The sequence below is a fragment of the Algibacter ulvanivorans genome, assembly GCF_048381495.1.
Lineage (GTDB): Bacteria > Bacteroidota > Bacteroidia > Flavobacteriales > Flavobacteriaceae > Algibacter_B > Algibacter_B ulvanivorans.
This window is the reverse complement of the sequence record NZ_JBLWGD010000004.1, coordinates 115343-173013: the sequence shown is the minus strand read 5'-3', so window position 1 is coordinate 173013 and position 57671 is coordinate 115343. Positions and strand designations below refer to the sequence as shown.

Genomic DNA, 57671 nt, shown 5'->3' with positions numbered 1-57671 from the left:
TTGAAACGCCAAATGGTGCTGAAGGAATAAAAATTTATGGCACTATGGATTCGCCAGTTTTAGGAACAGATAAACTTGAAAAAGGCAGATACGTTATTCTAGGTTTTACGGCAGAAAGTGTTATACAACAAGTTATGCTTTTCTATAAAGAACAAGATAAATATGCCGAACAAATAGTAAGTCGTATTTTAAATTCGGTTGAACTTAAACCAGCAGAATAGTAATGTTAGAAGGAATTGAATTTGTAAATAAAGAATTTTTTTGGTTGCTATTGGTACTTCCATTGGTAATTCTTTGGTATGTTTTTAAACATAAAAGGCAAACTGCCGAGCTTAAAATATCAAGCTTAAAAGGTTTTAAAATTACCAATTCGTGGCTACCAAAATTAAGGCATTTATTATTTGGTTTGCGCTTAATAGCTTTAGCTTTATTAATAATGGCTTTGGCCAGACCACAATCTGTAGATGTATCTACAAAAACAAAAACAACAAGAGGTATAGATATTGTAATGGCTATCGATGTGTCTGCAAGTATGCTAGCTAAAGATTTATCGCCAAACAGATTAGAAGCCTTAAAAAAAGTAGCAGCCGAATTTATAAAAGGAAGACCAAACGACAGAATTGGTTTAGTAGAATATGCCGGAGAAAGTTACACAAAAACACCCATAACTAGCGATAAATCAATAGTATTGCGCTCGCTTAGAAGTATAAAGTATAATAATATTATAGAAGGCGGCACAGCCATTGGTATGGGGTTAGCCACTTCGGTAAACCGTTTAAAAGATAGTAAAGCATCAAGTAAAGTAATTATTTTATTAACCGATGGTGTAAATAATTCTGGATTTATAGACCCTAAAATAGCTAGCGAATTAGCTGTCGAGTATAATATAAAAACATACACTATTGGTTTAGGAACAAACGGTATGGCACTTTCGCCTATAGCTATTTTACCAAACGGAAATTTTCAATACGGGCGTATTCAAGTAGAAATTGATGAAGAGTTACTTAAAGAAATTGCAGAGGTTACAGGCGGAAAATATTTTAGAGCAACAAATAATAAAAAACTCGAAGAGATTTATAGTGAAATTAACAAGCTAGAAAAAACCGAAATAGAAGAGTTTAAATACTATAATTACGAAGAAAAATATAGACCTCTAGTAATTTTAGCAGGAGTATTATTACTCCTAGAAGTATTATTGCGGTATACTGTTTTTAGAAGCTTCGTTTAAAAAAAGAAAATAAAACCAATAAAAACGTTAAAGTTTTAATATTGGAATTTTTAAAAAAATATGTTTCAATTAGAAGAAAAAATATGGTTTTGGGCATTAGCAATTATTCCTGTAATAATGCTATTATTTTTATTACTTCAGTTTTGGAGATATAAAACACAAAAAAAGTTTGCAGATAATGCATTGCTTAAAAAATTAAGCCCAAACAGATCGGTTTTTAAATCCGTTTTAAAAATCATTGTTTTAACTTTAGCATTTATATGTTTAATTATAGCTTTAGTAAACCCTAAAATTGGCACAAAGCTTGAAACCGTTAAACGAGAGGGTGTAGATATTGTATTTGCTATAGATGTTTCTAAAAGTATGTTGGCAGAAGATATAGCCCCTAACCGCTTAGAAAAATCAAAGCAATTAGTAACCCAAATTATTAATAATTTGGCTAGCGATCGGGTGGGTATTATAGCTTATGCAGGAAAAGCGTTTCCGCAATTACCTATTACAACAGACTATGCATCGGCAAAAATGTTTTTACAAAACATGAATACCAATATGTTATCATCACAAGGAACAGCAATAAACGAAGCTATTAAATTAGCTAAAACATACTTTGATGATGAAGAGCAAACCAACCGCGTACTTATTATAATATCAGACGGAGAAGATCATAGCGAGCAAGCAGCCATTGTTGCAGAAGAAGCAAGCGACGAAGGGATAAGGATTTTTACCATAGGTGTTGGCGATGTAAAAGGAGGACCAATTCCAGAAAAACGTAATGGCGTTGTTTTAAGCTATAAAAAAGATAATCAAGGCGAAACGGTAATTACCAAGTTAAACGAAGAAACGCTTCAAAATATAGCTTCAGAAGCAAAAGGAGCCTATATTAATGGAAAAAACACCAATAATGTTGTAGAACAAATTCGAGAGATATTAAACGCCATGGATAAAACAGAATTTGAAGCTAAAGAATTTGCCGATTTTAAAGATCAATTTCAATGGTTTTTAGGTTTCGGAATTTTCTTTTTACTTATAGACATTTTACTGTTAGAACGAAAAACAGCATGGCTTAAAAAGTTAAACCTATTTAATGAAAATTTATAAAATTTTTAACGCCAAAAACACACAAGATTCTATAAATTAGAAGTAAAAATGAAACAAATAGCAGTACTTATATTAACACTAACAAGTTTATTTTCGTTTTCTCAAAACGAGAATAAAGAGTTATTGTTAGCAGCTAAAAAAGCCAATAATTTTGTTTATCAAGGCAATCAATTAATTGAAGGCGAAGATTATGTTTTGGCCGAAATGGCCTATAGAAAAGCCATATCAAAACAATCAACAACCAAAGCAGCAGCTTATAATTTAGGAACATCGTATTATAAAAACGGTAAATTAGAAGAGTCGCTTTATAGACTTGAGCAAGCTACAAAAACAGCAACCTCAAAATCCGAAAAACACAAAGCATTTCATAATATTGGTAATATATTAATGGAAAATAAAAAATGTAAAGAAGCTGTTGAAGCTTATAAAAATGCTTTAAGAAACAACCCTTCTGATGATGAAACACGTTATAACTTAAGCGTAGCTAAAATTTGTGCAGAACAGCAGAAACAAGACGACCAAAACAAGGACGATAAAGAAGATAAACAAGACAATAAAGACAAGCAAAACCAAGATAAAGAGAACCAAGATAACAAGGAAAACAAGGAAAACAAGGAGAATCAAGACCAAGATAATAAAGACAAAGAAGGCGAAGACAAAGAGGATAAGAAAGACGACGGCGACCAAGAGAAAAAAGAAGGAGACGATGAAAAAGATGAAGATGGTAAGCCTAAAGATGAAGAAAAAGATAAAGGTAAAGGAGAGCAAGACAAGAAAAAAGAACAGCAAAAACCACAACCTAAACCTGGGCAATTGTCTCCGCAGCAAATAAAAAACCTCTTGGAAGCCATGAATAACCAAGAACAAAAAGTTCAAGAAAAAATGAATGCCGAAAAACAAAAAGGCGTAAAAATTAAAACAGAAAAAGACTGGTAAAACAGGCTAAAGCTTAAATAAAATAATCATTTGTCATGTTTGGCGTAATTCAAACATCTCATATTAATTATAATGAAACTTAAAAACACTTTATACATACTATTTTTTCTTATTACGGCCCTTGCATCAGGTCAAATAAAATTTAATGCTAAGGTTAGTAAAAACAAGCTTGGTGTAAATGAACGCTTGCGTGTTGATTTTGAAATGAACCAAGATGGAGATAATTTTAATCCACCAGATTTTGCAGGGTTTACCGTTGTAGGAGGTCCAAATCAATCGGTTAGTAATTCATGGATAAATGGTAAACGGTCTTTTAAAAAAACATACACCTATTTTTTAGCTCCAAAAAAGCGAGGCAGTTTTACCATTTCTCAAGCAACTATAAGTATAAACAACGAGGTTTATAAAACAACACCAATAAAGGTTGAGGTTACAGCCGCTGTCGATATTCCAAAAGATCCTAACGACCCTAATTACCTAGCCTCAGAAAGCATTCATTTGGTAGCAGAAGTCTCTAAAACTAATCCCTATTTAAACGAAGCCATTACTGTAGTTTATAAATTATATGTGTCGCCTAAAATAGCAGTTGATAATTGGAATGAAATAGATACACCTAGATATAACGATTTTTGGAGCCAAAATATAAATACGCAAGGGCAAAAAGTACAAAACGGTACTTTTAAAGGTGAAGATTATAGGTTTTTAGTATTAAGAAAAACGGTATTATATCCTCAAAAAACAGGAAAACTAAACATAGAACCCTTAACTCTAGATTTGTCTATGCGTGTGCCAACCAATAGGCGAGATATTTTTGGTAGCTTATTAATGACACGAATTAATAAAACTGTTTCGGCAGGTAATAAAACCATTAATGTAAAAGCCTTGCCAGAAAACGGAAAACCTGTAGACTTTACTGGCGCTGTAGGTGTTTTTAAATTAGATGTATCGCCATCAAAAACAGAGTTAGATGCTACAGAATCATTACAACTTAAAGTAACTGTATCTGGTAATGGAAATTTAAAACTATTTAAATTACCTAAAATATCTTTGCCAAGTTCTTTAGAGGTTTACGAGCCCGAACACAAAGAGGAGGTAAGAACAAATTTATCTGGTATGCAAGGAAATATTTCCGATAGTTATACCGTAGTACCACAATTTAAAGGTAAATATCCTATACCAAGTATTTCATTTTCATATTTTGATTTAAATACAAAATCGTATAAGCGATTATCTTCTAACGAAATTGTAATAAATGTATTAAATGGACCTTCAAACAATTCATCTTTAACCGAAAACAACAACGTATCAAATAATAAACAAGCAGTTGTTTTAAATAGCGATCAGTTTGCATTTATTAAAACCAAAACTAATTTTATAGCCATTAAGGAAAATCATTTTTTTAAATCTAATTTGTTTTGGGGTTTGTTGTTATTGCCTTTTTTAGCCATTCCGCTAGCAATAATTATTCGAAAAAAGAAAGCCACAAGAGATGCCGATGTTTCTGGAAATAAAATTAGAAAGGCCAATAGGTTGGCAAAGAAATATTTAGGGAGTGCAAAAAAGTCATTAGGTCAAAAAGAAGCCTTCTATATAGCCTTAGAAAAAGCACTACATAATTATTTAAAAGCAAAACTACATATTGAAACTAACGAGTTAAGTAAAGATAAAATTAAAAACTTGTTAAATGAAAAAGGTGTAGAAAATACTGTTATAAAAGATTTTGAAACCATATTGCAAAGCTGTGAATTAGCAAGATACACACCTATTGATATTGTAACCATGCAAGAGGATTATGATAAGGCTGCAAAAACAATATCGTTAATTGATAAACAAGCTCGTTAATTATGAAGAAGTTATTTTACATAGTATCGTTTTTGTTTAGTTTTGGGTTGTTTGCCCAAAACCAAACGCTATTTAATAAAGCTAATGCGCTGTATAACCAAGGCAAATATGCCGAGGCGATAGATAACTATATGGCCATTTTAGAAACAGAAAAACATTCTGCAGACCTATATTATAATTTAGCTAATGCGCATTACAAGCTTAATAATATTGCGCCAAGTATATATTATTTTGAAAAAGCATTATTATTAAATGCTAATGATGCCGATATAAATAATAATATAGCTTTTGCAAAAAACATGACTATTGATGCTATTGATGTTGTGCCAGATGCAGGATTTTCAAAAGTATTAAATACAACTACAAACAAAATGTCGTTTAATACTTGGGCTAAAACCGCGGTAATTTTAGTGTTTAGTTTTGTTATTTTATTTTTAGTGTATTATTTTGCTTATTCAACACTAAATAAGCGCTTAGCTTTTATAGGTAGTATTACATCTTTAATTTTGGTTTTTATAACGCTTGCTTTTGCTTTTCATAAATATAATTTAGACAAAAAAGACAATCCAGCTATTGTTTTTGCACAAGAAAGTAAAGTAAAAAGTAACCCAAATTCTAGAAGCGAAGAGTCTTTTAGATTGCACGAAGGCACTAAAGTTCAAGTTTTAGAAAGTTATAACGATTGGAAAAAAATAAAACTTTCTGATGGAAAAGAAGGGTGGATGCTATCAAGTGATTTAAAGTTGTTAAAACATTTTTAAGTATGTTTGTAATATAGTTTTAATTAAAATTTAACACCAATATTTAGTATAAGTGTTATATTTGCTTTTTTTAAATTTTTGATGAAAAAACAAATTACAGCAATATTTTTTCTAGTTTTATTTATGGGGCTCATAGCAGCTCCATCTGTTATTGTTGTATTAGACGACTCTGTAGATACCTCAATTTTTTATTCTATAGCCGAAGAAGAAGAAAGCGGAAAGTCTAAAAATTTATTATCTCCATTTTCAATGGCGTGTAATGATTATCTAAGTAGTATTTCATTAAAAAAGCTTCAACGTTTTGGATATTACTTTAAAAACTACCCAAAACCACATCTCAATTTAATTTCTCCACCGCCGGACCATACATAATTTAATTTCGTTTTCTGGCCTAATGTAGGAAAAGAAAGGCCTTATCAATTAAGTTAAATCTTTACTGGTTTTTTAAAAAATAAAACTAGTAGATAAATAAGTATGTATGTTTAAAAGTATTAAGAATGACTTACCAGCGAGTATAGTCGTATTTTTTGTTGCTTTACCTTTGTGTTTAGGTATAGCATTAGCTAGTGGAGCGCCACTATTTTCAGGATTAATAGCAGGTATTATTGGAGGTGTTGTTGTAGGAGCTTTAAGCGGCTCTAAAATTGGAGTTAGTGGTCCAGCGGCAGGTTTGGCCGCTATAGTATTAACAGCTATAGGAAGCTTAGGAGGTTACGAAAACTTTTTAGTAGCAGTTGTAATAGCAGGAATTATTCAAATTATATTTGGAGTATTAAAGGCAGGTGTTATTGGGTATTATTTCCCGTCTTCTGTTATAAAAGGTATGTTAACAGGTATTGGAATTATTATTATTTTAAAGCAAATACCTCACTTTTTTGGTTACGATGCAGAGGTTGAAGGCGCAGATAGTTTTATAGAAAGCTCGGGAGAAAATACATTTTCGGCTATTTTTAATATTACCGACCACCTAATTTTAGGCTCATTAATTGTTGGTGTTATTAGTTTAGCAATAATATTATTTTGGGATAAAGTATTATCTAAAAAAGCTAAAATATTTAAAATTATTCAAGGGCCTATTGTTGCTGTAATTGTTGGAATTATATTTTATGCACTAACTAAAGATAATAGTAGCTTGTCTATAGCATCATCGCATCTTGTAAACGTGCCTATACCAGACGATTTTTCATCATTTTTAGGGCAATTTAGTTTCCCAAATTTTTCAGCAATAACAAATCCAGATATTTGGGTTGTTGCGTTTACTATCGCTTTGGTAGCAAGTTTAGAAACATTATTATGTGTTGAAGCAACCGATAAATTAGACCCTCATAAAAATGTAACTCCTACCAATAGAGAGTTATTAGCTCAAGGATCAGGAAATATTATTTCAGGATTGGTTGGTGGTCTTCCTATTACACAAGTAATTGTAAGAAGTTCGGCTAACATTCAGTCAGGAGGTGTATCAAAAATGTCTGCAATAATTCATGGTTTTTTAATATTAATATCTGTAATAATAATACCAAAATTATTAAACATGATTCCTTTATCTGTATTAGCAGCTATACTTTTAGTTGTGGGTTATAAATTAGCAAAACCTAGTTTATTTCTTAAAATGCATAAATTAGGTTGGAAGCAATCTATTCCATTTACAGTAACTGTTTTAGGAATCGTTTTTATAGACTTACTTTGGGGTATTGGTTTAGGTCTAGCCGTTGGTATTGTTGTTATTTTACTAAAAAGTTACCAAAACTCACATTTCTTACATATTGAAGATAAAAGTAATGGCAAACATAAAATTAAAATGACGCTAGCCGAAGAAGTTACCTTTTTTAATAAAGGAGCTATATTAAAAGAGCTAGATAGCTTGCCAAGAGATACCTATTTAGAATTAAATCTTCTAAAAACCAGGTATTTAGATAACGATATTGTTGAAATTTTAGATGACTTTACTTTTAAAGCTCAAGAGCGAAATATAGATATAAAATTGGTTTCCAAAAGAGGTGTTGAAGAAAACCCTACTAGTTTTAAAGAGTTTTTTGATACTAGACCAAAATCAAGTATAAGTCTAAGTTAATAGACCATGAAAGCTAATAAATATAAAATATTAGTGCTTTCAGATTTAAATAAATCTATTAACACGACATTAAAAAGCACGTTTAGTTTTGCTAAAAAACTAAGTTTAAGTGTTGATATTGATCTTTTTTGTGTTGTAAAACCTGTTGATGTTGTAAAAAAGGATAACCAATTATCTGCAATGCGTACAGTAAATCAAGAGTTTTTTAAAGCAACAAAAAAGCTAGAAAGTTTAATAGAGCCTTACACTAAAGATACTCATGTTAATATTAAGTATACTTATATAGTAGGGCATGTTAAAAATGAAATTAATAGCTATATTGATGAAAACCAGCCAGATATTGTTGTTTTAGAAAAAAAGAAATTTAAACCTTTAAATTTGGTGGCAAATAATTTAACAGATTTTATTCTAAAAAAACATAAAGGCGATGTTCTAATTGTTAACAACAAGAATATTTTAGAGGCTAATAAAGAATTTTCATTAGGATTATTAAATCATACAGAGAATATATTTAATTTATCTGCTACTAAAGATTTAATAAATCAATCTAAAGAGACATTAAAATCATTTAGAATTGTAAACAGTTTAAATAGTATATCAGAACAAAAAAATAAAGAAAATAATAAAGACATAACTGAATATGTCTTTGAGCATAATGACAATACCGTAAATAGTTTAAAAAATTATTTAACCATAAATAATATTAATTTGTTATGTATTGAAAGAAGCGAAAAAAATAATAACGCTTTAGAAAAAATAACGTTTAAAAACATAATAAATAAGGTAGATACAGCTGTACTGTTAACATGCTAAAAACAAAATAAAATAATTAAATAAAAATTATGAAAGCACATACAAAAGAGACGCAGTCTACAATGACTCCAGAAAAATCAATTCAATTTTTAAAAGAAGGAAACATTAGATTTCAAAATAACTTAAAAGCAAATAGAAACCTTTTAGAACAAGTAAACGATACTAGCGAAGGGCAATTTCCGTTTGCAACAATATTAAGTTGTATAGACTCAAGAGTATCTGCAGAGTTGGTTTTCGATCAAGGTTTAGGAGATATTTTTAGTGTAAGAATAGCAGGAAACTTTGTAAACGAAGATATATTAGGAAGTATGGAATTTGCATGTAAACTTGCAGGAACAAAAGTAATTGTAGTATTAGGGCATACTAGCTGCGGAGCTGTAAAAGGCGCTTGCGACGATGCAAAATTAGGAAACCTAACAACCATGTTAGGCAAAATTAAACCCGCTGTAAATGCAGTAATAGAACCTAAAGAAGAAAGTCAAAGAAATTCTAAAAATTTAGATTTTGTTGATAATGTATCAAAAAAGAATGTAGAACTTACTATAGATAGAATTCATGCCGAAAGCCCAGTACTTTCAGAAATGGAAAAGAACGGAGACATTAAAATAGTTGGCGCTATGTACGATATAAATACAGGAGCTGTAAACTTCTATTAAACCAATTAATAGAATAAAATTTTTATAAAAAATAAAGTATAAATTGTGGTTGTATAAGTAATAGTATTTATGCAGTCTCAACTTTAAAAACATATAGTTTCTATATACAGATTCGTATTCTTAAATAATAGCATCCATATTTTTTAACTTAAAAAAACCAATACTTAATATAGTATTGGTTTTTTTTTTGAATAATATGAATTAACTTAGGAATTCTTAAAACACATAAATATGAAAAACTTATTTTCAAACCTAAAAGGAGATGCCTTTGGCGGAATTACTGCAGGAATAGTAGCATTACCATTGGCTTTAGCTTTTGGAGTGTCGTCTGGGTTAGGGCCAACCGCAGGACTTTATGGCGCTATTTTTATAAGTTTTTTTGCAGCGCTTTTTGGTGGTACAAGCACACAAATATCTGGGCCAACGGCACCCATGACAGCTGTAAGTATGGTTGTAATTGCTGGTATTATTGCAACTAACGATGGCGATGTTAGTAAAGCTATGCCAGTAATACTTACTATTTTTTTACTTGCGGGTTTAATGCAAGTTGGTTTAGGAGCTTTAGGCTTAGGTAAATACATAAGATATATACCATACCCTGTAGTTTCTGGTTTTATGACAGCTATAGGAGTTATTATTTTATTAACACAAATTTTGCCATCTCTAGGATATTATCCAAAAGAAGATATGGAATTTGTAAACACTTTTAAACCTCAAGCACAAGAGGTAATTCTTGAAAATATATTAAAGGAAGAAGCCGGAGAAGGTATTTTGGTACTTGAAAATTTTGAAGAAACTATAAATCGTGCACACGAAATTTCGCAAGAAGCCATTTTAAAAGAATCTCAAACTTTAGCAGCCAAAGAAACCTCTGGCGCAATGGGAGCAATAATAGCATTACCTAAAGCTTTACAAAATATTAATTGGCTTGAATTAATATTAGCCTTAGGAACTATTTTTATAATATATGGTTTTAAACGAATTACAAAAGCAGTCCCTAGTACGTTGGTAGCTTTAGTAGTAATGTCTGGAATTGCTGTAGGCTTTGGCTTAAATTATAGACCTATTGAAGAGATTCCAAGCGGGCTCCCAGTTCCAAATCTAGAAATATTTACCACTTTTAAATTAAGTAGTGTAACGCCTTACATTTTTACAGCATTAACATTAGCCTTATTAGGTGCTATCGATTCTTTATTAACAAGTGTTGTGGCAGATAACATGACTAAAACAAAACACAAACCAAATAAAGAATTGGTTGGTCAAGGTATAGGTAACAGTATCGCGGCTATTTTTGGAGGAATTCCTGGTGCTGGAGCAACCATAAGAACCGTAGTAAATATTACCTCGGGTGGTAAAACTAAGTTGTCTGGAATGATTGCCGGAATTATGTTGTTAATAATCCTATTAGGTTTAGGCCCAATAGCATCGCAAATTCCAGCAGCAGTTTTAGCAGGTATTTTAATTACAGTTGGTATAGGTGTTATGGATTATAAAGGATTAAAAGCCATACCAGCGCTTCCTAGAGATATTAAAATAGGACCATTAAAAATGAGTTCGGAAGTGCTAATTATGTTAGTTGTTTTATTTCTTTCAACATTTTGGAATTTAGTTTATGCAGTAGGCATAGGCTTGGTAATAGCCTCATTAATGTTTATGAAAAAAATAGGAGATTTAACCGCAGAACGATCAGATCTAAAATCATTAAAAGAAGAAGCTTGGGCAGACGAGTCGGGTTTTCCAACAAACTTAAAAGAAGAAGTGTTTATAAAACATATAAAAGGCCCTTTGTTTTTTGGTTCAACTAGCGATTTTCAAGCATTATCACAGCAAATTCCAAATACAGCAAAAACAGTTATTATAAGGCTAGGACGTATGCAATACATGGACCAATCTGGGTTATATGCCATGGAAGATATGCTACAAGAGTTAAAAAAGAACAATGTTGAAGTTTTATTTGTAGGTCTATTAAGGCAACCACGCTACATGATGGAACGTATTGATATTATACCAGATTTTATTCCAAACCAGCATATTTTCAAAGATTTTAAAACCTGTTTAAAATGGGTTAAAGAAAATGTAAAAGACACCATATAATTTGTTTTTAAAACTTTAAAAACAAAACTATTAAGAGTAAAAACAATTTTAAAGCATATTATTTTATGCCTCGCTGTCTTGAGTTTCGAAATCCTTATCCTCTGCATTAAGTAAATTAGGAAAAACAGTAGGCAATAAAGATTTTACATGTTTGTAAAGTACAGTTTCATCAATACTATCTTTATCAACAAAAGTTATAGTATTATTCATTTTATCAAAAATATTTAAAACTACACTTAATATTAGCGCAATTTTTAAAGCCCCAAAAAGGCCTCCAGCAAGTTTATTAATAATACCTAAGGCAGCAAAATCGGCTAATTTAGTTAGTGCCTTTCCAGCAAGACCAATGGCCATAACAATAATAACAAACGTAATGGCAAAGGCAACAATTTTTATAGTTTTCTCGTTCCAGTCTGTTTTTGTTTGTAAAAAATCTCCAACAAAATTGCTAAAATGGATAGCGCCATAAACACCAGCAACCAAAGCAATTAAAGACGCCACTTCAACAAAAAGCCCTTTCATTAAACCACGAACAAGTCCAAATAAAATTAAAGCCCCTAAAACAATATCTATAACACTCATAATTAAAGTAATTTAAAACAAATATAAAATAATACTAACACTTAGGTTTATTAACTTTGTAGCTTTAAAATTATTATGGCAAGAGACGAACAATTAAAAGAACGTTGGGAAACAGTAGTAAAAAAATTATCCAATCAATTTGCCGATGGCGATAATCTAGATCTTGATGCTATTATATACTTAATAGGCGTACAAGAGTTAGGGCAATTAGATAGAACATTTAAAAAAGACCAAAAGCTAGACCTTATGCATATTGCCATATGTAAACTACTTACACCTTATGGTTATTACGAACTCGATTTTGTAGATAACGATGGGTGGCCACACTATAAAACACTAGAAACCTTACCACATTTAAAGGCAGGAGAGCAAAGTGTTTTAATGAAAGAAGCTATTGTGAATTATTTTTTAGAAACCGAGTATATTAATTAAAATAAAATGGGCGTTACCCGTAAAGGGTCGGGCTTTACGTTGCAATCTTTTTATTCGTGCCTTTAAAAAGGATTTCCTCTGCAATCCCTAACGCAATTCACGTAAAAAATAGTAAATTTGCCATCATTTTGTAAAAGGTCATGATAGATAAGATAAACCAACTCATAGCAGAAGCCGAAGCATTTAAAACCCAATCGAAAGAAGAGGTAGAAGCTTTTAGAATAAAGTACTTAGGTAAAAAAGGATTATTAAACGAGTTTTTTGCAGAGTTTAAAAATGTAGCAAACGACCAGAAAAAAGAATTTGGTCAAACTATAAATAAACTAAAAAAAACAGCCGAAGAAAAGGTAAAAGTTTTAAAAGAAGAGCTAGAAAGTAAAGAAGAAGTAAAAGGTATTTATGGCGATTTATCTCGCCCTGGTCAACCTATTCAAATAGGAGCACGCCACCCTATATCAATAGTTAAAAATCAAATTATCGATATTTTTTCACGAATAGGATTTAATGTAAGTGAAGGCCCAGAAATTGAAGACGACTGGCATAATTTTACAGCATTAAACCTACCCGAGTATCATCCAGCTCGCGATATGCAGGATACGTTTTTTATACAAACAGATCCAGATATTTTATTGCGTACCCATACCAGTTCTGTACAAGTACGTTACATGGAAAATAATAAGCCACCAATACGTACCATATCTCCAGGTAGAGTGTATAGAAACGAAGCCATATCGGCTCGGTCACATTGCTTTTTCCATCAAGTAGAAGGTTTATATATAGATAAGAATGTAAGTTTTGCCGATTTAAAGCAAACACTTCAGCACTTTACAACCGAAATGTTTGGTAAAAGCAAAATACGTTTACGCCCTTCATATTTTCCTTTTACAGAACCTAGTGCCGAGGTAGATGTATATTGGGGTTTAGAAACCGAAACCGATTATAGAATAACAAAAGGAACCGGTTGGCTAGAAATTATGGGATGCGGTATGGTAGATCCTAACGTGCTAGAAAACTGCGGAATAGACTCTACTCAATACTCTGGTTTTGCCTTTGGTATGGGAATAGATAGAATTACAATGTTATTACACCAAATAGGCGATATTCGTTTATTAAGCGAAAACGATGTGCGTTTCTTAGAGCAGTTTAAATCTGCATTGTAATTGCATAAAATACATAGATAAAAGCCGGCTATTATTAGCCGGCTTTTTTTGTTTAACAATAATTTAACTTCGTTAAGTTCGGTTTGTTCCGAACCAAAATGTATATTTGCACATAGTTTTACTATAAATTCTATATAGAGTTTCCAACAATAAAAAAAAATATGGATAACATATGTAAAAAGAAAATGGCCTTAGTAGAAAAACTAGGCGTGCATTTAGAGAATAGAGAAAACCTAGCACCAGTAGCAGCTAGAATTATGTCGTTTGTAATACTTACAGGAAAAAAAGGCACTACTTTCGAAGAAATGGTAACTATTCTTTGTGCAAGTAAAAGTACTATTTCAACACACTTAAATCACTTACAAGATTTAAATAAAATAGAGTATTTTACTAAAACCGGAGATCGTAAAAAGTACTTCGTAATTAATAAAGACTCGGTAATTCAACATATAGATAATCTAATAAACGAATGGCATGAAGTACGCCAACTACATTTGGAAATTAAGAGCTATAAAGAGACAATAAACACTAAAAAAATAGAAAATAAAGAAGAGAAATTCGATTTAAATTTTCATAACGATTATATCAAGTTTATTGATGGCGCAACAGCTTCAATACAAGAATTAAGAACAAAAATAGCTGATAAAAAATTCGATCTTTAAAACCATTTAAAATGATAAATAAATATATAAATAGTGTACTAATATTTAGTACTTTTTTGGTTTTATTAAGTTGTGGAAACAACAATAAAAACCAAGCAGCAACACAGGTGCCTCCAGCTCCTTTCCCTATTGCTAAACTACAAAGTAAAACGGTAACGGGATATACAGATTATCCAGCAACTATTGAAGGAGTTGTAAATAGCGATGTTAGAGCAAAAACATCTGGATACATAGAAAAAGTATATGTTGATGAGGGCCAAAAAGTAAGAAAAGGCCAAGTTTTATTTAAACTAGAAACGCAATCATTAAGTCAAGATGCTGGAGCGGCAAAAGCACGTGTTAACGTTGCACAAGTCGAGGTTGATAAATTAGTACCATTAGTTGAAAAAAATATTATTAGTCCAGTACAATTAGAAACAGCAAAAGCCAATTTAGCACAAGCAAAAGCGAATTATAGTAGTGTGTCTGCAAACATTGGTTATGCAACAATTAAAAGTCCTATTGATGGCTACGTAGGTGCAATAAATTTTAGAGAAGGTGCTTTAATAAGCCCGAGCGATACAACACCTTTAACAACCGTTAGTGAAATAGACCAAGTATATGCGTTTTTTAGCTTTAACGAAGCGCAATATATAAATCATTTACAACGAAACGGAGGTAAAAGTAAAGCAGAGCGTATTAAAAATTCGCCAGATTTAAGTCTAGTGCTTGCAAACGGTAAAATTTATTCTGAAAAAGGACGCATTCAAACCAGTACAGGTCAAATTAATCAAAGTACAGGAACCATTAAAATTAGAGCTGCATTTGATAATCCAAATGAAATTTTAACCAACGGGAATAGCGGTAAAATTAGGTTTCCAATTGAGTATAAAGATGCAATAGTGGTACCTCAAACTGCAACTTTCGAGCAGCAAGGAAATATCATGATATTTAAACTTGGTGAAAATAACAAAGTTAAAACTACCATTTTAAAAATAAAGGGAACTGTAAACAACTTGTATGTAATTGAATCTGGTTTAAGTATTAACGACATAATTGTAGTGTCTGGTATAGGTAAATTAAAAAATGGAATGGAAATTTTGCCACAAGAAACTTCATTTGATGATGCCATAAAACCTGTAGCAACTTTATTTAAAAACTAACTAACCTCAAACATATTAGTCATGTTAAAAACATTTATTGAAAGGCCAGTACTTTCAACAGTAATCTCTATTATCATAGTTTTACTAGGCGTTATTAGTATAACTAGTTTACCTATAGAAGAATACCCAGATATTGCTCCGCCAACAATTAAAGTGTCGGCAAATTATACAGGAGCAAATGCAGAAACCGTATTAGAAAGTGTTATAGTTCCTATTGAAGAACAAATAAACGGTGTAGAAGGAATGACATATATAACATCTACCGCATCTAATAACGGAACAGCAGAAATTACAGTTTATTTTAATCAAGAAATGGATGCTGATATTGCCGCAGTAAATGTACAAAATCGTGTAGCTAGAGCAACACCATTATTACCCCAAGAGGTAACACAAACAGGTGTAACCACGCAAAAGCAAGAAACAAGTGCATTGATGTTTATATCCATGTATTCTGAAAGTGATAATTACGATGCTACATTCATTCAGAATTATTTAAAAATTAATGTTATTCCAGCCATGCAACGTATTAATGGTGTAGGAGATGTAAGTGTATTTTCTCAACAAGATTACGCCATGAGAATATGGTTAAATCCAGAAAAATTAGCATCATATAATTTAATGCCTTCAGATATTTCTGCAGCATTAGCAGAACAAAACTTAGAGGCTGCAGCAGGAGCTTTAGGTGAAAATAATGGAGAGTCTTTTTCTTATACTTTAACATATAGCGGGCGTTTTAAAAACGAAAGTCAATATAGCGATATTGTAATTAAAGCGTTAGGTAATGGTGAGTTTTTACGATTAAAAGATGTAGCAACTATAGAGCTTGATGCGCAATCATATTCCTCAAATGCTATGAGTAAAGGACACCCAGCTGTATTTATGGGAATTTTTCAAACGAAGGGCTCTAACGCACAAGAAATTATTGAAAATATAAAAATAACTCTTGATAAAGTAAAAGCAGATCTTCCAGAAGGATTAGATATTTTTGTGCCTTACGATACGAGTTTATTTTTAAACGCTTCTATAGATAAGGTTGTAACAACTTTATTAGAAGCCTTTTTGCTGGTATTTTTAGTGGTATTTGTTTTCTTGCAAGATTTTCGTTCTACTTTAATTCCGGCTATTGCGGTACCTGTATCTATTATTGGTACATTCTTTTTTCTAAATGTTTTTGGGTATTCTATTAACTTGTTAACATTATTTGCATTAGTACTTGCAATAGGTATTGTAGTAGATGATGCTATTGTGGTTGTCGAGGCTGTCCATGCCAAAATGGAAGAAGGTGAACACAACCCTAAAAAAGCAACATTAACAGCTATGAACGAAATTTCAGGAGCCATTATTTCTATCACTTTAGTTATGGCGGCTGTATTTATTCCTGTAACTTTTGTAACTGGTCCAACAGGTGTTTTTTATGAGCAGTTTGGTGTTACTTTAATTATTGCTATCCTTATTTCTGCAGTAAATGCATTAACCTTAAGCCCAGCTTTATGTGCTTTATTATTAAAAGAGCATAAAGATGATAAAGAGTTAAAAGGAAAAAGCCCATTACAACGTTTCTACACTTTGTTCAATCGTGGATTTAATGCAACTATTGAAAAGTATGGAAAATCGCTTCAGTTTTTATACAAAAGAAAATTTGTGTCAGTACTGTTATTAATCATTGCGGTAATTGGAATTTATTGGGCTTCAACAACAACTCCAACAGGTTTTGTTCCAAATGAAGATAGAGGAATTATTTTTGCAAATATCGAATTGCCACCAGGAGCCTCACTAGATAGAACAGATGCTGTAGCTAGAAAATTATATGATAAAGTAGAGGGTATTGAGGGTGTTGTAGCTGTAAACTTTATTAAAGGTAGAAGTTTAATAAGCGGTGCAGGTAGTAACTTTGGTTTTGGAATTATTAAGCTTGAAGACTGGGAAAATCGTACAACCCCTTCTCTTTCGGCACAAGCAATTACTGGGAAATTATTTGGTATAGCATCAACCATACCAGATGCTAATATTATTTTCTTTTCTCCACCAAGTATTCGTGGTTTTGGTAATTCGTCTGGTTTTGAAATTAATTTGTTAGATAAATTTGGTGGTGAGTTTACAGATTTAGATAAAGCTAATAAAGATTTCTCAATGGCTTTAATGCAGCACCCAGAAATTAAATATGCAACATCGGCTTTTAATACAAACTATCCGCAATATGAAATGGAAGTAAATGTGCCTTTAGCAAAAGAAAAAGGAGTTTCTGTAACTAGTATATTTTCAACATTGCAAGGGTATATAGGCGGAATTTATGCCTCAGACTTTTCTAGGTTTGGAAAACAATTCAGGGTATATATTCAAGCCTTACCAGAAGATAGAGCCGATAAAAACGCTTTAAACAGCATATATGTAAGAACGAATAATGGTGAAATGACGCCTATTACAGAATTTGTAAACTTAAAAAGAGTATATGGCCCACAGTCTGTAACGCGTTTCAATTTATTTAATTCTACATCTATAACAGGAGCAACTAACAATGGTTATAGTACAGGTGATGCTATTAGGGTAATTGAAGAAGAGATCGCGAAATTACCAAGTAATTATACCGTTGCGTATTCTGGTTTAACGAGAGAAGAGGTAAATGCAGGAAACCAAACCACATTTATATTTATATTAAGTATTCTGTTTGTATATTTCTTATTAAGTGCACAATATGAAAGTTACTTACTACCATTTGTAGTGGTATTGTCTTTACCGTTTGGTGTGTTTGGTGCCTATATAAGTACAAAGTTTTTTGGCTTAGAAAACAATATTTATTTCCAAATAGCCTTAATAATGCTTATTGGACTATTAGCAAAAAACGCAATACTTATTGTCGAGTTTGCTTTACAAAGACGAAAAAATGGGGAGTCTATTGTTGAGGCGGCCATTCATGGTGCAAAATCACGTTTACGACCTATTTTAATGACCTCTTTCGCATTTATTTTAGGATTAATGCCCCTAGTGTTAGCAAAAGGTGTTGGTTCTGAGGGAAATAATTCTATAGGTACAGGAGCTGCTGGCGGCATGCTTATAGGTACTGTTATAGGTGTTTTTGTAATTCCAATCTTATTTATATTATTTCAATGGCTACAAGAAAAAGTGTCTAGTAAGCCAGTAATACAAACTATTGAAGAATAAAAAAAATGAAATCAATTATAAAACATACAAATTTTAGTAAAGGCTTATTATTACTTGTTTTTGTATTAGCATTACAAAGTTGTTTTGTTGCGCAAGATTATGCTAGGCCAGAAATAAAAACTGAAATACAGGCTTTATACAGAACCGAAAATTTACCTACAGATAGTATATCTATAGCAGAGGTGTCATGGAAAACATTATTTACAGACCAATATCTTCAAGAATATATAGAAGAAGGGCTTAAAAACAATATGGATGTTCGCATTGCACTTCAACAAATAGTAGCAGCCATGGCTTATGCAAAACAAGGTAAAGCAGGTTATATGCCAACGTTAAGCGTGGGTGGCAATTATACTCGTCAAGAATTTTCAGAAAACAGTCAATTTGGTTCCATATTTAGTGGAGGTTTAGATACTTACGACATTACTGCAAACCTATCTTGGGAAGCCGATATTTGGGGGAAAATACGAAGTAATAAAAGAGCAACTCAAGCAGCATACTTACAAAGTGTTGCTGGACATCAAGTGGTAAAAACGCAGTTGGTTTCTAGTATTGCTAATACTTATTATAATTTATTAGCTCTCGATGCTCAGTTAGAAATTACTAAACAAACCATTTTAACAAGACAAAGCGGTGTAGAAACTATTAAGGCTTTAAAAGATGCAGGGCAAGTAACACAGGTAGCTGTAGACCAAAATATAGCCCAATTCAATAATGCAAAAGCATTACAGGTAGATATAGAGGTTGCGATTTTTAAAACCGAAAATGCATTAAGTATTTTATTAGGTAAATCGCCACAACATTTTGATAGAAGTCGTTTAGATATACAAAATATAAATCAAGACATTGTATTAGGTGTACCAGTAGCATTATTAAGTAATAGGCCCGATGTAATGGCGGCCGAGTATGGTTTAATAAATTCTTTTGAGTTAACTAATGTTGCAAAAAGTAATTTTTATCCGTCTTTAACATTAACAGCTTCAGGGGGTTTACAAAGTTTGCAGTTAGACAATTTATTTAATACCAACTCGTTATTTGCAAATTTAGTTGGCGGATTAACACAACCACTTTTTAATCAACGAAAAATAAAAACGCAAAAAGAAGTGGCTTTAGCACAACAAGAGCAAGCGTTGCTTCAATTTAAAAAGACTCTATTAGTAGCAGGAAACGAAGTGTCTAATGCACTATTTTCATATAAGTCGGAAACCAAAAAGTTTGAGTTTAGAAAAAATGAAGTAGAGGCCTTACGAACTGCAGAAACTAACTCAGACGAGTTACTTAAAAACGGTTATGCTAATTATTTAGATTTATTAACAGCAAGAGAAAGTGTGTTAAATGCCGAGCTTAATATTATTGACAGCCAATTACAACAATTAATATCTATTGTAGATTTATACGAAGCTCTTGGTGGTGGTTGGAGATAATTAATTAAAAAAACAAAATGATAACCAAAGCTCAGTTGTTGCAATATGCCATTACTAAGTTTACTAGATTTGGTAGTAAACATGTAACTTTAGACGATTTAGCAACCGAACTTGGAATATCTAAAAAAACAATTTATACATTTTTTAAAAACAAAGAAGACTTAGTAGCTTGTAGTCTTGAAAGTTTGTTAAGCGAGTATAAAGAAGATATAAATAGGTTGATTGATAGCAATGGTAAAGACCCTATTTTGTGTGTTATATTAATTTACCAAAGAGGGTTTGAGTATTTAAAATATTTTAAACCCTCTTTTTTATTTGGTTTACAGAAATATTACCCTAAAGCCAGTTTGTTGTTTAATAATTTTACAGAAGAGCTATCTACTAAAATAGTACATGGATTGTTAATTCAAGCACAAGAAAATGGGAATATAAAATTAGAGGTTAATATAGCTTTATTTACAAAGATATATTTCTTTAGAATTGATAATTTAGTTTTTAAAAGTAATAATTTATTTGAGTTATACCCAAAAGATAAGCTATTTAAACATCTAGTTGTTTATAATTTAAAGGGGATAGTTACAAGTAAATATTCTAATTCTTTTTTCTAATAGATTGATTATTTTTACACCATGAAAAAAGATATTGAAATTCCAAAAGTAGAGGGTGTTTATGTAGCCGTTGTTAATGAGTATAATGATGTTTACAAAACTCAAGACTGGAATGCTTACATTATTAATGATAAAACGGTAGATTTAGATCTTGTAATTATTGTAACAAGCGGTTATTCTAAAAATAAAACAACTTCGGTTTTTAGAAAACGATTAGATAAATTACCTAAAAAAAGCTATGCTAAAATAGAGCTAATGCAAGAAGATTTATTTGCCTTAAATAATACGTTTAAAGTATCGTTTTTTGAAGGAAATACGATGTTTGATAAAACGTACTTGTTTAGAAAAAATACAATTAACCTAAATGCATTACAGCCAATTCCTTTAATGAAAGCCAAAGGCGTTTTAGTAAAATAAAATGCCTTAGCTAATGGTTGCGTTAAGGATTGAGCAATTGTTGGAGCTCCTCAAAGAGAGCGACTTGCGAAAGCCTGACCTGTAAGGGAACGCCCAATGTAAAATGTATTATACTAATCTAATTTATCGGTTAATTTTTTAAAAACCTTTTTTGGATTTTTGTTGTCGTATAAAATCTCATAAACAGCATGAATAATAGGGATTTGAGATTTTTTCGCACTTTTTTCATGTAATAAAAGTGCGTTTTTGGTAGCGTAATACCCTTCGGCAACCATGTTCATTTCCATTTGTGCCGATTTTACTGTGTAGCCCTTACCAATCATGTTTCCAAACATTCGGTTTCTAGAAAATATGGAGTAGCCAGTTACTAATAAGTCGCCTAAATAAGCCGAGTTATTAATGTTTCGTTTCATTTTATGTCGTTTTTTAATAAAACGCTTCATTTCACGAATGGCATTACTCATTAATACACTTTGAAAATTATCGCCATAACCTAAACCATGTGCTATTCCTGCTGCAATAGCATAAATATTTTTTAGCATGACAGCATATTCTACACCTATAATATCGTCGCTGGTTTTTGTTTTTATATAATCGCTAGAAAGGGTATTGGCAATATTTTTGGCTTTTTCGGTATCTGAACACGAAATGGTTAAGTATGATAAACGCTCTAAAGCAACCTCTTCGGCATGGCATGGGCCAGCAATTACTGCAATATTATCAAAAGGTATTTTGTAGGTTTTATGAAAATGTTCGCCAACTAAAAGCCCTGTTTCTGGCATAATACCTTTTACCGCAGATACTATAGTTTTGTTTGAAATGTCTACGTTTAGTTTTTCTAACTCTGAATGTATAAAGGCAGATGGTATAACAAATATTAAAACATCGGCATAATTAGCAATTTCGTTAATATCATTGCTTAATTTTAATTGCTCTAAATGAAACTCAACCGAACTTAAATAATTAGGGTTGTGCTGCTCCCTTATTAAATGCTCTTTAGTATATACACTTCGCATGTACCAACCTATTTCATCTAAGTTTTCGCAAAGCATTTTTACAATAGCTGTAGCCCAACTACCGGCCCCAAAAACCGCATATTTTAAAGGTTTATCCATAGATTTTAAATCGTTTTCAGGCTCAAAAATACATAAAATATTAGTCATTGTATTGGTACATATTCCTTTTTTGGCACGCGTTTTGAAACAACCTAAGTAACAACCCTAAAAAGTTATATTATGAAAACTATAAAATTACTTTCAAGTTTTGCTTTATTAGCAACCCTTTTTACATCGTGTTATACAGAAGTGGTGGTTGATGATTTTAATGATGCGCCTTTAATTTCTGTAAACCAACTATTAAACTCGCACGAGCTATGGTATGTCGATATAAATAGTACTTTAGGCTATGGCGAAACGCCATTTTTACAAAAGGCATTTACGGTATCTTTTAGAAATGGTATTGTTTATGCAAATAATAATATTGCTGGGTTAGGTGCTAATGGAAATGGTTATGGTATAGATGTTGGCGAGTATGATGCTTATAATATGATTTTAGATGTACAGCATGATATTGATGGGTTTTCTACCTTTGATGTTTATCAAGTAGATAATAATACCATAGAGTTATACAACCCTAATAACGATACTTCATATTTTTTAGATGGCTACCAACGTAGTAATTTTGATTACGATTTTGTGTTTTACGATAATATTCATTATTTCCTGCAAGAATATGAAGCTTGGGAAAAAACATATACAAGCGATTTTGGCGCTTTAAACGAGTTTGACAACGAAAACTATTTACAATTTCTAGCTGGAGGAAACGACTCGACTTTTAAAAGCTCGCAAGACGAAAACGGACTTAATGCTAACAATATTTATTGGGATTATACCGGAATATATGGTGTAGGAAACATTTCTGGAAATGAGTATTTAAAAACTTTAACATTAGATTATGATTCTCCAGACAATGAATATTTTGAATTGAGCGTTATAAATGATAGTAAGATAGAATTGTTTCACCCATCATCTGAAACTGTTTATGAGTTTGAAGGTAGAGGATATATTCAGTATTTAAAATCTGAAAACAAAACGAAAGGAAAAAATACGCAAACAGATAAGAAGCGTAAGTTTAGAAAAAATAAAGTAGTAAATCCTAGAGAAAATACTAGGAATTAGAAAAAATTTAAAATGAATTAGTTTCACAAAAATTTTGGTTGGTTATTTAGTTTAGAAACCGTTTAAAACGTATACGTTTTAGGCGGTTTCTTTTTTGTATAACATTAATTGTGACTTATTTAGGTTTTTTGTGTCTTAAAAGTGTTAACCCTTAAAACAAATTATAAAAATGGGATTATTTTCATTTATTAAAAACGCAGGAGCAAAAGTATTTGGTATTGGAAAAACCGATGCCGAAGAAGCAAAAGAGGCTGCAGAAAAAGCTGCTGCAAAAGAATTAAAACTAGAAGAAGCTGCTGCTAGAAAACTAGAAGAGACTATTGTTAATTTGCAACTTGAAGTAAAAGATTTAAATGTTTTTATTGATGATGATGTAGCAACCATAACAGGTTTAGCATATAATCAAGCAACAAAAGAAAAAGTGGTTTTAGTTGTAGGTAACTCAAATGGAATTGCAACCGTTGATGACCAAATGACTGTTGAGCATGAAGAGCCTGTAGCTCAATTTCATACTGTTGTAAGTGGAGATACTTTAGGTAAAATTGCAAAAAATTATTATGGTAATGCTATGAAATACCCAGTTGTTTTTGAAGCAAATAAGCCAATGCTTACAGATCCAGATAAAATATACCCTGGGCAAGTATTAAGAATCCCAGCACTAGATTAGAACATGAGAACCTAATTAATAGCAAATTAATTATGTTATGTTTAAGCCAACTTTTTAAGTTGGCTTTTTTTATGCTGTTAATTTTAATGGTAATATTTTTTACTACCTATAAAAATTCATTTCATCTAAATATTCCCAAACATTTTTGGGTAACATAGGCTCTATGTTTTTCCCTTCTTTTATTGCTGTACGAATAAAAGTAGACGAAAGCTGCATTATAGGTGCATTTACAAGATGTATTTTGTCATGACCATCAAAAGGAATCTCTGCTTTATTATCTGAAATTCGCGGATATACATAAATATGATGGTTTTCTAGAATAACATTGTAGTTTTTCCACTTATGGAAACTCTTTAAGTTATCTTCTCCCATAATTAAAGCAAACTCGTGTTTAGGGTATTTTTCTTGTAAATGAGCTAATGTGTTTACTGTGTAGTTAGGTTGTGGTAAATTAAACTCAATATTGCTTGCTTTAAGCTTGGTATAATCTTTTGTAGCTTGATATACCATTTCTAAACGTTGATAGTTATCAAGCAAACTACTTTTCTTTTTAAATGGATTGTGCGGTGTAACTACAAACCAAATTTGGTCTAAATCGCTATATTCTGCCATGTGGTTTGCTATAACCAAATGCCCTATATGTATAGGGTTAAAAGAACCAAAATATAAACCAATTTTCATTTTTAAATATTAAGATTTTATAAAAGCATTAACCTTTTTTTCTGCTTCGTTAAGGGCTTTTTCTAAATCGTCATTAACAATAATAGTATCGAATAAAGGAGCGGTTGCTAATTCTGCTGATGCTTTTGCTACACGCATATTAATTTTATCGGCACTTTCGGTTTTTCGTTTTTTTAATCTAATTTTTAATTCGTCAATACTAGGTGGTTTTACAAAAATAGCTAATGTTTCTTCAGGAAATTTTCGCTTTATTCTAAGTCCGCCAGACACATCAATATCAAAAATAACATTTTTACCTTTTGCCCAAATACGTTCTACTTCGGTTTTTAAGGTGCCATAAAAATTATCGCGATACACTTCTTCCCATTCTAAAAAAGCATCACTTTTAATGTTGTTTTTAAAATCTTTTGCCGAAAGGAAATAATAATCTTTTCCGTGTACTTCTTCACCGCGTTTTTCTCTGGAGGTTGCCGAGATTGAAAACTCTAAATTTAAATGTTCTTTGCCTAATAAATGTCTTACTATAGTTGTTTTTCCAGAACCAGACGGCGCAGAAAACACAATAAGTTTGCCTTTTGTTTTGTTTGTTTTAGTCACACTAATTTATTTTTTAATTAAAGCACATTCAATAATTGTTCCTTAATTTTTTCTAACTCGTCTTTCATTTGTACAACCAGTTGTTGCATTGGTGCGTAATTGCTTTTAGAGCCAATAGTATTAATTTCTCTTCCCATTTCTTGGCTAATAAACCCTAATTTTTTACCGTTAGAATCTTTAGAGTTTATAGATTCTGTAAAATAGTTTAAATGGTTTTTTAAACGTACTTTTTCTTCAGTAATATCAAATTTTTCAATGTAATAAACCAGTTCTTGCTCAAATCTATTCTCGTCGTATTTTTCTCTTAATTCTTGAACTCCTTTTAGTAATCGCTCACGAACACCTTCAATACGTTCAGGATCCATAGCAATTACTTGTTCTAGTATTGTATCTATAGCAATAATGCGCTTATTAAAATCGGTTTCTAATACTTTGCCTTCGTTTAATCTATGGTTGTTTAAATCTTTTATTGCATTTTGTACTTCGGCCTCAATAGATTTCCATTCGTTTTCATCAATTTCTTCTCTTACAGTATTTAAAGCATCAGGAAAACGAACAGCCATTTTAAGTAAATCTATATCATTACCATTAACAACTTGTTTTAATTGTTTAATATATTGTTTAACAACGGGTGTATTAATTTGGGTTGATGTATCTTCGGCTGTAGTTTCAACATAAATAGAAAAATCTATTTTACCTCGAACTAATTTGTTTGCTAAAATTTTTCTTATAGCCAATTCTTTTTCTCTATAAACAGAGGGCATTCTGGCATTTAAATCTAAATTTTTACTGTTTAAAGATTTTAGCTCGATGGTTATTTTTTTTGTTGGTAGCTGTAAAACAGATTTTCCGTAACCTGTCATAGAATATATCATAAACGCATGTATTAAAGTTATGCAAAGGTAATTAAAACCTTAACATAAGAAAGTTATAGATAATATGTTAAAAAAAATACTTTAAATATAATGTTTGGGTAGTAATACATTAATTAAATACTTTTATGGGCATAAAAAATATGAAAAATGAGTAAAATTAAAAGTTTAGCTTTAGTGTGTTTTAGCTGTTTAATTGTGTTTACATGTAAAGAAAAAAAGGTTGAAACTAAAACTGAAGAGGCAAAAACGGATAAGGAAGTAGTAAGTAAAATTACTCAAGAACAAACAGATAAATTAATAGCTAACCCTCCAGAAGGTATGCTTTGGGTTCCAGGAGGAGCTTTTTTGCAAGGCGCAGTACCGCAAGATAAAACAGCTATGAAACATGAAAAACCACAGCATGCCGTTTCGGTTGATGGTTTTTTTATGGATATTACCGAGGTAACCAATGCAGCCTTTAAAAAATTTGTAGACGAAACAAATTATGTAACAGTTGCCGAGCGCGCTATAGATTGGGAAGTAATGAAAAAACAATTGCCAGAAGGTACGCCAAAACCTCATGATAGTATTATGCAACCAGGGTCGTTAATGTTTAAAAAAACAAAATCGACTGTTCCTAATTTATACGATTTTTCACAATGGTGGCGTTGGGTAATTGGTGTAAATTGGAGACACCCAAGTGGGCCAGATAGTAATTTAGAAGGTAAAGAAAATCATCCTGTTGTTCATATTAGTTTTGAAGACGCACAAGCTTATTGTAAATGGGCAGGTAGACGTTTACCTACCGAAGCCGAGTGGGAATATGCCGCTAGAGGAAAAAAAACGAGCAGTATATATTTTTGGGGTGATGATAGGTCTAAGCTTTCAAAAATGGTAAATAGTTGGGAAGGCGAATTTCCTGTAAATAACACCTTAGAAGATGGTTTTGAAAGAACTGCACCTGTAAAATCATATCCGCCAAACGATTTTGGATTATATGATATGGCTGGTAATGTTTGGGAATTTGTGTCCGATTGGTATAATGTTAATTACTATAAAACCCTTAAGGATAGCAATAAAGAAATTATAAACCCTCAAGGAGCAGATAAGGCATATAACCCAAGTCAACCTTATTTACAAGAAAAAATAATTAAAGGCGGATCTTTTTTGTGTAGCGATTCGTATTGTGCTAGTTATAGAGTGTCTTCTAGAATGGGAACTAGTATAGACTCTTCATCTGAACATGTTGGATTTAGAACCGTGGCAACTCTAGATATGTTAGTTAAATAACTATAAAGGAAGGTTTATTTATAAAAAAAGGCTTTAACAAATTAAGTTAAAGCCTTTGTACTCAAGGTGGGAATCGAACCCACACTCTCGAAAGAACTGGATTTTGAATCCAGCGCGTCTACCAATTCCGCCACTTGAGCTAAAATAGGACAGCAAAAATATAGTTTTTTTCGATATTTAGTATAAAAAATAGCTTCCAATATACTTTTTAGGTAAAAATAAATGTCTAAATTTGCACCTCGTAAAAAAAAACAGACTATAAACACTATAACACAACTAGTTAACTATGGCCGTTGTAAATACTGAAGCAAAAATTTTTGCATGTACACAAAGTAAAGTTTTAGGCGATAAAATTGCTAAAGCTTTTGGTGCTGAATTAGGAAATGTTATTACCTCTACATATAGTGATGGCGAGTTTCAGCCATCTTACGAAGAGTCTATTAGAGGAACAAGAATTTTTATTATAGGTTCTACAAATCCTGGTCCAGAAAATTTAATGGAAATGCTGTTAATGATTGATGCTGCAAAGCGAGCATCAGCAAGACATATTACGGCTGTTTTACCATATTTTGGTTGGGCAAGACAAGACAGGAAAGATAAGCCAAGAGTACCAATTGCTGCAAAATTAGTCGCAAAAATGCTTGAAGCAGCAGGAGCAACTCGAATAATAACAATGGATTTACATGCAGATCAAATTCAAGGTTTTTTCGAAAAGCCTGTAGACCATTTATTTGCATCAACTATATTTTTACCTTACTTAAAAAGTTTAAATTTAGACAATTTAACTATAGCTTCTCCAGATATGGGAGGTTCTAAAAGAGCCTATGCATACTCAAAAGCCTTACAAAGCGATGTGGTAATTTGCTATAAACAACGTGCAAAAGCAAACGTTATTTCCCATATGGAGTTAATAGGTAATGTTGAAGGGAAAAATGTTGTTTTAGTTGATGATATGGTAGATACAGCAGGAACCTTAACTAAAGCTGCAGATTTAATGATGGAGCGAGGTGCGCTTAGTGTAAGAGCTATTTGTACTCACCCAATATTATCTGGTAAAGCTTACGATAATTTAAACAACTCAAAATTAGAAGAGTTAATCGTTACAGATTCTATTCCAGTAAAACCATTAAGTAATAAAATTAAAGTTTTAAGTTGTGCAGATTTATTTGCAGAGGTTATGGATAAAGTGCATAACAACCAATCTATAAGTTCAAACTTTGTAATGTAAATAACACTTAAAGCAAAAAAAGAGTATTAATTAAATTATATATAAAAATGAAATCAATTACAATCAACGGATCTCAAAGAGAAAGCGTGGGCAAAAAAGCAACAAAAGCCTTACGTAATGCTGGTCAGGTTCCTTGCGTATTATACGGAGGAGACAAGCCAGTGCATTTCTCTGCACCAGAATTAGCTTTCTCAAAACTTGTATACACGCCTAATGCGCATACAGTTGTGATTGAGCTTGACAATGGAGTAACTTTAAATGCAGTACTTCAAGATATTCAATTTCATCCTTTAACAGATAGAATTTTACACGTAGATTTCTATCAATTATTTGAAGATAAGGAAATTGCATTAAACATTCCTGTACAACTTGTAGGTAACTCAAGAGGTGTTAAAAATGGTGGTGTTTTAAGAAGAAATAACAGAAAATTACGTGTTAAGGCTTTACCTGCTAACTTACCAGATTTTATCGAGATTGATATTACACCTCTTAAAATTGGAGACAAAGTAGCTGTAGGTGAATTGCCAAGTGAAAATTATACTTTCTTACATTCTGATAACATGGTTGTTTGCCAGATTAAAACATCTAGAACAGCAGTTGCAGATGAAGATGAAGATGAAGAAGAAACTGAAGGAGCAGAAGCACCAGCAGCAGAAACTCAAGAATAGAAACAACACTCTATTAAATAATATAAAGCATTCTGATTTATTCAGGATGCTTTTTTATTTTTACAAAAAAGAAGCTTTTTATGTGTCGTTTTTTAGGTTATATATTTAAAAGAAAAAAAAGTGTGTTACACATAGAAGAAAAAGATGTTATGAAGAAATTTTTAATTGTAGGTTTAGGAAATATAGGCGAAAAATATGAAAATACACGCCATAATATAGGTTTTAAAATATTAGATTATTTTGCTGCTCAAGAAAATTTAACTTTCGAAACTCAAAAACTAGGCGATGTAACTACTTACAGATTAAAAGGAAGGACGTTTATATTTTTAAAACCAAGTACCTATATGAATTTAAGCGGAAAAGCAATTCAGTATTGGTTAACAAAAGAAAAAATTCCTTTAGAAAACCTATTGGTTATTACAGACGATTTAAACTTACCATTTGGAAGCATACGTTTAAAAACAAAAGGTAGCGATGGCGGCCATAATGGTTTAAAAGATACCCAGAATGTGCTTAACACAACAAAATATAATCGTTTTAGGTTTGGTATAAGCGATGCTTTTAGTAAAGGTAGGCAAGTAGACTATGTTTTAGGAGAATGGACTGCCGATGAAAGTAATAAACTTAAAGAGCGTTTAGAAAAATCGGTTGAGCTAATTAAATCCTTTGCGTTAGCAGGGGTTAGTAATACAATGAATACATTTAATGGAAAATAAAAGGAAGGCTTTAGCCTTCCTTTTATTTTTATTCAATTATAATTTTTTTGGTCGATTGGCGTAAGCCATCACTAACGCTTAAAATGTACATACCAGATTGTATGTTTAATACATTTATAGTTTTTTCAAAATCACCACCTTCATTATAGCTATTTTTGTAAACCACTCTACCTCTTAAATCAAGCAATTGTATATTTAATTTACTTGTTAAAGATGCATTTAATTTAATTGTAAACTCACCTTTATTAGGGTTGGGGTATACAACAAAATTATTAAAACCAAATGTTTGTACAGATAGTGTTGGCATAACGTTAAGAGCATAATCTTCAACCTCGCCATCAAAGCTATTTTCACAAGCGCCTGGTAGTCCATCGTCTTTATATTTAGTAGAAATACGCATAATTGTAGTTCCTAAAACAGCATCATTTGGAATGGTAATAGAAAGCGGAGAGTTACCTGTTTCTCCATCTGCATTATTATATGCGTCACCTAGGTTGTATTCTTCATTAACTTCAAACTCACAATTTTGGTTCCAGTCTATCCATGCTTTAGTATTAGTTACATAAGCGCCATCTGTAGGATCTGTATTTACTCTAACCGTTAAACTATAATTGCTTTCTCGGTTTACATTGGTTGGAGATGATGTGTAATTTGAATACCCCGATGGTGATTTAGCTGAGGTTTGATTAATTGTGTTAAATTGTACAAATGTAGTACTTGTTTGGTAGTCTGTATTTCCTGCCGAGGCACACATACTGTTATAAAAAGGAAAATCTATGTTTTTGTTTTTAATTTTAGATGTTGCTGTTCCTGTAATTGTTATGTTGTAATTGTTAGGTGCAACACCATCTAAATTACTTATGGTCATAGTAACTGTTCCAGAAGTACTTCTGCTTGTTGGCGAAAATGTTGCGGTTCCAGCACCAGGAATTCCAGAGGCGCTAAATAATGTATTTTCAGAAAAACCATTGGCGGTAACATAATCAAAATTATACGTAACTGTAGTTTCTCCACAATTAATGGGGGTTAAAGTTTCATTTACAATATAAAAATCTGGTTCTGTAGAAATAGAAAAATTAAAGTCGGAAACATCGTAAAAAATATTATCTGCAGCTTCAATTAAAATTCTTGCATTATTGGTATTGGCTTGAGCAGGTACTGTATACATAAAAGAACCATCGTTAGGTGTTCCAGAAGCAATAGTGGTAGGAAATGTAACTCCCCCATCTGTAGATAGTTTAATATTTACAGTTTGGCAATTTATAGTAGTTACATTGGCAGATTGCCCAACAACCCATTCTATATTTTGAGTAGAACCTTGTGGCCAAGAAACAGGATTTACAACTTTAAACGGATCCGTACTATTTACTGTTATTACCATTTGATCAACATCTGTCTGTCCGCCTCCATTTGGGCCTACAACATCGTTATCACGAACAGTTAAAGCAAACGTCATAGTTCTATTAACTGCAGGTATTTTTTCCCATGTTGTAGAACCTCCGGTAGCTATATAGTCTGCAAATCTAGGAATGTTTCTAACAGGGTTTGTTGTGCCTTCAAACGAGCGTACTAAAGGTCCAGTTGCGTTATTTTCTGCTGGTAATCCAGATGGTCCTAAATCGTATTGTTCCCAAGTGTATGTGTGTCCTGCGGTACCGTTGGGGTCGGTAGAGCTTCCAACTAATTTAAAAGCTGTAGAGATAGGAATTGTATAATCTGGTCCAGCATTTGCAACAGGAGCATTGTTAGATAATGTTGTTTTTACTCCACAGGTGCTAAAACCTGTAGTTATGTTATCCCAAATCATTTGTATGCTTTTTTGATGAAAGTAAGCATCGCTTCTAGATTGTACATTTTGCGGGGCACAAATACCAGCATAAGCCATAATGGTACTTCCGCTACCAGGCTCGTAAGCATTACTTGCTGTTCTGTTAGTTCCTGCGCAGTTTCCTGTGTCTCCGTTAAATGTGTGAGGCGCACCAAATTGATGCCCTATTTCATGAGCCACATAATCAATATCATAAGCATCACCAACTGGCGATGATAACCCAGTAATACCTTTGGCTTTTCTGCCAGTTACACACGGCGAACTTAAAGAGGCTAAACCGCCGCCGCCAGTACTAAAAGTATGCCCAATATCATAACTAAAAGGTGTTGCGGTTGCAGCAGCATCAATTTCGGTTTGACTTTCATCTATTAATAATTCAGCATCATCATTCGTAAAGTTATCTGTATCTATAAAAATAATATTCGTATTATCTACTAAAACCATTTTAATGGCTAAATCTCTCTGAAATATGGTATTTACACGGTTAATTGTTACTACCATGGCAGCTAATACCGCAGCTTTTTTATCGGCAATATCATCGCTAGCTGTTAATCCTGCGGCTTGCCAATGAAATTGAGAGTATTCTATAGTTGATGCTAAAGCGAGCTTGAATGTTCTTAAATTACTATCGCTTGCATTTTTAGAAAGCTTAGTGTTTTTACTTGTTTCTTTAGCTAAAGTTATGTTGTCTGGAACAAAGCATTGAAACTCTTTTTTTAGCGCAGGTAAATCGCCTTTGTTATAAACTATATAGGTGTTGTATTCAGAATAAGGATCAATAAATTGAGTGCCTGTTTTTGAAGAAAGTGTTATAGCATGTAACCCTTGCGGTGTAATACTAAAACTAATTATTGATGATGGTGTTTTTATGTTTTTACCAATATAAGTGCGAATTTCTGGGTGTTTACGTTGGTATTCGGTTTCTAATATTGATGATTCTATGACTTCAAAACTATTAAACTCTCCTTCGCTATTAGGAAACTCAATAATGGTTGGAGTTTTTCCTTTTTTAGAGGCAGATTTTGCATTTATATTTAAAGTGTTTTTTAATTTATCAATATTCAGTTGGAAGTAAACCGATTTTGTAGGCTCGGTTTTTCTTAAAAACGGTTTTCCTTTAAAAGCTTCATTTTTAGAAATTTTAGACCAAATTCCAGAATTATTTTGAGCAGAAATTGATGTGAAAATACACAGAAATACTAAAAAATTAACGAGGTTTTTTATTGTAAAAGTTCTCATAACAATAGATTTTTCTTTTTTAAGGCTTGCTAAAAATAGGCTGTTAAAGTATCATTTGCAAAAATTAAGCTGTCATTTTAAAATAACATATATTTGTTTATGAGGTATTTGTTGCTATTTTTTTTAATAATAAGTGTTGTTTCATGCAAGGCTAAGGCACAGCCTGTTTTAACAACAGCCAATAAAGTTGAAAATAATTTATGCCCAAAAACAGGCGCTTGTTTGTATCAAATGTTAAAAGATAAAGCGTTATATATTAAAAAAGATAACTTTGGAAGTGTTTATCCAGAATTAATAAACGGAAACCAACTAGTACTTAAGTTTGAATACAAAAAACAAAATAAATCTAGTTTGCAAGACAGTAGTTACAGAGAGGAAGTTTTTATAGCGTTAGATAAAAATAACCTTGAGTTTAAAACCTCTAATCTTGAAGACAAAACAATTTATTTTGCAAGATGGTGTTACTGTAAAGGTCAAACAGGGTATTATAAAATAAATAAAGGAGAATTAGCGATTGTTAAGTTGAGTAACAAAAAATTTAATTTGCATTTAAGTTTTGTTGTTAAAGAGGTTCCTCAAGTTATAAACGAAATAAATTTTACTTTTAATATAGATTAATAGTTTATGGTTTGTTATAAGCTAGTTTATAATTAGCTTTGTGTAAAATAAAATAGCTTGAAAACAAAGCGCAATTTAAATACATTACCTAATAAGCAAACAGTTGTAACCATTGGAACTTTTGATGGTGTACATATTGGGCATCAAAAAATAATTAAACGTTTAATAGATACAGGAAAGGCATCAGGATTACAATCTGTAATTCTTACTTTTTTTCCGCATCCGCGCATGGTGTTGCAAAAAGATTCTAATATTAAATTAATAAATACTATTAATGAGCGTCATGATATTTTAGATGGTTTAGGCTTAGATTACTTAGTAATAAAAAAGTTTACACAAGAATTTTCTAGGCTTTCGGCTGAAGATTTTGTAAAAGATATTCTGGTTAATAAACTTAATGCTAAAAAAGTAATTATTGGTTACGATCATAGGTTTGGTAGAAATAGAAATGCCGATATTAACGATTTAAAAGTTTTTGGTGAAACCTATGGTTTTGATGTAGAGGAGATTTCGGTTCAAGATATAAATGATGTTGCAGTTAGTTCAACAAAAATTAGAAAAGCCTTAAAGGCTGGCGATATTAATAAAACCAACTCATATTTAGGTTACCCGTTTATGCTAACAGGTAAAGTAACAAAAGGCAAAGGTTTAGGTAGGCAATTAGGATTTCCTACAGCGAATATTGATGTTGAAGAAGATTATAAAATTTTACCAAAGCAAGGTGCGTATATTGTTAAAGCTACAATTAATAATAAGCTTGTTTACGGTATGATGAATATAGGAATAAACCCTACAGTTAATGGTAGTGCGCAAACTATAGAAGTTCATTTTTTTAATTTTGATAACGATATTTACAATACATATGTAAAGGTCGAGTTACTACATAGAATTCGTGATGAAGAAAAATTTGAATCGGTTGAAGCTTTAAAACAACAGTTAGCTAAAGATAAAGACACAGCCTTAGCATATATTACAACCCAAGATGCTAAATAATTGGCTATTTAAACATATAGACAATTCTGCTTTAATAGTTTTCAGAATTATTTTTGGGTTGTTATGTTTTTTAGAGTCTGTAGGCGCCATTTTTACAGGCTGGATAAAACGCACTTTAATCGAACCAGACTTTACGTTTAATTTTATAGGTTTCGAGTTTTTACAACCATTACCCGGTTTTGGTATGTATTTTTATTATGCCATAATGGGCTTGTTTGGGCTTCTAATTATGGTGGGTTATAAATACCGGTTTAGCATGCTAGCATTTGCATTAATGTGGTCTGCTACGTACTTAATGCAAAAATCATCATACAACAATCATTATTATTTATTAATGCTTTTAAGTGCAATTATGGTGTTTTTGCCGGCAAATAAATACGCCTCTGTAGATGCTAAATTAAACCCAAAAATTAAAAGCTACGCTATGCCGCAATGGTGCCGTTGGGTTATTATTATTCAATTATTTATTGTTTATACTTACGCCTCTGTAGCCAAATTTTATCCAGATTGGTTAGATACAACGGTTATTGAATTAATGATGAAAGCTAAAAAAGACTATATTTTAGTTGGCAACCTTCTTCAACAAAAATGGTTACACTATGTACTAGCCTATGGCGGTATTTTGTTTGATGGTTTAATAATACCTCTATTGTTATATAAACCAACAAGAAAATATGCATTTATAGCTTCTATTTTCTTTCATTTGTTTAATTCGTTTATATTCCAAATAGGTATTTTTCCTTATTTATCATTAGCATTTTCATTATTCTTTTTCAAGGCAGAAACCATTCAAAAGTTATTTTTAAAAAAGAAACCGTTTTACACATCGCAAAATGTTATAATACCTAAATTAAAAACGCCATTAGTTACGGTATTTACAATCTATTTTATTATTCAAATAGGTTTACCTTTAAGGCATCATTTTATAAAAGACAATGTGCTTTGGACAGAAGAAGGCCATAGGCTTTCTTGGCGCATGATGCTACGAGTAAAAAGTGGTAACACCACATACTGGGTAGAAAATAAGGATACCGGAAAACGTACAGCTATTAATTTAAGCCAGTATTTAAGTAATAAACAAAAACGTTCTGCAAGTACAAAACCAGATGTTATGTGGCAATTTGCACAACATTTAAAACAAAAATTTAAAGCCAATGGGCAAGATGTAGCTGTTTATATAAAAAGTAAAATTAGTATAAACGGCAAGCCATATAAAACGTTTATAAATCCAGATATTGATATTGCAAGTACAGAGTGGACTGTTTTTAAACATTGCGATTGGATATTACCATTAACAGAAAAATAATTTTAAAATTGTAAATTTTACTAACGCTATTGCAGAGAAGTAAATATTTAAATTTTGCAGTAGTTTAGTTGTAAAATATATCAGTACTCTCTATGCAATTCATTAAATTTGTTGCTTAAAATTTTTTAGCCATGTTACAAGTTCCCTTTATTAGAGAAAACAAAGCCTTAGTTATAGAGCGATTAGCAAAGCGAAATATAGATGCTACGCAAATGATTAATGATGTTATTGCTTTTGATGAAGATCGAAGACGTCTTCAAACAGAATTAGATAATACTTTAGCAGAATCTAACACCTTATCAAAAGAAATTGGAAACTTGTACAAATCTGGCGAGGTAGAAAAAGCGAATCTTTTAAAAGAAAAAACAAGCCAGTTAAAAGACACCTCGAAACAATTAACCGAAGCTTTAAATACGAAAACCGAAGCTTTAAACGAGTTGCTTTATAAAATACCTAATGTGCCCAATAATGAGGTGCCTCGCGGAAACTCAGATTTAGACAATGAAGAGCTTTTTAAAGAAGGCGACATTCCAAAATTACATGATGGCGCTTTACCACATTGGGAATTAGCAAAAAAATACGACATCATAGATTTTGAGTTAGGTAACAAAATTACAGGAGCAGGTTTTCCAGTTTATAAAGGTAAAGGTGCACGATTACAACGTGCTTTAATAGCTTATTTTTTAGATAAAAATACAGCTGCCGGATATACAGAATACCAATTGCCACTTATGGTAAACGAAGCGTCTGGGTTTGGCACAGGACAATTGCCAGATAAAGAAGGTCAAATGTATCATGTAACCGAAGATAATTTATATTTAATACCAACAGCCGAAGTGCCAGGAACTAACATTTTTAGAGATGTTGTTTTAGCAGAAAACGAATTGCCTATTGGCGTTACTGGGTATACACCATGTTTTCGTCGCGAAGCAGGTAGTTATGGCGCTCATGTAAGAGGTTTAAATAGATTACATCAATTTGATAAAGTTGAAATTATTCGAGTAGAGCACCCAAGTAAATCTTATGAAGCTTTTAATGGTATGATAAACCACGTAAAAAGTATTTTAAAAGAACTTAAGTTACCATACAGAATATTACGTTTGTGTGGAGGCGACACCTCTTTTGCAGCAGCCTTAACTTACGATTTTGAAGTGTTTTCTACGGCTCAAGACAGATGGTTAGAAATATCATCTGTATCAAATTTCGAAACCTTTCAAGCCAATAGATTAAAACTACGATTTAAAAATAGCGAAGGCAAAAACGAATTGGCACATACACTAAACGGAAGTGCTTTAGCTTTACCAAGAGTTTTAGCAGGGATTTTAGAAAACTACCAAACAGAAAATGGTATTTTAATACCAGAAGTGTTACAGCCATACACCGGTTTTAAAATAATAAATTAAAGAAAAATACTACAAAAACTAATTTAATATCGATAAAAAGCACTTTATTTAGGTTGTTTGACGATTTTATTTCAATTTTCTTGATTTTTTAATATTTATTTTACAAGTTCGCTTAACCAAATCTTTTTAACCTACTGATTATGAAGAATATTAAGCGCATCATCTTGTTAATAGCTCTAATTTTTTTCGCAACTAAAGTTTTATCTTCAGATTTCGAACTGTTTAAATCTGAAGATACTTTAACAACCATTGCGAGTAAATAGGGATTTTTTTCAAACAAAAATCTTGTTGAAATCCAATAATATTTTTTGAAAATAGTCGTTCTTATTTGTAAGAATTAAAGACTGTCCCCAATCGAGTATTTAATTAACAAGTAGTTAATAGAAAATTATTTTTGGTTGGTAAGTGCCCGATATTTATCGGGCACTTTTTTTTAACAACTAGTTTTAGTAAAACTTTTATAACATCAACTCTTACATTTGTTATATTTACAGTATGCGATATTTTAAAATTTTATGTCTGTTTATAACCAGTATTTTGTACTCGCAAAATGCAACACTTGCTAAAGATTATTTTCAAAAGGGCGAGTATAAAAAAGCATTAGTAGAGTATGAAAAGCTGTATGCAAAATCGTCTTCAAACATTAATTATATTAATCAAATTATAAACGCTAACCAGCAATTAGAGCAATATAACGAAGCCGAATCATTTATATTAAAGTTAATAGAGCGTGTTAACTATCCAGCCTTTATAGTAGAGTTAGGGTATAATTATCAGCTTAAAAACAATATGCAAAAAGCTAATGAAAACTACCAAAAAGCAATAGCGTATATTGATGAAAAAGCAAGCCATGTATTTGGTATAGCACGTAGTTTTCAAAACCATTCGCTTTTAAACGAAGCTATAATTTCATACGAAAAAGCAGCAACACTTAACCCCGATTATAACTTTAACCTACAACTAGCCCAAATTTATGGCGAGCAAGGTAATATTAATAAAATGTTTAATAGTTATATAAGTTTTGCAGAAACAAACCCAATGGCAGTAAGAGATGTAAAACGGGCAATTAACGATTTTATAGTTGAAGACGCAACAAACCCAAACAATATTTTGTTTCGCAAATTGCTTCTTAAAAAAATGCAACAACACCCCAATATTTTATGGAATCAGTTGTTAAGTTGGTTGTTTATACAACAAAAAGATTATAAAAAAGCATTTACACAAGAAAAAGCAATATATAAAAGGCAACCAGAAAGTTTAAGTAGAATTGAAGAAATAGCTATAATGGCTTCAAATGAAAACGAAAACCAAACAGCTCAAGATATTTTTAATTACATTATAGAAACGGCTCAAGATACAAGAACCAAGTTAAAAGCGCATCAAAATCTAATTAATTTAGAAGTTAAACAAAGCACAAAATCTAATTATTTAGCTATAAAAAACAAATATTTAAGTTTAATAGAAACCTTTGGAAATAAGCCAGAAACCTTAGAATTTCAAATCTCGTACGCCCATTTTTTAGCATTTTATTTAAACCATACAACCGAAGCTACAAAGTTTTTAGAAAACAGTTTAAAATTGCCCCTATCAACCTTACAAAAAGCACGAATTAAACTAGAGTTAGGCGATATTTTAGTGTTGCAAGAAAAATTTAATAAAGCTTTAATCTATTATACTCAAATACAAAGAAACCTTAAAAATAGTACCATTTCTCAAGAAGCCCGATTTAAAGTAGCCAAGGCTAGTTATTATAAAGGCGATTTTAAATGGGCAGAATCTCAACTAAAAATTTTAAAAGCTTCAACCTCGCAATTAATAGCTAACGATGCTCTAGACTTAAAACTTTTAATTTCAGATAATAAATACGAAGATTCGCTTCAAACCGCATTAAAACATTATGCAAAGGCCGATTTATTAGCCTTTCAAAACAAAAATAACGAAGCCATTAACTTGTTAAATAAAATTCTTCAAGAACATAAAACCGAACCCATAATACCACAAGCTTTATATAAGCAAGCCCAGTTATTTGAGCTAAAAGCCGCCACCGAAAAAGCAAAAACAAATTACGAGTTAATTGTAGAAAATTACAGAGATGGTATTTTAATAGACGATGCTCTTTTTCGTTTAGCTAAAATATATGAAACCCAATTAAACATTCCAGAAAAGGCAAAAGCTTTATACGAGCAAATTATATTTAACCATCCCGATAGTATTTATTTTATCGAAGCCAGAAAACGTTATAGAACCATAAGAGGCGATGCCATAAATTAAAGATAATGATTGCCGAAACAGAACGCTTAATTATAGAAAAATTTACGCTTAATGATGCTCCGTTTTTTAAAGCTTTGGTAAACACACCACATTGGTTATTGTATATAGGAGATAGGCATATTAAAACCAATAAAGATGCTGCTGCATATATAAAAAACACACATTTTAAAAGTTATAAAACACAAGGGTTTGGGTTTTATAAACTTACTTTAAAAAAAGACAACACACCAATAGGATCCTGCGGATTAATTAAAAGAGACGAGTTAAAACACCCGGATTTAGGTTTTGCCTTTTTAGAAGCTTATGAAAGAAAAGGCTATGGTTTCGAAGCCTCGACAGCAATTATAAAATTAGCAAAACAGCAATTTAATATACAACACCTTGCCGCTATAACATTGCCAAACAACATAAGTTCAATAAAATTATTAGAAAAACTAGGGTTTGTAAAAGAAAAGCTTGTAAAACCTTTTGATGACGATGAAGAACTTCTGTTATTTGCAAAAACATTATAAATAAACCATGATTATATACAACGTAACAGTAAATATAGACGAATCCATTCACGACGAGTGGTTAATCTGGATAAAAGAACATATCCCACAAGTATTAGGTACCGGAAAATTTGAAAAAGCAACCCTATCTAGAGTATTGGTAGAAGAAGACATGGGCGGTGTAACATACTCTATTCAATACCGTTCTTACTCGCGCGAAGCTTTAGATGCTTATTACCGAGAAGATGCAGATAAATTACGAAATGATGGTATGAAAAAATTTGCAGATAAAATGTTGGCCTTTAGAACCGAGCTTCAAATTGTTGATGAGTATACAGTAAACTTTAAATAAACTAACTTTGCTTAGCAAAAAAGCGGTATAGAAGCATTTTTGGTTACAACCTAATATTTATTAATTCGTGGCAAAACAAACCAACCAACATCAAGTAAAGGCAAAAAAGCATTTGGGGCAACATTTTTTAAATGATGAAGTTGTAGCAGAAAAAATAGCAGACACACTTCATTTAAAAGGCTATAAAAATGTATTAGAAATTGGTCCAGGAATGGGCGTGTTAACTAAGTATTTGCTAAAAAAAGATATTACAACTTATGTCGTCGAAATCGATTCAGAATCGGTGGAGTATTTACAAGCAAACTATTTAAATCTTGCACCAAGAATTATAGAAGAAGATTTTTTAAAATACGATTTAAACAACGTTTTTAAACAAGAACCATTTGCTATAATAGGTAACTTTCCCTATAACATTTCAACACAAATAATATTTAAAACCTTAGAAATGCGAAATCAAATTCCAGAGTTTTCTGGAATGTTTCAAAAAGAAGTCGCCCAGCGTATTTGTTCTAAAGAAGGCAGTAAAGTTTACGGTATTCTATCGGTTTTAACACAAGCATTTTACGAAGCAGAATATTTATTTACCGTACCACCAAATGTTTTTAATCCGCCACCAAAAGTAGACTCAGGTGTTTTAAGACTTACCAGAAAAGAAAATTACACTTTACCTTGTAATGAAAAATTCTTTTTTAAAGTTGTAAAAGCAGCTTTTCAGCAACGCAGAAAAACACTTCGTAACAGTTTAAAAACATTCAATTTATCCGATAATTTAAAAGCAAATAGTATATTTGGCAAACGCCCAGAGCAATTAAATGTTCAAGCCTTTATAGAGCTTACGCAATTAATCGAAAAAGACCAGTAAATCGTTATAAAACCTTTTCCATTTGTCAGAAAAAAACGAAAACATACAATTTCAATTAACTGATGATCTTATTGAGAAAGTTAAATCCTTTATCGAACAACAAAACGATAAAGCACTTAAACACCTTTTAGATGAGTTTCATTACGCCGATATTGCCGAAATTCTAGACGAGCTAGATCTAGAACAAGCCGTGTATGTTATTAAACTCCTAGATTCTGAAACCACATCAGACATCTTAATGGAGCTCGATGAAGACAACCGAGAAAAAGTACTTAAAAATCTATCTGTTAAAGAAATAGCCGAAGAGGTTGAAGAGCTAGATACCGATGATGCAGCCGATATTATTGCCGAACTATCTGAAGAGCGCCAACAAGCCGTAATAGACCAAATTGAAGACGAAGCGCATAAAGCAGAAATAACAGAGCTTTTAGCTTACGACGAAGATACAGCAGGAGGTCTCATGGCAAAAGAGCTCGTAAAAGTTTACGATACCTGGACCGTTGCCGGTTGCCTACGCCGTATACGAGGGCAAGCCAAAGAAGTAACCAGAGTACACTCCATTTACGTTGTAAATAAACAAGAAAAGCTTATAGGTCGCCTATCTTTAAAAGATTTAATAGTTGCAAAAAGCGACCAGAAAATAGCAGATATATACATCTCTAACGTAGATTATGTAAACGTAAATGAAGACGTAGAAGAAATTGCCAAAATTATGGCAAAATACGATTTAGAAGCCATCCCGGTAATAGAAAGCGACGATAATAAAGTACTTTTAGGCCGAATAACTATAGACGATATTGTTGATGTTATGAAAGAAGAAGCCGATAAAGATTACCAAATGGCAGCAGGTATAACCAGCGATGTCGAGGCAGACGATAGTATTCTAGACCTCACAAAAGCCCGTTTACCATGGCTATTCCTTGGGTTAATTGGAGGTATTGGTGCCTTTTTAATCATGGAAGGTTTCGAGAGCCTATTTACAGGAAAAGCCGTAGTATTATTCTTTTTCACACCATTAATAGCCGCCATGGCGGGAAACGTAGGCGTACAATCTAGCGCCATAATAGTACAAGGTCTTGCTAACGACGATGTTCGTGGTAGTGTAAACAGCCGCCTCATAAAAGAAATGCTCCTCGCCGCACTAAACGGCTTAATACTTGCCCTATTCCTATTTCTATTCGTATGGGCGTTTAAAGGCGAATTAATAACCGCTCTAGCCATATCCATATCGTTAGTAGCCGTAATAATAATAGCAGGGCTTATAGGCACATTTGTACCCTTATTTTTAAACAAGCAAGGCATAGATCCAGCCATAGCCACAGGTCCATTTATAACCACAAGTAACGATATATTAGGCATTTTACTCTATTTCTGGATAGCAAAAATGATACTAGGTATATAATCCATTTGGGCGTTACCACAAGGGTCGGGCTTTACGCTATATCTTTTTTTAACGTTATTGCAAGGAGTAAGCGATGTGGCAATCTGTCTAAATAGAGTTCTAAACCCCATTGTAATTGCTTTTTAAAAAAAGGATGCCGCTGCAATCCCTAACGCGGGCTAGTTTGCAAATAACAGGTTTTTTTAAAAACACTTTGGGTTTTTGGAGGGTTCGTTTAACGGTTGGGCTATGAGTAGTTGCGTGGGTTAACGATTAACTTTGCAAGTACGCACAAAGCGGAAAATTCCAACAGAATTTTCAGAGAATGCGAGAACAAGCAATTACTCATAGCCATTATTGGATGTAGTTATTTTTTATTCAAAGATTTTAAAAATTCATCTGCTGTCATGACAGGTAACAACGATTTTTTAAAGTCTTTTCCATTTCGTGTTATTATAATTTCGCATTCCGATTCTGTTGCACTAAAATATTGTAAAGCATCTTCAAAATCCTTTATCGAAGAGTTAAGTCCTTTTTCAATTGTCTGTTCATCCAGAGAGCATATATCACAGAGTATCTTAAACTTCCTTAACTTTTCTCTAGCCATTTTTCCATTCTCAAATTTTTCAAGAAAATAGTTTACTGTTGCGAATGAAATAGGTGAAACGACCATTGTTAATTTTTCCTTTTCCGCTAATGTAGCAATTTTCGCAATCGGCTCATAAAATGGTTTTCGCTCCCCTAAAAAGTCTAGCATTACATTTGTGTCTATAAAAATCCTTTTGTTCATTTATATTTCTCAATTAAATAATCAGAATATTCTTTTTTATAGTCTAAGTCAGTTGGAATTTCAGTTCCAGTTGAAATGCTTTTTACGAAAGGTGAAATTTCAAATTCTGAAGTTTCATTTTCAGAAGTCAAAGATTGTAAATAAGCCTCTACAATTCGAGATAAACTCATTTTTTTGTTAGAAGCATATTCTTTAGCTTTTTCAATAATTCTTTGATTAAGCTTTAAAGTTAGTTTCGCATCCATAATTAATTTTTATACGTACAAATATATAAAAATAATCCGTACTATTCGATTTGCCAATGACTTTTGTTGTGAGGTTTAATTACACACAACTTAGGCGAATATAAAAACGTTTAAATGTTTTATATCCGACGTTAAACGAAAGTGATGAAATTTTTTACAAAATCAAGTCATACAACAAATAACAATAACAAAATTATAATGTCCGTTTGTATAAAACTTAGTAAAAAAACTTCGTAATTTTACAACATGAAAATCCTTCACCTCGATAGCAATCACGATTTATTAATTAACCAATTAAACGATTTAGGTTACACGAATCATGAAGATTACACATCGCCTAAAGAAACCATAATGGCAAAAATCCATGAATACGATGGGTTTATAATTCGTAGTCGTTTTAGTATAGATAAATCATTTCTAGACGCTGCTAAAAACCTAAAATTTATAGGCCGTGTAGGTGCTGGGTTAGAAAATATTGACTGCGATTACGCACAAGAAAAAGGCATTTACCTAATCTCTGCGCCAGAGGGTAACAGAAATGCTGTTGGCGAGCATGCCTTAGGAATGTTACTATCGCTTTTTAATAAATTAAACAAAGCCGATGCCGAGGTTCGTGCAGGAAAATGGTTAAGAGAAGCCAACCGAGGTATAGAACTAGATGGAAAAACAGTTGGTCTTATAGGTTACGGTAATATGGGTAAAGCCTTTGCAAAAAAGCTACAAGGCTTCGATGTTGAGGTGTTGTGTTACGATATAAAAGATAATGTTGGCAACGCGCATGCAAAACAGGTGTCTTTAACAGAGCTTCAAGAAAAAGCAGATGTGTTAAGCCTACATACGCCACAAACACCACTTACTTTAAATATGGTAAACACGACGTTTATTAATCAATTTAAAAAGCCATTTTGGTTAATTAATACCGCTCGTGGTAAAAGTGTAGTTACTTCGCATTTAGTACAAGCATTAAAATCGGGTAAAATTTTGGGCGCAGGTTTAGATGTTTTAGAGTACGAAAAAGCATCATTCGAAAACCTGTTTTCATCAAACTTACCAGAGGCTTTCCAATATTTAATAGCGTCTCGTAATGTGTTGCTATCGCCTCACGTAGCTGGTTGGACTGTAGAGAGTAAAGAAAAATTAGCGCAAACCATTGTCAATAAAATTAAAGCCAAATATTGTTAGTAAGATAATTTCTAGCCATTTTATTAATTTTAAAACATGAAAAAAACCATTCTTGTTTTTTCACTACTTATTTTAGCATTATTGCTTTTATTTCAATTTAGTAAGTATACTATAATAAGCGGTAACTTTAAAAGCGAATATGTTATGGCTTTGGTTGCTATTACCTTTTTTGTAATAGGCATATACATTAATAAAAAAACACTAAGGCCTAATACAGCTTCAAATAATAAAATAGATTTAAAAAAAGTAGAAGCCTTAGGTTTAAGCAAACGAGAATATCAAGTTTTAAAAGAGGTCGCTTCAGGATTATCAAATCAAGAAATTGCCAATAAGTTATGTGTATCAGAAAGTACTATAAAAACGCATGTATCTAACCTATTTGTTAAGTTAAATGCAAAACGCCGTACACAAGCCATTCAAATATCTAAAAGCCTTAATATTATATAATTTGTAAAAAGCTTTTTAATTTCGGTTAAGTTTATAATGGTCTTGACTAAGTATTTTTATTAGCTTTACAACTAAAGTATTAGCAATTTAGTACTTTAGTATGAGCCTTAATGCTACCTATCGTCCTACCTTTGGTTTTACTAATCAATAAGATAATTAAAATGAAAAATACAGTAATTAAGTTTGGGCTTTACGCCTTATTAAGTGGCTTTGTATTATTTGGTTTACCGTTTCTTTTTGGAATGGGAGTAGATTTTGATTATGGCGAGCTTATAGGCTACACCGCCATGATACTTTCGTTGCTATTTGTTTACTTTGGTATTAAACACTACCGCGATAAAGTAAACAACGGAAAAGTATCGTTAGGAAAAGCTATAGGAATAGGTATGCTTATAGCGCTGTTTTCGGCTATTGGTGTTGCTCTTTTCGATTATATTTATACCTCTTACATAAACCCAGATTTTGCTACCCAGTATTTAGAGTATTCTGTTAAAAAAATGGAAAACACGTTATCTGCTCAAGAGCTAAAAATAAAAACAGCAGAATTAACGCAGCAAATGGAAGATTATGGTAGCCCAAGCTTTATGGCATTTATGATGTTTGCTTCTGTAACGATTTTGGGGTTTATAATAAGTTTAGTTTCAGGATTAATTTTACAACGTAAATAGTTTACCATGCAATATAAAGCCAACTCACCAGAAGCATACATAAATCAAGTACCAGAAGTGCGCCAACCCGTTTTAAAAAAGCTGCGTTCTGTTATTAATAACCATTTACCAGAAGGTTTTCAAGAAGGTATTCAATATGGCATGATAGGATATTTTGTACCACATACCATTTACCCAAATGGTTACCATTGTAACCCAAAAGAGCCTTTGCCTTTTATGAGTTTTGCATCACAAAAAAACTCCATAAACCTATACCATAGTGGTATTTATGCCGTACCCGAAATTCATGATTGGTTTGTTGCAGAATACCCCAAACATTGTAAACGTAAACTAGATATGGGTAAAAGTTGCATTAGATTTAAAAATATTGACGATATACCGCTAAATTTAATTGCAGAACTTTGTGAAAAATTATCGGTAAAACAATGGATAACCATTTACGAGTCTGCACTAAAAAAGAGATAATAACATAAAAAATGAATTATGAAACTAGGAGCCTTTTCTACAAGTTTAAGTGTAAAAGACATTAATGCATCAAAACAATTTTACGAAACGCTAGGTTTTAGTGTATTTGCCGGAGATATTAAAAACAATTACCTTATCATGAAAAACGGTAATGCGCTTATTGGTTTATTTCAAGGCATGTTTGAGCAAAATATTTTAACCTTTAATCCGGGTTGGGACGAAAATGCTAATAAAATTGAAGATTTTGATGATGTTAGAGCTATCCAAAAACACTTAAAAAATAACCATATAAAAATTGAAAAAGAAGCCGATGAAAATACCTCTGGGCCAGCAAGTTTTGTACTGTACGACCCCGATGGAAATACTATTCTTATAGATCAGCATGTATAACAATAAAATGTAACACCATGAAAAACCGAGTAACAGGCATTGGCGGAATATTTTTTAAAACCAAAAATCCAAAGGCAACTAAAGATTGGTATAAAAAACACTTAGGATTTAATACAGACGATTACGGTTGCACTTTTTGGTGGAAAAATGAAGCTGGCGAAAAGTGCTCTACACAATGGAGTCCGTTTTCTCAAGACACCAAGTATTACGAACCATCCAAAAAAGATTTTATGTTTAATTACCGTGTAGAAAATTTACACGAATTACTTAAAGTGTTAAAAGCCGAAGGTGTAACTATAGTTGGCGAAGTTGAAGAATATGAATACGGAAAATTTGGTTGGATTCTAGATAACGATGGTAATAAAATAGAACTTTGGGAACCTGTAGATAAAGCTTTTTTGTAACTTAGTTTTAAAATTAATTTTTGACTTATATAAACTTACTTCAATCGTACAATTTAACTGCAATGCAATGGGTAGCTATTGGTTTTGCAGTTTTTTTATTAGGTTTATCTAAATCTGGAATAAAAGGCATAGGTATTATAATTGTTATTGTTCTTGCCTTTGTTTTTGGCGAAAAAGCATCAACAGGTGTATTGCTTCCTATGTTAATTTTTGCCGATATTTTTGCTGTTATTTATTACAACCGTCATGCCCAATGGCATATTATAAAAAAGCTAATTCCTTGGATGATTGTTGGTGTTTTAGTTGGCGTATGGATTGGTAATGATATTTCCGAGCTTGTTTTTAAACGCCTTATGGCAGTTATAATTATAGCCTCTGTTGGTATTATGTTTTATACCGAAAACCGAAAATCTAATACGGTACCCAAAAACAAACTATTTGGTATAATTACAGGATTTTTAGCAGGCTTTACCACCATGATAGGTAATCTTGCTGGGCCAATTTCAAACATTTATTTTTTGGCCATGCGTTTTCCTAAAAACGAATTTATTGGTACAGCAGCATGGTTATTTTTTATTATAAATGTGTTTAAGTTGCCTTTTCACATATTTGTATGGAAAACCGTTACACCACAAACATTGGCTTTAAATTCGATACTAATTCCTGCAGTAGTTATAGGTTTTTTTCTTGGCGCTTTTATTGTTAAATCTATTTCTAATGTAAATTACAGACGCTTTATTTTATTAGTAACAGCTTTAGGCGGTTTGGTTATGTTGTTTAAATAAATATTAACTAAAGGGTTATGTAACATAATGTTAAGTTAAGAGACATATAAATATAAAGCTATTATTTTTTTATTAATTTTACAGGATAACCAAAAAAATAGAACATAAAATGTCTGATGAAAAAAATTTAAGCGACGACCTAAATGATATGTTAGGAGATGCTAAAGAAGGTGCAAAAAAAGCAGCCGATAAAGCTAGCGAAATAGCCGATGATGCTAAAGAAAAAGCAAAAGCCTTTGCAAACGAAGCCAAAGAAACCGCTTCGGAATTTGCCGATGATGCCAAAGACGTATTAAGCGATGGTAAAAATATTGCTATTATAGCACACATTACTTTAATAGGTTGGATAATTGCTTTGGTCATGAATAACAATAATAAATCTGAATTGGGCTCGTACTACATTAGGCAAATGTTAGGACTAATTATTTTAGGTTTTGTATTTATGTTTATACCCGTAATAGGTTGGATTTTAAATTTAGTAATGCTAGTATTATGGGGGTTAAGCTTAATAGGTGCTTTAAGTGGCGAAAAAAAACCAACACCTGTTTTGGGCGAGCATTTTCAAAATTGGTTTAAATCATTATAAAATACCAAAAAAGCCAAAAAAAAAGATTTTGGCTTTTTTATTTCACATTATCATCGTAATATTGCAATATATAAATAATAAAAATGGGAGTTACAAAAACACAAATATTTACAGAACAACAAAACGATTTGTCGCAATTTTTTAAAGTGTTAGGTCACCCTGCACGTGTTGCTATTTTACAATACATAAGCAGCCAAAACACTTGTATTTGTAACGATTTGGTAGAGGAAATTGGTCTGGCTCAAGCCACTATTTCTCAACATTTAAAAGAGCTAAAAAGTATTGGTTTGCTAAAAGGCGAAGTAGAAGGAAAAAGCATGTGTTACTGTATAAATGTAGAACGTTGGACCGAAATACAAAAACAATTAAACGGTTTTTTCAATAAAACTAAATCTAATTGCTGTTAGTTAATAATTGGCATTTAGAAATTATAAAACAAGCAAAAAATAAATTTATAATATTATGAAAACACAAGAATTATTTAAGGTTTTAGAACAACATAAAAATAAGGCTTTATTATTTGAATATAAGCCAAATACTTTGGTTGGTGCAAATTACCATATAACAGAAGTAAAACACATAGCTGTTGATGCTGTAGATTGCGGGTCGCAAACTAGTGCATGGAACGAAACCATTATCCAACTATGGGAAAGCCCTCTTGAAAAAGGCAAAACAGAATTTATGAGCGCCTATAAAGCATTAGCTATTCTAAAAAAAGTAGGTACTATGAAGCCTTATAATTTAGAGTCTGAAGTTAAGTTTGAGTATAGTAACGAAACCTTTCATACGGCACAACTTTTTGTTAACGATTTTGAAATATTAGGAAATAACTTAACCATTAAATTGGCTGTTAAAAAAACAGACTGTAAAGCTAAAGCGCTTTGTGGTGTTCCAGAAAAATTAGAAAATATATTAGAACCAGTTAATAATGACGAGCCTTGTTGCTCGCCAGACGGAAATTGTTGTTAGTTAATTAAAAATAGAAATATATTACTATGTTATATAAAACCATTATTAAAACTATAAAAGCCTTAGAGGTATCTGAAATTACTGAAAACAGAAAAATAGTTTTACAACCGTTAATAGATTATTTAAAAGATAAGGTAAAAGCGAATAAGCCAATACGTTTAAATTTTATTTGCACGCATAACTCGCGTCGTAGCCATTTAACTCAAGTTTGGGCGCAAGCTATGGCAGCTTATTTTAATGTTAATAATGTGGTTTGTTATTCGGGTGGTACAGAGGCTACAGCTATGTTTCCAAAGGTTAGCGAAACTTTAAATAATCAAGGGTTTAGTATTGTAAAACTATCGGAAACTGAAAACCCTGTTTACAGTATAAAGTTTTCTGAAAACGAACCTTCGGTTATTGCTTTTTCAAAACAATTTAGCCATGCTTTTAATCCAGCATCAGGGTTTGCGGCAATAATGACGTGCTCTTCGGCCGATGGTGGTTGCCCTTTTGTGTTAGGAAGCGATAAACGTATTGCTATTACCTACGAAGATCCAAAAGCATCGGACGGAACACCACAACAAACAGAAACCTACTTTAATAGAAGTTTACAAATTGCTACCGAAATGAAGTATGTGTTTTCTAGTTTAAACTAGTTTTTTAAAGATGAAAATTAAAAAAATCGTAACCTGCTATAAAAATACATGTTACGGTTTTTTTTGAAATTTAATTACTTCTTTTCTAAATGTATTTGAAAACCAAAACCAACTATTAGAGTTTTAACTCTATAGTTATCGGCCTTTCTACTAGTGTCTGTATAGTTTAAGGAAAACTCAATACCCACACTATTATTAAAAAATAATGCTGTACCAGCTTTTATACCATAGCCGTTCCAATTAATAGTATTTCCTCGTCCATAATTTCCAAATCTAAATGAGTAGCTGGCTTCAGTAAAAATGTTTATCCTTTTATGAGTATTTAGAAAATAATACCTTGCGTAAGGAGCAAACCCATAGAAAGAAGCTGTATTGTTACTTTCATCTGGAGTAGTATTTGTAAAATCCAAATTTAATTGTAATCCACCTGCTAGTTTATCTAAAATAAAATAACCTGCATTTGGGTTAATCCTAATTTCGGTAAATGTATCTCCGTTTAAATTATTTGAAGTAAAATGTGCATCACCCCCAACCATCCAATTGCCTTCGGTAATTTGGGCGTTAACAGAACATAATGTTGTAAATACAATTAAGAAAAATAATGTTAATGTTTTCATGTTGTTAATATTAATAGGTTAAAAATTAGCAATAGTTGTTTTGCCTTGTAAATAAAATTATTATTTACAAGGTAAATTGTTACTGCATACAAATAACCTAAACGTTTTTTGCTTTTGCAGTCTATAAAAAAAATGGTCTATAAAAAGTTTTTGGTGGTTGTGGTTAGTCTATAAAAAATACAGGGGTCTAAATCTGTATTTAATTTAATAAAAAACTAGCGCTAGCTATAGAGTACTCTTAAAATTGCTCGCAACACATTTTTTGCATAGACTAAACAAGCCATCTGTTTTGAACGCTGTAAATATGAAAAAAAAAAAACAAAACACGCAAGGTTTTCGTACAAAATTTTTGGTTTGCTCGTAGTTTTTTTAAAGAAAATACAGCATTATATGGTTTTACAATTGTATGTTGGATTTGTTTTTTTAGGTACTATAGTTTTTGCGTTAGGGATTGAACGGTGTGTTTAAGCTCGCCGACGCTAGGAGGCAGCGAGTAGTGAAAGCCCGACCTTTGTGGTAACGCCCAAATGAGTATTTTTTAATTTAGTTGCGTTGGTGTTTAATTGTTATTATTATCAAAAAGTTTACGCTCTAACTCTGCTTGAAACTCTTCCATTACTGGTTTTACGGTGCTTTCTGGTAAATCGGCTATGCGTATATACATTAAGCCATCTACCGAGTTATTAAATAAGGGGTCTACATTAAATGCTACTAAACGTGCGTTTTGCTTTATGTATTTTTTTAGTAATACGGGTAGGCGTAATGCGCCTGGTTCTATCTCGTCAATAAACTTATCGAATTTATTTAAATCGGCTTCGGCTTCATCAAAAACAAAGTCTTTGTCGGCATCTTTTAGTTTTACTTTAAATTCTTTTTTAGGGTGTACGTATTGCGCAATGTAAGGGTCGTAGTAATGCGATTTCATAAACTCGACCATTAATGATTTTGAGAAGTTTGAAAATTGGTTACTTATACTTACACCGCCTATTAAGTATTTGTGTTCTGGGTGGCGTAATGTGGTGTGTACTATGCCTTTCCAGAGTAAAAATAAAGGCATGGGTTTTTGTTGGTATTCTTTTATAATAAAAGCACGCCCCATTTCTATAGATTCGCTCATCATTTTATACAATTCGGGTTCAAAACGAAATAGATCTTGTAAGTAAAACCCATCTATTCCGAATTGTGCAAAAATTTTAGAGCCTAAGCCCATTCTATACGCACCGGCAAGCACTTTGATTTCGCTATCCCATAAAAACATGTGGTGGTAGTAATTATCAAAGGCATCTAAATCTATAGCTTCGTTGGTGCCTTCGCCTACTTCGCGAAATGTAATTTCTCTTAAACGCCCAATTTCTCGTAGTATATTTGGTATGTTTTTGGCTTGGGCTAAAAATACTTCGTAATTTTTACTTTCTAGTAATCGAGAGTCGTTTTTTCTTAATGCATCTACTTCGGCAACCATTAATTTGTTATCGACTGGTGTTACTATATTTTTGGGTATTTTAGGTGTTTTTAAGGTAGACGAAATATTGTCTAAAATTTTCGATTTGTCTTCAAAAGCATTAGATAACATATAGGTTTTGCGACGTAAAAATTCTGAGAATTCTTTAAGGGTACCGTGTTCTTTTTGGTCGTTTACAGATATAGGTTTTCCTATTCTTACTTTTATGGTTCGGCGTTTTTGGGTTAATAGTTCTGATGGTAGTTTGGCGGTTCTAAAGGTGTCGCTAATTTTAGAAAGTTTATAAAATAATTTACTGTTTTTAGCATGAAAATAAATGGGTACTACGGGCACTTCGGCTTTTTTAATTAATTTCATGGCTGCTTCTTCCCAAGGTTTGTCTACAACTAGTTTGCCATCTCTATAGGTAGAGACTTCGCCTGCGGGGAAAATACCTAACGGATGCCCATTTTTTATATGCAATATGGCATTTTTAAAACCTGCTATGCTTGATTTTACATCTTTTCTGTCCTCAAAAGGATTAACAGGCATAATGTAGGGTTTTAAAGGTACAATTCTATGCAGTAAAAAGTTGGCTATAATTTTAAAATCGTTGCGTTGTTCTAGCATTAATTTTAATAGTAAAATACCATCTATGCCGCCAAGCGGATGGTTAGATATGGTTATATACGCACCATCTTTTGGTAAGCGCTTTAAATCTGCTTCTGGAATTTCGAATTTAATTTGAAAATCGTTTAAAATGGCATCTAAAAACGGTAAATCGTTTAAGTGTTTGTGGCGTTTATAAATTCTATTAAGTGTAGATATTTTAAGGGTTTTCATTAAAAGCCAACCTATAAAGGTGCCAATAAAGCCGTATTTGTCTAATTGAATGGCTTTTGCAACTTCTTTTGCACTAACTAATCCTATATCTTGTTGTTTACCCATGAGTGTAAATGTAGTAAATAAACTATTTATACCAATTGCTTAATTAATTAGGTTTAACTACTATTTGTACAGTTTGTTGTGTAAGTTGCTTTAATAGTATGTTTTTACCTGTTTCTATTTGGTTTATTGCCAACTGGTTATAATGCCGTATTGTATATAACGATACATTTTCGTGGCAAGTTACTTTAAATTTTGCTTTTAAGTGTTGTAATAGTTTTTCAAGGTTATTATACATATTATCTACACAAACCGAAAAACTAATGGCCGAGTTTTGTATAACATCTACTTTCATTTTATATTGGTGTAATAGGTTAAATATATCGCTAATGTTTTCTTCTACGATATAAGAAAAATCAAGAGATGATAATGATATTAGTACTTGATTTTTTTTCACAATAAAACAAGGAATTAAAGGCTCTAAGGTTTCGTTTTTCCCTATTTGTGTGCCTGTTTTTTCGGGATGCAAAAATGATTTTACGTATAAAGGAATTTCTTTACCTTGTAGTGGTTGTAATGTTTTAGGATGAATTACAGAGGCGCCATAAAAGGCCAATTCTATAGCTTCGCGATACGATATTTTGTTTAAAAGTTGAGCGTTTTCAAAATAACGCGGATCGGCGTTTAAAACACCAGGAACATCTTTCCATATGGTTACGCTATTGGCATTTAAGCAATAGGCATATATTGCAGCTGTGTAATCGCTACCTTCTCTACCTAGTGTGGTTGTAAAATTGTTTGCATCGCTACCCAAAAACCCTTGTGTAATATTAAGTATTGAGGTGTTAAAGTGTGTTGTAATAAGTTGTTGGGTGTCTTTCCAGTTTACATTGGCACGCCTGTAATAATTATCGGTTTTTATTTGTGTTCTTACATCAACCCAATTGTTTTTTATGCCAATAAGGTTTAAATATTCGCTAATTATGGTTGTAGAAACGAGCTCGCCAAAACCAATAGTTTGGTCGTAAACAAAATTGTAATCGGGCGATTTGTTGGTTTTTAAAAAGTAGCTTAATTCATTAAACAAGTTGGTTGTTTTTTTAAATGCAATATGGTTTGTGTTATCAAATAAATCTAATAAAATGTTGTTATGATATTTTTTAACGTCTTGAAGCGCACTTTGTAATTCGGCTTTGTTTTCAAAATAGTTTTTTATTACAAGCTCTAAAGCATTTGTAGTTTTACCCATTGCCGAAACTACAATTAGAGTGTTTTTATACCCCACTTTTTTTAATACCGCTGCTAAATTTTTTATGCCATTTGCGTTTTTTACCGATGCGCCACCAAACTTAAATACTTGCATGCTATAAATTTGCTACATAATTTTTAATACCAGCTTCGTCTAACCAAACTACATCCCAATCGCGTAATACTTTAGCGCCTTTTTTTTCGTAAAAAGCAATGGCTTTTTCGTTCCAATCTATAACTTCCCAATTAATACGTTTTACGCCTAATTTATGCCCGTGTTTTATAACTTCATCTAAAAGTGCTGTGCCTAAACCGGTGCCGCGCATGGCATTACTAACAATTAAATCTTCTAGGTGAATAATTTTACCTTTCCAGGTAGAGTAACGGTTGTAAATTAAAGCAATGCCTTCAATTTTAGTATTTACTTCTGCTACAAAACAATGAAAAGCTGGCTGCTTACCAAAACCATCGTTTTGTAAATCTTGTACAGTTACTTCAACAGCATGAGGTTCTTTTTCGAAAATAGCCAATTCGTTTATTAATTGATGCACTTGCGACATATCTTCTTTTTTAGCACTTCTAATTGTGAATTCCATAATTTATAGTTAAGTAAGTCAAAGATAGTTTAAAGTTGTTTATTTAAAAGTATATATGTGTAACGAAAACGATGTAGTTTGTTAAAATTTATAGATATTTGTAGGAAACAAAACCAATATTTATGGCTCAAAAAATGCAAACCTTAGGGGAATTTATTATTGAAAACCAAGCATCGTTCCAATACTCTTCTGGAGAATTATCAAGCCTTATAAACTCTATTCGATTGGCTGCTAAAGTGGTAAACCATGAGGTTAATAAAGCTGGATTAGTTGATATTATTGGTAAAGCTGGCGATACTAATATTCAAGGTGAAGACCAACAGAAGTTAGATGTTTATGCTAACGACAAGTTTATTCAAACCCTTACCAATAGAAATATTGTTTGCGGAATTGCTAGTGAAGAGGAAGACGATTTTATTTGTATTAATAGCCAAGATGAAAATCATCAAAATAAATATATAGTATTAATTGATCCTTTAGATGGATCGTCTAATATAGATGTAAACGTTTCGGTAGGAACCATTTTTTCTATTTACAGACGTGTTACACCCGTAGGTACGCCTGTTAAACTTGAAGATTTTTTACAAAAAGGTAGTGAACAAGTGGCTGCGGGTTATGTGGTTTACGGAACGTCTACCATGTTGGTTTATACTACTGGCGATGGCGTAAATGGCTTTACCTTAAACCCTGCTATTGGGTCGTTTTACTTATCGCACCCAAGAATGGAGTTTCCTTTAGATGGTAATATATACTCGGTTAATGAAGGTAATTATTTTGATTTCCCACTTGGTATTAAAAACTATATAAAGTATTGCCAAAAAGAAGAAGACGATAGGCCTTATACGTCTAGATATATTGGGTCGTTGGTATCCGATTTTCATAGAAACATGATAAAAGGAGGGATATACATGTATCCGCAAGGCTCTAAAAACCCAAACGGAAAGTTAAGGCTGTTGTACGAGTGTAATCCTATGGCGTATTTGGCAGAGCAGGCTAATGGCTTAGCAAGTGATGGTTTTACACGAATTATGGATATTGAACCAACCGAATTGCACCAACGTGTTCCGTTTATTTGCGGTAGTAAAAACATGGTTAAAAAAGCCGAAGAATTTATGCGTAACGCATAGTTAATAAAGAAGATTAATATAAAAAATGCGAACCTTTAAGGTTCGCATTTTTTAAATCTCTCAATTATTGTTGGTAATAATTGCATTTACAATAGTTTACTTTTTAAGTATTTTTTTGCTTAAAGTTCCTGAGTTTGTTTTTAGGTTTAAAAAATACAATCCGTTTTTAAAGTAAGATAGATTAATATTATTTGCACCTTTTTCTATTATACCTTGCTTTAAAACTTGACCATTAATATTAGTTAAAGTAAAAGATGTACTTACTTTGGAAGTAATAAATAAATAATCTTTAGTTGGATTTGGATATAAATTAAAGTTTAAATTTTGTGAAACTTTGCTAGATAGTGTAGACGCTTCGTAGCTAATTTCAAAATCATCTACATAAAGTTTGTCTTGCCCAATAGTGTTATAATGCCTTATTATTATACCTATATTTTTTCCTGCAAATGAAACAGGTATGGAAGCCGTAACATCTTTAGCCGTTCCAGAGCCACCAACAGTTAAGGTTTCTTCGTGTATTTTATTATCAAACGATTGCCCTAAAGCTTCATCGAAAACATAAACGGCAAAATGTTCGGCAGGCCTAGCGGCGCTCGATGCTTCTACATTTAGTTTAAAAGTAATTGAAGATACATTATTTGGTATTGTTATTTCGCCAGTTGGGGTAATTAATGAGTTGTCTGGGCTTAAAGGCGTATTGGTTGCAGAATTATAAGATTCAGAGAAAAAACTAGTACTGCTTACTAATCCTTTTGCCGAAATATTACCGTTTTGTGTTTTCCAGCTAAAGGTATCGCCATCTGTATCAATGGCAGTAAAGCTTTCGTAATCGTTAGAGTTTGATGTCCATACAATACCGCAGTCTTCACTAAAACTTGTATGCGAATCTATATTTGTCCAGTTTGTGGTCGAGTATGTAGGGTCATCAACAGTAATACAGGCTAGGTTTGGGTTGTTGGCTGTATTAAAATAGTTAGAGGAAGCATTATTACCATTTTTAACATTTAAATAAGTTAATTGATTGTTGTAACATTCAATTGACTCTAACATTGTGTTATTAGAAAGTTCTAGATATTCTAATTGGTTTTCGCCACAGTTTAACCAACTTAACTGTAGGTTATTACTAACATCTAAGTCTGTTAATTGATTATCAGCACACCAAAAGATATCAAGTAAGGTGTTATTACTAACGTCAATACTTGATAATTGATTCCCGCCACAATTAAAGTCGTTTAAAAGAGTATTATTGCTTATGTCTAGTGAATTTAACTGATTTATTTGACATTGAAAACGCTCTAAGAGTGTGTTGTTAGTAACATCTATAGTGGTTATTTGGTTAACAGCAAATAATAATTCCTTTAAGTTTACATGGGCTTCAACATTTAAAGAGGTTAGTTGATTGTTTTGGCACCCTAAAACTTCTAAAGAAGTATTATTACTAATATCTAAAGTCGTTAATTGATTACTATCAACCCATAATA

The 57671-nt window shown here is 31.9% G+C and carries 60 protein-coding genes and 1 tRNA gene (2 of these 61 running past the window's edge); 47 read left to right on the top strand and 14 right to left on the bottom strand.

Annotation, left to right across the window (positions count from 1 at the left end; genetic code table 11):
• The 11 genes from ACNG5D_RS11275 to ACNG5D_RS11225 form a co-directional block, all read left to right on the top strand.
• A protein-coding gene (locus tag ACNG5D_RS11275; RefSeq protein WP_418183785.1) for a hypothetical protein crosses the window boundary here: on the top strand, nucleotides 1–221 show its end. The gene continues 1387 nt to the left of window position 1, outside the view; the window shows 221 of its 1608 coding nt (coding positions 1388–1608); its start codon lies off the left edge, out of view; the stop codon is at nucleotides 219–221.
• 2 nt (nucleotides 222–223) lie between these two features.
• A complete protein-coding gene (locus ACNG5D_RS11270; RefSeq protein ID WP_418183624.1) occupies nucleotides 224–1228 on the top strand; it encodes a vWA domain-containing protein in 1005 nt (334 codons plus the stop codon).
• Nucleotides 1229–1288: 60 nt separating this feature from the next.
• On the top strand, nucleotides 1289–2326 hold the full coding sequence (locus tag ACNG5D_RS11265) for a vWA domain-containing protein (RefSeq protein WP_418183623.1): 1038 nt from the start codon (nucleotides 1289–1291) through the stop codon (nucleotides 2324–2326).
• Nucleotides 2327–2374: 48 nt separating this feature from the next.
• Nucleotides 2375–3262: a tetratricopeptide repeat protein gene (locus ACNG5D_RS11260; protein ID WP_418183622.1), complete on the top strand. Its 888-nt coding sequence runs from the start codon at nucleotides 2375–2377 to the stop codon at nucleotides 3260–3262.
• A gap of 72 nt (nucleotides 3263–3334) precedes the next feature.
• Nucleotides 3335–5104 (top strand): BatD family protein, encoded by a 1770-nt coding sequence (locus ACNG5D_RS11255; RefSeq protein ID WP_418183621.1) that lies wholly within the window; start codon nucleotides 3335–3337, stop codon nucleotides 5102–5104.
• Between the two features lie 2 nt (nucleotides 5105–5106).
• On the top strand, nucleotides 5107–5865 hold the full coding sequence (locus ACNG5D_RS11250; RefSeq protein WP_418183620.1) for a tetratricopeptide repeat protein: 759 nt from the start codon (nucleotides 5107–5109) through the stop codon (nucleotides 5863–5865).
• A gap of 81 nt (nucleotides 5866–5946) precedes the next feature.
• Nucleotides 5947–6237, top strand: coding sequence for a hypothetical protein (locus ACNG5D_RS11245; RefSeq protein WP_418183619.1), 291 nt, complete (start codon nucleotides 5947–5949; stop codon nucleotides 6235–6237).
• A 106-nt stretch (nucleotides 6238–6343) separates the two neighbouring features.
• Nucleotides 6344–7936 (top strand): SulP family inorganic anion transporter, encoded by a 1593-nt coding sequence (locus tag ACNG5D_RS11240; RefSeq protein WP_418183618.1) that lies wholly within the window; start codon nucleotides 6344–6346, stop codon nucleotides 7934–7936.
• Nucleotides 7937–7942: 6 nt separating this feature from the next.
• On the top strand, nucleotides 7943–8749 hold the full coding sequence (locus ACNG5D_RS11235) for a hypothetical protein (RefSeq protein ID WP_418183617.1): 807 nt from the start codon (nucleotides 7943–7945) through the stop codon (nucleotides 8747–8749).
• Nucleotides 8750–8778: 29 nt separating this feature from the next.
• The gene (locus tag ACNG5D_RS11230; protein ID WP_418183616.1) at nucleotides 8779–9405 is read left to right on the top strand and encodes a carbonic anhydrase family protein; all 627 of its coding nucleotides are present in this window, start codon (nucleotides 8779–8781) and stop codon (nucleotides 9403–9405) included.
• Nucleotides 9406–9636: 231 nt separating this feature from the next.
• Nucleotides 9637–11499 (top strand): SulP family inorganic anion transporter, encoded by a 1863-nt coding sequence (locus ACNG5D_RS11225; RefSeq protein WP_418183615.1) that lies wholly within the window; start codon nucleotides 9637–9639, stop codon nucleotides 11497–11499.
• A gap of 63 nt (nucleotides 11500–11562) precedes the next feature.
• Here the strand turns inward: ACNG5D_RS11225 and ACNG5D_RS11220 are convergent, their stop codons facing one another.
• Entirely contained in the window at nucleotides 11563–12081 is a 519-nt protein-coding gene (locus ACNG5D_RS11220) for a CvpA family protein (RefSeq protein ID WP_418183614.1), read from the bottom strand.
• Between the two features lie 75 nt (nucleotides 12082–12156).
• Here ACNG5D_RS11220 and ACNG5D_RS11215 point away from each other — a divergent pair, with 75 nt between their 5' ends.
• From ACNG5D_RS11215 to ACNG5D_RS11180, 8 genes are all read left to right on the top strand, one after another.
• Nucleotides 12157–12513 carry a hypothetical protein gene (locus tag ACNG5D_RS11215; RefSeq protein ID WP_418183613.1) on the top strand — a complete coding sequence of 119 codons (357 nt, stop codon included), beginning with the start codon at nucleotides 12157–12159 and terminating at the stop codon, nucleotides 12511–12513.
• A gap of 140 nt (nucleotides 12514–12653) precedes the next feature.
• Complete coding sequence (gene pheS, locus ACNG5D_RS11210) at nucleotides 12654–13673, top strand: phenylalanine--tRNA ligase subunit alpha (RefSeq protein ID WP_418183612.1); 1020 nt, start codon at nucleotides 12654–12656, stop codon at nucleotides 13671–13673.
• A gap of 161 nt (nucleotides 13674–13834) precedes the next feature.
• Nucleotides 13835–14335 (top strand): GbsR/MarR family transcriptional regulator, encoded by a 501-nt coding sequence (locus ACNG5D_RS11205; protein ID WP_418183611.1) that lies wholly within the window; start codon nucleotides 13835–13837, stop codon nucleotides 14333–14335.
• 11 nt (nucleotides 14336–14346) lie between these two features.
• Complete coding sequence (locus ACNG5D_RS11200) at nucleotides 14347–15477, top strand: efflux RND transporter periplasmic adaptor subunit (protein WP_418183610.1); 1131 nt, start codon at nucleotides 14347–14349, stop codon at nucleotides 15475–15477.
• Nucleotides 15478–15498: 21 nt separating this feature from the next.
• The gene (locus ACNG5D_RS11195; protein WP_418183609.1) at nucleotides 15499–18636 is read left to right on the top strand and encodes an efflux RND transporter permease subunit; all 3138 of its coding nucleotides are present in this window, start codon (nucleotides 15499–15501) and stop codon (nucleotides 18634–18636) included.
• Between the two features lie 5 nt (nucleotides 18637–18641).
• The gene (locus tag ACNG5D_RS11190; protein ID WP_418183608.1) at nucleotides 18642–20060 is read left to right on the top strand and encodes an efflux transporter outer membrane subunit; all 1419 of its coding nucleotides are present in this window, start codon (nucleotides 18642–18644) and stop codon (nucleotides 20058–20060) included.
• 17 nt (nucleotides 20061–20077) lie between these two features.
• Nucleotides 20078–20668 (top strand): TetR/AcrR family transcriptional regulator, encoded by a 591-nt coding sequence (locus tag ACNG5D_RS11185; RefSeq protein WP_418183607.1) that lies wholly within the window; start codon nucleotides 20078–20080, stop codon nucleotides 20666–20668.
• A gap of 21 nt (nucleotides 20669–20689) precedes the next feature.
• The gene (locus tag ACNG5D_RS11180; protein ID WP_418183606.1) at nucleotides 20690–21085 is read left to right on the top strand and encodes a hypothetical protein; all 396 of its coding nucleotides are present in this window, start codon (nucleotides 20690–20692) and stop codon (nucleotides 21083–21085) included.
• Nucleotides 21086–21198: 113 nt separating this feature from the next.
• On the opposite strand, the gene ACNG5D_RS11175 is transcribed toward ACNG5D_RS11180, so the two are convergent.
• On the bottom strand, nucleotides 21199–22200 hold the full coding sequence (locus ACNG5D_RS11175; protein ID WP_418183784.1) for an NAD(P)H-dependent glycerol-3-phosphate dehydrogenase: 1002 nt from the start codon (nucleotides 22198–22200) through the stop codon (nucleotides 21199–21201).
• Nucleotides 22201–22320: 120 nt separating this feature from the next.
• Here ACNG5D_RS11175 and ACNG5D_RS11170 point away from each other — a divergent pair, with 120 nt between their 5' ends.
• Both ACNG5D_RS11170 and lysM read left to right on the top strand, forming a co-directional pair.
• Nucleotides 22321–23262: a nicotinic acid mononucleotide adenyltransferase gene (locus tag ACNG5D_RS11170; protein ID WP_418183605.1), complete on the top strand. Its 942-nt coding sequence runs from the start codon at nucleotides 22321–22323 to the stop codon at nucleotides 23260–23262.
• A gap of 169 nt (nucleotides 23263–23431) precedes the next feature.
• On the top strand, nucleotides 23432–23929 hold the full coding sequence (gene lysM, locus ACNG5D_RS11165) for a peptidoglycan-binding protein LysM (RefSeq protein ID WP_418183604.1): 498 nt from the start codon (nucleotides 23432–23434) through the stop codon (nucleotides 23927–23929).
• A gap of 102 nt (nucleotides 23930–24031) precedes the next feature.
• Here the strand turns inward: lysM and nadD are convergent, their stop codons facing one another.
• The 3 genes from nadD to ACNG5D_RS11150 are packed head-to-tail and all read right to left on the bottom strand — an operon-like array spanning nucleotide 24032 to nucleotide 26082.
• Nucleotides 24032–24610 (bottom strand): nicotinate (nicotinamide) nucleotide adenylyltransferase, encoded by a 579-nt coding sequence (gene nadD / locus ACNG5D_RS11160; protein ID WP_418183603.1) that lies wholly within the window; start codon nucleotides 24608–24610, stop codon nucleotides 24032–24034.
• 9 nt (nucleotides 24611–24619) lie between these two features.
• Nucleotides 24620–25207, bottom strand: a complete 588-nt coding sequence (gene gmk, locus ACNG5D_RS11155; RefSeq protein WP_418183602.1) for a guanylate kinase — start codon at nucleotides 25205–25207, stop codon at nucleotides 24620–24622.
• Nucleotides 25208–25224: 17 nt separating this feature from the next.
• Nucleotides 25225–26082 carry a YicC/YloC family endoribonuclease gene (locus ACNG5D_RS11150; protein ID WP_418183601.1) on the bottom strand — a complete coding sequence of 286 codons (858 nt, stop codon included), beginning with the start codon at nucleotides 26080–26082 and terminating at the stop codon, nucleotides 25225–25227.
• 147 nt (nucleotides 26083–26229) lie between these two features.
• Between ACNG5D_RS11150 and ACNG5D_RS11145 the strand changes: the two genes are divergently transcribed.
• Nucleotides 26230–27351 (top strand): formylglycine-generating enzyme family protein, encoded by a 1122-nt coding sequence (locus ACNG5D_RS11145; RefSeq protein ID WP_418183600.1) that lies wholly within the window; start codon nucleotides 26230–26232, stop codon nucleotides 27349–27351.
• A 58-nt stretch (nucleotides 27352–27409) separates the two neighbouring features.
• Here ACNG5D_RS11145 and ACNG5D_RS11140 read toward each other — a convergent pair.
• Nucleotides 27410–27491 (bottom strand) — tRNA-Leu (locus ACNG5D_RS11140).
• A gap of 146 nt (nucleotides 27492–27637) precedes the next feature.
• Here ACNG5D_RS11140 and ACNG5D_RS11135 point away from each other — a divergent pair.
• The 3 genes from ACNG5D_RS11135 to pth all read left to right on the top strand — a co-directional run bounded on the left by ACNG5D_RS11135 (nucleotide 27638) and on the right by pth (nucleotide 29963).
• Nucleotides 27638–28579, top strand: coding sequence for a ribose-phosphate pyrophosphokinase (locus ACNG5D_RS11135; protein ID WP_418183599.1), 942 nt, complete (start codon nucleotides 27638–27640; stop codon nucleotides 28577–28579).
• Between the two features lie 47 nt (nucleotides 28580–28626).
• Entirely contained in the window at nucleotides 28627–29247 is a 621-nt protein-coding gene (locus tag ACNG5D_RS11130; protein WP_418183598.1) for a 50S ribosomal protein L25/general stress protein Ctc, read from the top strand.
• 80 nt (nucleotides 29248–29327) lie between these two features.
• Nucleotides 29328–29963, top strand: a complete 636-nt coding sequence (gene pth / locus ACNG5D_RS11125; RefSeq protein WP_418183597.1) for an aminoacyl-tRNA hydrolase — start codon at nucleotides 29328–29330, stop codon at nucleotides 29961–29963.
• Between the two features lie 28 nt (nucleotides 29964–29991).
• On the opposite strand, the gene ACNG5D_RS11120 is transcribed toward pth, so the two are convergent.
• Nucleotides 29992–33030, bottom strand: coding sequence for a reprolysin-like metallopeptidase (locus ACNG5D_RS11120; protein ID WP_418183596.1), 3039 nt, complete (start codon nucleotides 33028–33030; stop codon nucleotides 29992–29994).
• Nucleotides 33031–33129: 99 nt separating this feature from the next.
• On the opposite strand from ACNG5D_RS11120, the gene ACNG5D_RS11115 reads away from it, so the two are divergent.
• The 10 genes from ACNG5D_RS11115 (at nucleotide 33130) to mgtE (ending at nucleotide 42728) form a co-directional block, all read left to right on the top strand.
• Nucleotides 33130–33648 carry a hypothetical protein gene (locus ACNG5D_RS11115; protein WP_418183595.1) on the top strand — a complete coding sequence of 173 codons (519 nt, stop codon included), beginning with the start codon at nucleotides 33130–33132 and terminating at the stop codon, nucleotides 33646–33648.
• Between the two features lie 57 nt (nucleotides 33649–33705).
• Nucleotides 33706–34641 (top strand): bifunctional riboflavin kinase/FAD synthetase, encoded by a 936-nt coding sequence (locus ACNG5D_RS11110; protein ID WP_418183594.1) that lies wholly within the window; start codon nucleotides 33706–33708, stop codon nucleotides 34639–34641.
• On the top strand, nucleotides 34631–35947 hold the full coding sequence (locus ACNG5D_RS11105) for an HTTM domain-containing protein (RefSeq protein ID WP_418183593.1): 1317 nt from the start codon (nucleotides 34631–34633) through the stop codon (nucleotides 35945–35947). Before ACNG5D_RS11110 ends, ACNG5D_RS11105 begins: the two co-directional genes overlap by 11 nt.
• A 131-nt stretch (nucleotides 35948–36078) precedes the next feature.
• Nucleotides 36079–37350 (top strand): serine--tRNA ligase, encoded by a 1272-nt coding sequence (gene serS, locus ACNG5D_RS11100; protein ID WP_418183592.1) that lies wholly within the window; start codon nucleotides 36079–36081, stop codon nucleotides 37348–37350.
• A 140-nt stretch (nucleotides 37351–37490) separates the two neighbouring features.
• Nucleotides 37491–37613 (top strand): hypothetical protein, encoded by a 123-nt coding sequence (locus ACNG5D_RS11095; RefSeq protein WP_418183591.1) that lies wholly within the window; start codon nucleotides 37491–37493, stop codon nucleotides 37611–37613.
• A 232-nt stretch (nucleotides 37614–37845) separates the two neighbouring features.
• Complete coding sequence (locus ACNG5D_RS11090) at nucleotides 37846–39621, top strand: tetratricopeptide repeat protein (protein WP_418183590.1); 1776 nt, start codon at nucleotides 37846–37848, stop codon at nucleotides 39619–39621.
• 5 nt (nucleotides 39622–39626) lie between these two features.
• Nucleotides 39627–40133, top strand: a complete 507-nt coding sequence (locus ACNG5D_RS11085; RefSeq protein ID WP_418183589.1) for a GNAT family N-acetyltransferase — start codon at nucleotides 39627–39629, stop codon at nucleotides 40131–40133.
• A 7-nt stretch (nucleotides 40134–40140) separates the two neighbouring features.
• Nucleotides 40141–40464: a DUF4286 family protein gene (locus ACNG5D_RS11080; protein ID WP_418183588.1), complete on the top strand. Its 324-nt coding sequence runs from the start codon at nucleotides 40141–40143 to the stop codon at nucleotides 40462–40464.
• A gap of 67 nt (nucleotides 40465–40531) precedes the next feature.
• Nucleotides 40532–41326, top strand: a complete 795-nt coding sequence (rsmA, locus tag ACNG5D_RS11075; protein ID WP_418183587.1) for a 16S rRNA (adenine(1518)-N(6)/adenine(1519)-N(6))-dimethyltransferase RsmA — start codon at nucleotides 40532–40534, stop codon at nucleotides 41324–41326.
• A 22-nt stretch (nucleotides 41327–41348) separates the two neighbouring features.
• Nucleotides 41349–42728 carry a magnesium transporter gene (gene mgtE / locus ACNG5D_RS11070; RefSeq protein WP_418183586.1) on the top strand — a complete coding sequence of 460 codons (1380 nt, stop codon included), beginning with the start codon at nucleotides 41349–41351 and terminating at the stop codon, nucleotides 42726–42728.
• Nucleotides 42729–43074: 346 nt separating this feature from the next.
• On the opposite strand, the gene ACNG5D_RS11065 is transcribed toward mgtE, so the two are convergent.
• Nucleotides 43075–43497, bottom strand: coding sequence for a type II toxin-antitoxin system VapC family toxin (locus ACNG5D_RS11065; protein ID WP_418183585.1), 423 nt, complete (start codon nucleotides 43495–43497; stop codon nucleotides 43075–43077).
• Complete coding sequence (locus ACNG5D_RS11060; RefSeq protein ID WP_418183584.1) at nucleotides 43494–43742, bottom strand: DUF6364 family protein; 249 nt, start codon at nucleotides 43740–43742, stop codon at nucleotides 43494–43496. Before ACNG5D_RS11060 ends, ACNG5D_RS11065 begins: the two co-directional genes overlap by 4 nt.
• A 246-nt stretch (nucleotides 43743–43988) precedes the next feature.
• Here ACNG5D_RS11060 and ACNG5D_RS11055 point away from each other — a divergent pair, with 246 nt between their 5' ends.
• From ACNG5D_RS11055 to ACNG5D_RS11005, 11 genes are all read left to right on the top strand, one after another.
• Nucleotides 43989–44924 (top strand): 2-hydroxyacid dehydrogenase, encoded by a 936-nt coding sequence (locus tag ACNG5D_RS11055; protein WP_418183583.1) that lies wholly within the window; start codon nucleotides 43989–43991, stop codon nucleotides 44922–44924.
• 36 nt (nucleotides 44925–44960) lie between these two features.
• A complete protein-coding gene (locus ACNG5D_RS11050; protein ID WP_418183582.1) occupies nucleotides 44961–45371 on the top strand; it encodes a response regulator transcription factor in 411 nt (136 codons plus the stop codon).
• A gap of 161 nt (nucleotides 45372–45532) precedes the next feature.
• A complete protein-coding gene (locus ACNG5D_RS11045) occupies nucleotides 45533–46039 on the top strand; it encodes a DUF4199 domain-containing protein (RefSeq protein WP_418183581.1) in 507 nt (168 codons plus the stop codon).
• 6 nt (nucleotides 46040–46045) lie between these two features.
• Nucleotides 46046–46504 (top strand): DUF1801 domain-containing protein, encoded by a 459-nt coding sequence (locus tag ACNG5D_RS11040; protein WP_418183580.1) that lies wholly within the window; start codon nucleotides 46046–46048, stop codon nucleotides 46502–46504.
• 18 nt (nucleotides 46505–46522) lie between these two features.
• Complete coding sequence (locus tag ACNG5D_RS11035; protein ID WP_418183579.1) at nucleotides 46523–46894, top strand: VOC family protein; 372 nt, start codon at nucleotides 46523–46525, stop codon at nucleotides 46892–46894.
• Nucleotides 46895–46911: 17 nt separating this feature from the next.
• Entirely contained in the window at nucleotides 46912–47298 is a 387-nt protein-coding gene (locus ACNG5D_RS11030; protein WP_418183578.1) for a VOC family protein, read from the top strand.
• A gap of 20 nt (nucleotides 47299–47318) precedes the next feature.
• Nucleotides 47319–48083, top strand: coding sequence for a sulfite exporter TauE/SafE family protein (locus ACNG5D_RS11025; RefSeq protein WP_418183577.1), 765 nt, complete (start codon nucleotides 47319–47321; stop codon nucleotides 48081–48083).
• Between the two features lie 109 nt (nucleotides 48084–48192).
• Nucleotides 48193–48669 (top strand): YtxH domain-containing protein, encoded by a 477-nt coding sequence (locus ACNG5D_RS11020; protein WP_418183576.1) that lies wholly within the window; start codon nucleotides 48193–48195, stop codon nucleotides 48667–48669.
• A gap of 83 nt (nucleotides 48670–48752) precedes the next feature.
• Nucleotides 48753–49076: an ArsR/SmtB family transcription factor gene (locus tag ACNG5D_RS11015; RefSeq protein ID WP_418183575.1), complete on the top strand. Its 324-nt coding sequence runs from the start codon at nucleotides 48753–48755 to the stop codon at nucleotides 49074–49076.
• Nucleotides 49077–49131: 55 nt separating this feature from the next.
• Nucleotides 49132–49638: a DUF6428 family protein gene (locus tag ACNG5D_RS11010; RefSeq protein ID WP_418183574.1), complete on the top strand. Its 507-nt coding sequence runs from the start codon at nucleotides 49132–49134 to the stop codon at nucleotides 49636–49638.
• Nucleotides 49639–49664: 26 nt separating this feature from the next.
• Entirely contained in the window at nucleotides 49665–50276 is a 612-nt protein-coding gene (locus ACNG5D_RS11005; protein ID WP_418183573.1) for an arsenate-mycothiol transferase ArsC, read from the top strand.
• Nucleotides 50277–50350: 74 nt separating this feature from the next.
• Here the strand turns inward: ACNG5D_RS11005 and ACNG5D_RS11000 are convergent, their stop codons facing one another.
• The 4 genes from ACNG5D_RS11000 to ACNG5D_RS10985 form a co-directional block, all read right to left on the bottom strand.
• Nucleotides 50351–50893, bottom strand: a complete 543-nt coding sequence (locus tag ACNG5D_RS11000; RefSeq protein ID WP_418183572.1) for an outer membrane beta-barrel protein — start codon at nucleotides 50891–50893, stop codon at nucleotides 50351–50353.
• A gap of 559 nt (nucleotides 50894–51452) precedes the next feature.
• Nucleotides 51453–53282: a GNAT family N-acyltransferase gene (locus ACNG5D_RS10995; RefSeq protein WP_418183571.1), complete on the bottom strand. Its 1830-nt coding sequence runs from the start codon at nucleotides 53280–53282 to the stop codon at nucleotides 51453–51455.
• 43 nt (nucleotides 53283–53325) lie between these two features.
• Nucleotides 53326–54582, bottom strand: a complete 1257-nt coding sequence (locus ACNG5D_RS10990; RefSeq protein WP_418183570.1) for an aspartate kinase — start codon at nucleotides 54580–54582, stop codon at nucleotides 53326–53328.
• A gap of 1 nt (nucleotide 54583) precedes the next feature.
• Nucleotides 54584–55063 carry a GNAT family N-acetyltransferase gene (locus ACNG5D_RS10985; protein ID WP_418183569.1) on the bottom strand — a complete coding sequence of 160 codons (480 nt, stop codon included), beginning with the start codon at nucleotides 55061–55063 and terminating at the stop codon, nucleotides 54584–54586.
• 122 nt (nucleotides 55064–55185) lie between these two features.
• Here ACNG5D_RS10985 and fbp point away from each other — a divergent pair, with 122 nt between their 5' ends.
• Nucleotides 55186–56190, top strand: coding sequence for a class 1 fructose-bisphosphatase (gene fbp, locus ACNG5D_RS10980; RefSeq protein WP_418183568.1), 1005 nt, complete (start codon nucleotides 55186–55188; stop codon nucleotides 56188–56190).
• A gap of 96 nt (nucleotides 56191–56286) precedes the next feature.
• On the opposite strand, the gene ACNG5D_RS10975 is transcribed toward fbp, so the two are convergent.
• A protein-coding gene (locus ACNG5D_RS10975) for a T9SS type A sorting domain-containing protein (protein ID WP_418183567.1) crosses the window boundary here: on the bottom strand, nucleotides 56287–57671 show its 3' portion. Its footprint extends 1192 nt past the window's final position; only the last 1385 of its 2577 coding nucleotides appear in the window; its start codon lies off the right edge, out of view — the gene reads right to left on this strand; its stop codon occupies nucleotides 56287–56289.

Excerpts from the sequence above, each read along its gene's own strand:
- ACNG5D_RS11010 (WP_418183574.1), top strand. The coding sequence starts at position 49,132 with ATGAAAACACAAGAATTATTTAAGGTTTTAGAACAACATAAAAATAAG.
- ACNG5D_RS11055 (WP_418183583.1), top strand. The coding sequence starts at position 43,989 with ATGAAAATCCTTCACCTCGATAGCAATCACGATTTATTAATTAACCAA.
- ACNG5D_RS11095 (WP_418183591.1), top strand. The coding sequence starts at position 37,491 with ATGAAGAATATTAAGCGCATCATCTTGTTAATAGCTCTAATTTTTTTC.
- ACNG5D_RS11255 (WP_418183621.1), top strand. The coding sequence starts at position 3,335 with ATGAAACTTAAAAACACTTTATACATACTATTTTTTCTTATTACGGCC.
- ACNG5D_RS11050 (WP_418183582.1), top strand. The coding sequence starts at position 44,961 with ATGAAAAAAACCATTCTTGTTTTTTCACTACTTATTTTAGCATTATTG.
- ACNG5D_RS11065 (WP_418183585.1), bottom strand. The coding sequence starts at position 43,497 with ATGAACAAAAGGATTTTTATAGACACAAATGTAATGCTAGACTTTTTA.
- pth (WP_418183597.1), top strand. The coding sequence starts at position 29,328 with ATGTGTCGTTTTTTAGGTTATATATTTAAAAGAAAAAAAAGTGTGTTA.
- ACNG5D_RS10985 (WP_418183569.1), bottom strand. The coding sequence starts at position 55,063 with ATGGAATTCACAATTAGAAGTGCTAAAAAAGAAGATATGTCGCAAGTG.
- serS (WP_418183592.1), top strand. The coding sequence starts at position 36,079 with ATGTTACAAGTTCCCTTTATTAGAGAAAACAAAGCCTTAGTTATAGAG.
- ACNG5D_RS11240 (WP_418183618.1), top strand. The coding sequence starts at position 6,344 with ATGTTTAAAAGTATTAAGAATGACTTACCAGCGAGTATAGTCGTATTT.
- ACNG5D_RS10995 (WP_418183571.1), bottom strand. The coding sequence starts at position 53,282 with ATGGGTAAACAACAAGATATAGGATTAGTTAGTGCAAAAGAAGTTGCA.
- ACNG5D_RS11180 (WP_418183606.1), top strand. The coding sequence starts at position 20,690 with ATGAAAAAAGATATTGAAATTCCAAAAGTAGAGGGTGTTTATGTAGCC.
- lysM (WP_418183604.1), top strand. The coding sequence starts at position 23,432 with ATGGGATTATTTTCATTTATTAAAAACGCAGGAGCAAAAGTATTTGGT.
- pheS (WP_418183612.1), top strand. The coding sequence starts at position 12,654 with ATGATAGATAAGATAAACCAACTCATAGCAGAAGCCGAAGCATTTAAA.
- ACNG5D_RS11230 (WP_418183616.1), top strand. The coding sequence starts at position 8,779 with ATGAAAGCACATACAAAAGAGACGCAGTCTACAATGACTCCAGAAAAA.
- ACNG5D_RS11090 (WP_418183590.1), top strand. The coding sequence starts at position 37,846 with ATGCGATATTTTAAAATTTTATGTCTGTTTATAACCAGTATTTTGTAC.
- ACNG5D_RS11235 (WP_418183617.1), top strand. The coding sequence starts at position 7,943 with ATGAAAGCTAATAAATATAAAATATTAGTGCTTTCAGATTTAAATAAA.
- ACNG5D_RS11020 (WP_418183576.1), top strand. The coding sequence starts at position 48,193 with ATGTCTGATGAAAAAAATTTAAGCGACGACCTAAATGATATGTTAGGA.
- ACNG5D_RS11190 (WP_418183608.1), top strand. The coding sequence starts at position 18,642 with ATGAAATCAATTATAAAACATACAAATTTTAGTAAAGGCTTATTATTA.
- ACNG5D_RS11040 (WP_418183580.1), top strand. The coding sequence starts at position 46,046 with ATGCAATATAAAGCCAACTCACCAGAAGCATACATAAATCAAGTACCA.
- ACNG5D_RS11245 (WP_418183619.1), top strand. The coding sequence starts at position 5,947 with ATGAAAAAACAAATTACAGCAATATTTTTTCTAGTTTTATTTATGGGG.
- ACNG5D_RS11045 (WP_418183581.1), top strand. The coding sequence starts at position 45,533 with ATGAAAAATACAGTAATTAAGTTTGGGCTTTACGCCTTATTAAGTGGC.
- ACNG5D_RS11030 (WP_418183578.1), top strand. The coding sequence starts at position 46,912 with ATGAAAAACCGAGTAACAGGCATTGGCGGAATATTTTTTAAAACCAAA.
- fbp (WP_418183568.1), top strand. The coding sequence starts at position 55,186 with ATGGCTCAAAAAATGCAAACCTTAGGGGAATTTATTATTGAAAACCAA.
- ACNG5D_RS11195 (WP_418183609.1), top strand. The coding sequence starts at position 15,499 with ATGTTAAAAACATTTATTGAAAGGCCAGTACTTTCAACAGTAATCTCT.
- ACNG5D_RS11105 (WP_418183593.1), top strand. The coding sequence starts at position 34,631 with ATGCTAAATAATTGGCTATTTAAACATATAGACAATTCTGCTTTAATA.
- ACNG5D_RS10990 (WP_418183570.1), bottom strand. The coding sequence starts at position 54,582 with ATGCAAGTATTTAAGTTTGGTGGCGCATCGGTAAAAAACGCAAATGGC.
- ACNG5D_RS11135 (WP_418183599.1), top strand. The coding sequence starts at position 27,638 with ATGGCCGTTGTAAATACTGAAGCAAAAATTTTTGCATGTACACAAAGT.
- ACNG5D_RS11145 (WP_418183600.1), top strand. The coding sequence starts at position 26,230 with ATGAGTAAAATTAAAAGTTTAGCTTTAGTGTGTTTTAGCTGTTTAATT.
- ACNG5D_RS11225 (WP_418183615.1), top strand. The coding sequence starts at position 9,637 with ATGAAAAACTTATTTTCAAACCTAAAAGGAGATGCCTTTGGCGGAATT.
- ACNG5D_RS11220 (WP_418183614.1), bottom strand. The coding sequence starts at position 12,081 with ATGAGTGTTATAGATATTGTTTTAGGGGCTTTAATTTTATTTGGACTT.
- ACNG5D_RS11200 (WP_418183610.1), top strand. The coding sequence starts at position 14,347 with ATGATAAATAAATATATAAATAGTGTACTAATATTTAGTACTTTTTTG.
- ACNG5D_RS11085 (WP_418183589.1), top strand. The coding sequence starts at position 39,627 with ATGATTGCCGAAACAGAACGCTTAATTATAGAAAAATTTACGCTTAAT.
- ACNG5D_RS11130 (WP_418183598.1), top strand. The coding sequence starts at position 28,627 with ATGAAATCAATTACAATCAACGGATCTCAAAGAGAAAGCGTGGGCAAA.
- ACNG5D_RS11015 (WP_418183575.1), top strand. The coding sequence starts at position 48,753 with ATGGGAGTTACAAAAACACAAATATTTACAGAACAACAAAACGATTTG.
- ACNG5D_RS11060 (WP_418183584.1), bottom strand. The coding sequence starts at position 43,742 with ATGGATGCGAAACTAACTTTAAAGCTTAATCAAAGAATTATTGAAAAA.
- ACNG5D_RS11215 (WP_418183613.1), top strand. The coding sequence starts at position 12,157 with ATGGCAAGAGACGAACAATTAAAAGAACGTTGGGAAACAGTAGTAAAA.
- ACNG5D_RS11005 (WP_418183573.1), top strand. The coding sequence starts at position 49,665 with ATGTTATATAAAACCATTATTAAAACTATAAAAGCCTTAGAGGTATCT.
- ACNG5D_RS11265 (WP_418183623.1), top strand. The coding sequence starts at position 1,289 with ATGTTTCAATTAGAAGAAAAAATATGGTTTTGGGCATTAGCAATTATT.
- ACNG5D_RS11080 (WP_418183588.1), top strand. The coding sequence starts at position 40,141 with ATGATTATATACAACGTAACAGTAAATATAGACGAATCCATTCACGAC.
- ACNG5D_RS11250 (WP_418183620.1), top strand. The coding sequence starts at position 5,107 with ATGAAGAAGTTATTTTACATAGTATCGTTTTTGTTTAGTTTTGGGTTG.
- ACNG5D_RS11035 (WP_418183579.1), top strand. The coding sequence starts at position 46,523 with ATGAAACTAGGAGCCTTTTCTACAAGTTTAAGTGTAAAAGACATTAAT.
- ACNG5D_RS11175 (WP_418183784.1), bottom strand. The coding sequence starts at position 22,200 with ATGGATAAACCTTTAAAATATGCGGTTTTTGGGGCCGGTAGTTGGGCT.
- nadD (WP_418183603.1), bottom strand. The coding sequence starts at position 24,610 with ATGAAAATTGGTTTATATTTTGGTTCTTTTAACCCTATACATATAGGG.
- ACNG5D_RS11185 (WP_418183607.1), top strand. The coding sequence starts at position 20,078 with ATGATAACCAAAGCTCAGTTGTTGCAATATGCCATTACTAAGTTTACT.
- ACNG5D_RS11205 (WP_418183611.1), top strand. The coding sequence starts at position 13,835 with ATGGATAACATATGTAAAAAGAAAATGGCCTTAGTAGAAAAACTAGGC.
- ACNG5D_RS11260 (WP_418183622.1), top strand. The coding sequence starts at position 2,375 with ATGAAACAAATAGCAGTACTTATATTAACACTAACAAGTTTATTTTCG.
- ACNG5D_RS11270 (WP_418183624.1), top strand. The coding sequence starts at position 224 with ATGTTAGAAGGAATTGAATTTGTAAATAAAGAATTTTTTTGGTTGCTA.
- ACNG5D_RS11150 (WP_418183601.1), bottom strand. The coding sequence starts at position 26,082 with ATGATATATTCTATGACAGGTTACGGAAAATCTGTTTTACAGCTACCA.
- ACNG5D_RS11115 (WP_418183595.1), top strand. The coding sequence starts at position 33,130 with ATGAGGTATTTGTTGCTATTTTTTTTAATAATAAGTGTTGTTTCATGC.
- ACNG5D_RS11170 (WP_418183605.1), top strand. The coding sequence starts at position 22,321 with ATGAAAACTATAAAATTACTTTCAAGTTTTGCTTTATTAGCAACCCTT.
- ACNG5D_RS11120 (WP_418183596.1), bottom strand. The coding sequence starts at position 33,030 with ATGAGAACTTTTACAATAAAAAACCTCGTTAATTTTTTAGTATTTCTG.
- ACNG5D_RS11000 (WP_418183572.1), bottom strand. The coding sequence starts at position 50,893 with ATGAAAACATTAACATTATTTTTCTTAATTGTATTTACAACATTATGT.